Raw genomic sequence first — 48813 nt, forward strand, 5'->3', positions numbered from 1 at the left:
TGCTTTTCGATCGAGCAATTGCTTCCTCCGACATCCTTAAAATGAGGTGTCAGATTATGCAATCGCTCGAAAACCCTCCACGGTTTCCTGCGATGAACCTTTTTTATCGAGCGAGCGGACGACCGCCCGATCGGCTGCGCGAATCGAAGCCGAAGCCGAAGCCGAAGCCGAAGCCGAAGCCGAAGTCAATCGAATCGAGTCGGGTCGACTCGATTCGAATCGAGTCGAGTCGTGCGGCCCGCGCGAGCGATGCGCGCGCCCGCCGACGCAAAACACGCGCGCGCGCCGCATGCCGCGCCCGGCCGTCACGCGCCGCCGCGTCACATCACGCGAGCGCCGCCTGCGCGACCGTCTCCCGCACGCGCTTCGCCGCCTCGACCATCGCGGCGAGCGCCGCGTCGACCTGCCGCCACTCCCGCGTCTTCAGCCCGCAGTCCGGATTCACCCACAGGCGCTCTGCTGGAATCCGCTCGAGCGCGAGCAGGATGAGCCGCTCGATCTCGTCCGCGTCGGGCACGCGCGGCGAATGGATGTCGTAGACGCCCGGCCCGATCTCGTTCGGATACGCGAACGTCTCGAACGCGTCGAGCAGCTCCATGTTCGAGCGGGTCGTCTCGATCGAGATCACGTCGGCGTCGAGCGCGGCGATCGACGGCAGGATGTCGCCGAATTCCGAATAGCACATGTGCGTGTGGATCTGCGTCGCGTCCGCGACGCCCGACGACGCGACCTTGAACGCGCGCACCGCCCAGGCGAGATACGCGGCGCGATCGCGCGCCTTCAGCGGCAGCCCTTCGCGCAGCGCCGGCTCGTCGATCTGGATCATTCCGATGCCGGCCTTCTCGAGATCGAGCGTCTCCTGGCGCAGCGCGAGCGCGATCTGCAGCGCGGTCGTCGCGCGCGGCTGGTCGTCGCGCACGAACGACCATTGCAGCATCGTGACGGGCCCCGTCAGCATGCCCTTCACCGGCTTCGCCGTCAGGCTCTGCGCGTACGACGCCCAGCCCACCGTCATCGGCTCCGGCAAATAGACGTCGCCATAGATGAGCGGCGGCTTCACGCACCGCGAGCCGTAGCTCTGCACCCAGCCGTTGCTCGTGATCGCGAAGCCCCACAGCAGCTCGCCGAAGTACTCGACCATGTCGTTGCGCTCCGCCTCGCCGTGCACGAGCACGTCGAGCCCGTACGCGAGCTGCTTGTCGATCGCGATGCGCACCTGCTCGCGCATCGCCTCCAGGTAGCCGAGATGATCGAGCACGCCCTGCTTGAGCGCCGCACGCGCGCGGCGGATTTCCGGCGTCTGCGGGAACGAGCCGATCGTCGTCGTCGGCAGCGGCGGCAGATCGAAACGCGCGTGCTGCGTGGCCGCGCGCGCCGGGTAGGCGCCCGCGCGGCGTGCGTCGGCATCGGTCAGCGCCGCGACGCGACGCTTGACGAGCGGGTTGTGAATGCGCGCCGACGTACGTCGCGCGTTCGCGGCCGCCGCCGCATCGTCGAACTCCGCCGCGACCGCCGCGCGTCCCTTCACGAGCGCGTCGCGCAGCGCCGCGACCTCGCGCGTCTTCTGCACCGCGAACGCGAGCCACGCCTTCAGCTCGTCGTCGAGCTTCGGCTCGTGCGCGAGGTCGACGGGCGCGTGCAGCAGCGAGCAGCTCGTCGCGACCCACAGCCGTTCGCCGAGCGCATCGCGCACCGGCGCGAGCCGCGCTAGCGAGCGATCGAGATCATTGCGCCACACGTTGCGGCCGTCGACGATCCCGCACGACAGCACCTTGTCGGCCGGATAGCCCGCGACGAACGCGTCGAGCTGCGCGTCGCCGCGCACGAGGTCGATGTGCAGCCCCGCGACGGGCAACGCCTTCAGGAGCGCCGCGTGCTCGCTCGCGTCGTCGAAGTAAGTCGCGACGAGCAGCTTCGGCGCGTCGGGCGCGAGCGCTTCGTAGACAGGCTGCGCGGCGTCGCGCCACGCGGCGGGCAGATCGAGCGCGAAGATCGGCTCGTCGATCTGCACCCAGTCCACGCCCGCTTGCTTCAATCGCGCGAGCAGCGACCGATACGCGGGCACGAGGCGCGGCAACAGTTCGAGGCGATCGGCGAGCCCGTCGCGCGCCTTGCCGAGCCACAACAGCGTGAGCGGGCCGACGAGCGCCGCCTTCGCGCGATGGCCGAGCGCGCGCGCTTCGCGCACTTCGTCGAAAAGCCACTCGACGCCCGGCCCGAACGTCGTCGCGGGCGAGTACTCGGGCACGAGATAGTGATAGTTCGTGTCGAACCACTTCGTCATTTCCATCGCCGGCTGCGCGGCGTTGCCGCGCGCCGCCGCGAAGTAGTCGGCGAGCGTGAGCGCGCGCGCGTCGAAGCCGAACCGCAACGGCAGGCCGCCGACGTGCGCGAGCGTCGTCAACACGTGGTCGTACCACGCGAAGTCGCCGGCCGTCACGCAGTCGAGCCCGGCCGCGCGCTGCGCCTGCCAGTGCGCGGCGCGCAGCGCGCGGCCGGTCTCGACGAGCGCGTGCTCGGCGTCGGCCGACGCGCCTTCGCGCCAATAGCGTTCGAGGGCGAACTTCAGCTCGCGTTGCGCGCCGATGCGCGGAAAACCCAGGATGTGTGCGGTGGTCATCTCGATCCTCCAGAAGTGACCGGCAGTATCGGATTTGCCCTATCATTACTCAAACGAAAGTTTTTGCCGAATATCATGAATTCTTTTCAACATAGTAACCAGCCAGGCGCTTCTCGATGATCCGCTCACCGCTCGAATTCCGGCATCTGCAGACGCTCGCGGCGCTGCGCGACACCGGCAACCTGTCGCGCGCCGCGCAGGTTCTGTGCCTCACGCAATCGGCGCTGTCGCACCAGTTGAAGGCGCTCGAGACGCACTTCGGGCTGCCGCTGTTCGTGCGCAAATCCGCGCCGCTCACGTTCACCGCGGCCGGCAAGCGCCTGCTCGCGCTCGCCGGCGAGGTCGTGCCCGCGATCGAGGAAGCCGAGCGCGACATCGCGCGTCTCGCGCTCGGCACGGGCGGCACGCTGCGGATCGCGGTCGAGTGCCACACCTGCTTCGACTGGCTGATGCCCGCGATGGATGCGTTCCGGCAGCGCTGGCCGGAAGTCGAGCTCGACATCGTGTCGGGCTTTCACGCGGACCCGATCGGCCTCCTGCATCAGGACCGCGCGGATCTCGCGATCGTCGCCGAAGCCGACGCCGACGAAGCCGTCGACCATCACCCGCTCTTTCGCTTCCAGATCGTCGGGCTCGTCGGCAACGACCACGCGCTCGCGCAGAAGCCGTCGCTGTGCGCGGACGATTTCCGCGACGAGACGCTCATCACGTATCCGGTGCCCGACGAAATGCTCGACATCGTCCGGCAAGTGCTCAAGCCCGCCGGCATCGAGCCGAAGCGGCGCACGTCGGAGCTGACGGTCGCGATCCTGCAGCTCGTCGCGAGCCGCCGCGGCGTCGCGGCGCTGCCGCTGTGGGCGGTCGCGACTTACCTCGACAAGCGCTACGTGAGCGCGCGAGCGGTGCTGCGCGCCGACGGCTCGACGCTGTCGGGCGAGCTCTACGCGGCGACGCTGCCCGCGTTCTCGACGCGCCCGTACGCGGCCGACTTCGTCGCGACGATGCGCGAGACGAGCGCAACGTCGCTGCCCGAGATCGAGCTGCTGTAAGCGGCGCGGCGCGCCGTTCCGACCCGCTTTCGCCGAAAAACCGTCTGCGGCAGGTCGCCACGGGTAAAATCGAGCCTATTCCTATCCCAACATCCAACGCATTCGTCAGCCTCTCGGAGTTCCCCATGTCCATTTCCCGACGCACCACGCTTTCCAAGTATCTGATCGAGCAGCAGCGTGAGACCAACAACCTCCCCGCCGACCTGCGCCTGTTGATCGAAGTGGTCGCGCGCGCGTGCAAGGCGATCAGCTACAACGTCAGCAAGGGCGCGTTGGGCGATGCGCTCGGCACGGCCGGCAGCGAGAACGTGCAGGGCGAGGTGCAGAAGAAGCTCGACATCCTGTCGAACGAGATCCTGCTCGACGCGAACGAATGGGGCGGCAATCTCGCGGCGATGGCGTCGGAGGAAATGGAAACATTCTTTCCGATCCCCGCGAACTATCCGCGCGGCGAGTACCTGCTCGTGTTCGATCCGCTCGACGGCTCGTCGAATATCGACGTGAACGTGTCGATCGGCACGATCTTCTCGGTGCTGCGCTGCCCGGACGGCCAGCTGGCAACCGAGCAGTCGTTCCTGCAGCCGGGCACCGAGCAGGTCGCGGCGGGCTATGCGGTGTACGGCCCGCAGACCGTGTTCGTGCTGACGACGGGCAACGGCGTGAACTGCTTCACGCTCGACCGCGAAGTCGGCTCGTGGGTGCTCACGCAAAGCAACCTGCGGATTCCGGAAGACACGCGCGAATACGCGATCAACGCGTCGAACGCGCGCCACTGGTACGACCCGGTGAAGCGCTACGTCGACGAGCTGAACGCCGGCGCCGAGGGCCCGCGCGGCGAGAATTTCAACATGCGCTGGATCGCGTCGATGGTCGCCGACGTGCACCGGATTCTGAATCGCGGCGGCATCTTCATGTACCCGGCCGACAAGCGCACGCCGGATCGCCCGGGCAAGCTGCGCCTGATGTACGAGGCGAACCCGATGTCGTTCATCGTCGAGCAGGCGGGCGGCGCGGCGACGACGGGCCTGCAGCGCATCCTCGACGTGCAGCCGACCGGCTTGCACCAGCGCGTGCCGGTGATTCTCGGCTCGAAGAACGAGGTCGAGCGCGTCTCGCGCTACCACCAGGAAGCCCAGTCGTAACGCGACGTCGCGCGAGCGACGGCCGAGCGCGCCCCGCTCGTTCGCATTCGACGCGGCGAACGCGATGCCCGCCCGTTGCGGGCGTGCTCCGGTCGACCGGAGCACGAGAAACGCGAGCTCGCATGGAGCCGTCATGGTGCGAGCTCGCGTTTCGATCGATGCGAGGCCATCGAATGCCTGCGCAAAGCGGTGAATCGATCGACGGGAATCCCGATGAATCAAGCAGTTACCGGCACCAATAAGCATTCTCCACAATTTTTTGCCAAATCCTCTTGCCAGCGTGCCGGTAGCTCCATATAATTTCGTTTCTCTGTTGCCGGTGTAGCTCAGTTGGTAGAGCAGCGCATTCGTAATGCGAAGGTCGTAGGTTCGACTCCTATCTCCGGCACCAACAGATTCAAGGGCTGCGATGCGAAAGCGTCGCGGCCCTTTTCGCTTTCCGGCGTCGCGCTCGCGTCTTGCGTGACGGCGCGCATCGCGACATGTGCCGCAGCGTCGCTTGCGAGACGCATGCGGCACATGTCGGCACGCGCGTGCATCGAGAAGCCCTTTTCGTCGCGCCGCGCCGCCATCGAATGCGCACGTCGAGCGAATCGCCCACTGCCCCGCGTCCAGGCCGCGCCCGAAACCGTGATGAAGTCATTTCGAACTCGTTGCGAAATACGCCGTCCCGTTTCCGCGTCAATCAGATTGAGCCGGCCCGTGCGCCCCGATCCGCAAGACACGTCGAAGCTCCCGTCGCTGTCGGCGTTGCGCACGTTCGAAGGGTCCGCGCGCGGCTACAGCCTCACCGAAGCCGCGCATCATCCGCACGTCACGGTGGGCGCCGTGAGTCGACAGATCAAGATGCTCGAGGACGAGCTCAGCGTGAAGCCGTTCGACCGCGAGGCGAGCAGCCTCTAACGGGTGACGATCCGGTTTTTCTTCAAGTCCTGCGTGCATGCGCCTCCTCGTGATCCAACCCGCCAGTGCCGCGCCATCGCGGCGCCGTGGCGAACGCCTTCGCGCAGTGCGTCCGGCAGACGCTTGCGCAACGACGGCGCGCGGAGAATCGCCTCGGTGATGCCGGCCGGCGTCGCCGCGCGGCTCAGGCAAGTCTGCGTCTCGCTCACGCTCAGCACCCGGCCGCACGCTGCGCCCAATCGAGAACGCCGCGCCAGTCGCCGAGCCCGCACGCGGCTGCGCATTCGAACACATCGTCGACGCACACCGCGATACCCGGCCGCATCGCAATACGCGAGCGCAATAGGCAGACACGGGCCGAGGGCCGTGAGCGCGTCGAATGGCGCTTCGCTGCCCAGCTCGACGACTCGCGTTCCGATGCGCTCGAACAACGCCTTCGCGTGCGCGCTCGCGTCGCCGTAGCACGCGCCGATCGAGCGGCCGGCGGCGATCGTGTCAGGAGAACTGATCATCGCCCGCGCGGGTCGACACTCATCGCGCACTTGGCGCGCGCGGATGCGGAGCTCACGCGGGCGGCGGCACCCGAGCTCGCCGAGAAACGCGCGCCGCCCGCCCTCTTTCGCCCAGCCATTCAGGAGCGTGACGATAAGTTCCCCGAACGAAGCGTGGAATGGCCGCCGCGCCGCCGCCGTTGCCCGCGGCGTTGGCCAGGTCCACCCGATCCACGTCGAGCGCGCGCAGCGAACGCTTATAAGACGTCGACGGCAACGCATATTTCGACTTCACGAGCGGCATCGCCGTGCTCGACACCGGGCATCGGCATCCGCGAGTCGCGGCCGCCGTGCAGGCGCGGCTCGCGCACGTCCGCAACCAGTTGCCGGCCGCAGATGCACTCGATGCGTCGTTGCCGTGGACGCCTATCACCGAGCGCGACAACCGGCTCGCGCAAGCGGGCGCGACGGTCGCGATCGCATGGCGGTTCACGCGCATGATGTTGCCGGCCATCGTCGACGAAACCGCTCATCCGCATCTGACGGCATTCTCCGCGTCCGCGGAGGACACGCCGCTCTTCGCCGCCTTTCCGCTCGCTTGAGACCGGCTGAAACCGACTGAATCCGACGCGCCGGCCGAGGCGTCGCACAACGAAGCGTATCGCGTCGGCGTTGCGGCGCCGAACCCGTTTCAACCGAACGAAACGCGCACGCGTGCGTTCTGCCGCCGTGAACGGTGGCGCACCGCACGGTGCGCCGATTCGTCGCCGCCTACCGTGGAAACTTTCGCATCGCGAACGACTCGGCATTCGCTGCGGCGCCGCATGCGCGACGTTCGCCGCCGCGGCCGAATCACCGCAAAAGAATCGCGCGCGGATTTTTCTTACGCTTTTATTTCAATGCGCGTACCGGCGCCCGTCCGACAAAAAATATTTGGTCAATTCGGACGAGATGCGTAACATTACTTAACGATCCTGACCCGTCTATTGAAGTAAATTGCGGGGGGCGACGCTCCGGGATCGGCGTGCGATCCGCGTCACGTCACAGGCAGCGCCCGACGTCGGTTCATTCGTGGGAATTAACAAAGGAGAGAACCACCATGGCTCATGGCTTGATTATGTGGCTCATCATCGGCGCAATCGCGGGCTGGCTCGCCGGCCTGCTCGTGAAGGGCGGCGGCTTCGGGCTGCTCGTGGACATCATCGTCGGCATCGTCGGTGCCGTCATCGGCGGCTGGCTCGCCGGCATTCTCGGTATTCACATCGGCGGCGGCTTCATCAGTTCGATCATCGTCGCCGTCATCGGCGCCGTCATTCTGCTGTTCGTGATCCGGCTATTCAAACGAGCCTGACGCCTGCTTCGCCCGGCGCGCCGCGCGGCCGCCGGGCGCTTGCGCCGCATTTCCCGTCTCGCGGCCACCCGCCGCTTCTTCGCATTCCCGATCGTCCAATCCCCTCGTTTCGCGCGAAAGGCATTCGCTCGCCATCGCACCGCACATGCACGCTCGAACACGACACGCGGCGCGATGTTGCGCGATGCGCGCCGCCGGCAAAGCGGACGCAGCGCCCGCTTGCCGGCGACGGCATGCGCCGCGCGCCGATCGTCAGGGCTCCCGACGTTGCAGCCACGCATCGAGCACGGCCGGCGCGAGCAGACCGCTCTTCGCGCGGCGCATGCCGTCCGCGTCGATCCACAGCGTACGCGGCAGCTCCCCGCGCCAGCCCGGATCGAGCGCCACGCGCAACCTTTCCGGCATCGGCTCGGCGTTCGCATATTGCATGACGTTCGGGGGCAGCTTCATCTGCGCGAACGCGCCGGCGAGCTGCGGCGCGTGCTCGTCGAGCGAATCGAGCGCGACGAGCGCGATCCGCACCTGCGGATGGCGCCGCTGCCATTCGACGAGATGCGCGGCGTTCTCGCGGCAGTAGCCACAGTCGAGCGACCAGACTTCGACGACGAGCGGCGCGCCGCGCCCGCTCGCATAGAGCGACGCGACATCCGCCGCGCGCAGCGGCTGCGGCGATTGCGGCGATTGCGGCGGTTGCAATTCGCCCGCGATGCTCGACGCCGCGATCGCGAGCGCAGCGAGCATGAGCATCCTGCGCTTCATCGTTGCCCCTCCACGTCGATCAGCCGGTAGCCGTCGTTGCGCGTGCGCCATGACAGATAGACGCGCCCGCGATCAGTCAGCAATTGCGGATTGTCGCTCGCGCCGGACGTCTGCGCGATCGTGCGCGGCGCGCTCCAGTGCGCGCCGCCGTCGTCGGAGCGGCGCAACTTGATGCGCATCGTGTCGCCGTCGAACGCCTTCCATGCGAGCCAAAGCGCGTCGCGCGGCGCGACGATCGCCGCATGCGACGCCTGCTCGTTCGGTGTCGCCGGATCGTCGCCGAACGCGAACGGCGTGCCGAGCGGCGCGCCGCCCGCATCGAGCCGCGAATAGAACACATCGGCCCTGCCGTCGACGACGCCGAACCACGCGAGATGCCGCACGCCATCGTTCGTGATCGCGAGCGCCGGTCCGTGATCCGGACACGCTTCGACATGCCAGTTCGAGAACGTCGCGCGCACGGGCTCGACCGCGCGATCCGCCGACACCGGCAGCACCGCGATCGCGTGGTCGCGAATCTGGCCGGGAAACACGTTGCGCCACGCGGCCTGCACGCGCCCGTCGGGATCGGCCGCCATCGCGATCCGGCAGCATTCGCACGTGTGGTCCGTCACCTTGCGCTCCGGCGCGAAGGTCGCGCCGCCGTCGGCCGACACCGCGTAGTAGATCGCCGCACCGTCATACGCTCTCCCTGAGCGCTGCGCGGCGAGAAGGTCGCGCTTGTCGATCCACGCGGCGAAGACGCGGCCTTGCGGATCGACCGTCAGCATGTCGAAGCGATGCGTGATCGCCTGCCGGTCGCGATGCACGGTGACGGGCACGGACCACGTCGCGCCGCCGTCGAGCGAGCGCGAGAAGCGCACCATTCCGGTGTACGGCGCATCGAGCGGCATCGACCACGTGACGTAGACCGCACGCCCGTCCGGGCTCGCGGCAAGCTTCGGCCGGTTCTCGGCGCTCGTGTAGACCGGCTCGGGCAGCGCATTGACCGTCGCGGGCGCGGACAGCGTGCGCCCCGCGTCGTCCGAATGCGCGACGACGACGTGCTGTCCCTCGACCCACGCGACCCACAGCCGATGACGCGCATCGAACGCGGCGCCCGTCGCGAGCGGCGCTTTCTGCGCGGCGCCGGCAGTTGCCGAGTCCATTGCCATGTGAGCGGCATGCGGCGCGGACGCCACCGCAGCCGGCCGCGCGTCGTGCGCGAGCGCACCGCAGGCGAGCGCGAGCAGCGCGACGCCTGCCGGCCCATGCTTCAAAGCGACCATTTCAACTCTCCATAGAAGGTGCGGCCCGGATACGGGTGGAACACGTAGTAGCGGCGATCGGTCACGTTGTCGATGCCGAACGACGCAAGCCAGTGGCGATCGAAACGGTAGCGCGCCTTGAGATCGACGACCGTATACGAGCTGGTGCCGCCGTACACGTTCGGGTTCACGTCGCTGTTGTCGAGCGTGCTGAATTGGCGCCCCGAATAGCGCACGCCGACGCTCGTCATCCAGTGCTCGTCGAAGCGGTACGACGCGAGCAGGTTCGCGCGCATGCGCGGAACTCTCGGCCAGCGCGCGCCGACGTAGCTCGGATTCGCCGCGTCGGCGAGCGTCTGCGCGTTCGTCGCGGAGACGTTCGCGTCGACATCGAGCCCCTTGATCCCGACGTCCTGCCCCGAGAACGCGAGTTCGACGCCGCGCACGCGCACGCGCCCGACGTTCGAGATGTTCGTGTACGTCGAAGCGCCCGCGACCGTCGTCTGGCTGTAGATCGAATTGCGCAGGTCGCTCTGGAACACGCTCGCGCGCACGACGCCGAAGCCGACGTCGCGCTCGGCCGTGAAATCCCAGTCGATCGCCTTTTCCGGCTGCAGGTTCGGGTTGTTGTTGACGATCGCGTTGTTCGAGATCGTTCCTTGAAACAGCTCGGCGACGGTCGGAAAGCGCGTGCCCGTCGCAAACGACAGCCGCAAGCGCCACGCGTCCGCGGGCTGCCATTCGAGCGCGAGCTTCGGCGACAGCGCGGTCGCGCCGCGATCCGCATAACCGAGCGTCGCGCCCGCATTGCCGAGCTCGCCGCCGTACGCGTCCCAGCGCTCGTAGCGCAGGCCGAGCGTCGCGAGCCAGCCGGGCGCGAAACGCCACGCGTCCTGCGCGTACAGCGCCTGCGTACGCGTGTTGCCGCGATAGCTGTTCGCGAGCGTCGTCGGCGCCGCGTTCCGCCAGTCGGCCGTGTTGTAGGTCGCGTTGCGCAGGAAATAGGTGTCGAAGTGATAGCCGAACGAGAAGCGATGCCCGCGCACGTCGGGCGATTCCGCGCGCAGATCGACGGTGCGCCAGCCCGTGCCCTCGCCATGGAACACCGTGCCGGGCCCGCCGTCCCACGCGCCGGGCGGTGCGCTCGACGCGCTGCGCAACACGTCGCGCGACACGTCGTATGCGGAAGCGCTCGCCGACAGCTTCCAGCCGGACGCAAGCCGCGCGTCGAGCCCGAGCCCGTACAGCCAGTTCTCCTGGTCGCCGTTCTGCGGCGCGAATGCGGTCGGCGACACCGTGTAGCTGCGCCCGCCGAACGACACGTTGCCGCCGTACACCGGGTTGCCCGCCGCATCGCGCAGGAACGTGTCGCCGTGCTGGCGGTAGTGGTTCTCCCAATGCCCGAGCGTGACCGTCGCGTCGACGTGGTCGGTGAACGCGTAGCCGAAGCGCAGCGTCTCGTTGAGCTGCTCGGTGCGCTCGATCGTCTGCGCGCCGACGATCGTCCGCGGCCGGCCGTTCGGGCCGACGTCTGAGGCCGCGCCCGTCACCGGCACCGGCGCGCCGAGCTTCGGATCGTACGCGGCGTTCGGGCTCGCGTACTGCATCGGCTGACTGTCGTTCTCGAGCCGGTCGAGCGACAGCGCATACCAGAAACGTCCGATCCGGTCGGCGAGCCGCGCGGTCTGGTGATTGCCGCCGAAGCTGTCGGCGAAGCCGTAGCCGTCACGGTAACGCTGCGTGAAGAACTGCGTCGACACCGACGCCTCGAGCCGCTCCGGCTTGCGCGTCGTGATCTGCACGGTCGAGCCGATCGCGTTGCCCGGATAGAGCGCGGAAAACGGGCCGTACAGCACGTCGACGCGCGCGATGTCGTCGGGCTGGATCAGCGACCAGCGCGGCGGATACGAATAGCTCGAACCGAGCAGATTGGACAGCAGAAGGCCGTCCGCATAGACGAGCCCGCGCGCGCTCTGCAGCTCGTTGAAATCGCGGCCGGCGAACACGGAGTTGCGATCGCCGATGTAGCGGCGGCGCACCATCAGATTCGGCGCGTACTTGAGCGCGTCTTCGGTCGTCACGTTGACGTGCGAATCGATCTGATCGCGCGTGAGCGACTCGACGACGCCGGGCGTGTCGGGCGCGAATGAGGGGCGCTGCGCGGTCACGGTGACGACATTCAAGGTTTTCCCGGATGCCGTCGTCGCGGCGGCGGCGTCGGACGTTGAATCGGCAGGGGCGGCGCCCGTCGGCGCCGCATGAGCGGCCGGCCAGGCGAGCGCCGCGGCGCAGGCGGCCGCGAGCCGCCTGCGCGCGGCGAGCGCGGCAAGAGCATGAGACATGGAGAAGCAAATCCTGAAAACGTGGTCGGCGGATCGCCGCGCATGCGAACGCACGCCGCGCCCGTCTTCGCAGAAGAACGGACGTGACGCCCGACGTCGCGCGCGCGACGGCGCTCACGCGTGGCAACGCGCGAGCGGGCTGCTGAGATCAGACCGGGACGGTTTCAGGCGGGGCGCGCGGCTGCGCGATGCGCACGCCGCGGCGGAAGAAGACGGCGGGCCGCTCGACGCGGCTCGCATACGCGAACGCACGAACGAAGCACGGCAACACGGGCGCGCTCGAACCGAGCGCGACGTTCGCGGCGAAGCCGGGACAGTAGACGCAATGAGCGACGTGCGCGAGCGCGCCGTCGTCCTTGCGCGTCTCGCCCGCGCCGACGATGCGCTTCGCGCCCGCTGCGCTGCACAACTCGAGCGCGAACGGCGCGTCGGCCGCATTCGAGGCGGCGCGCGCGTAGCCGATGACGGGCGACAGTACGTTGAGTACCAGCGCCAGCCAGACGAGGCTCATCCATCGCGTCGAACGTTTCATCGCAGCTCGGGAAAAAGAGGCGCGCAGTATAACAAGTCAGTTTGCGGCTGCGCTTCGAACGATGCGCATCCGTTCGGAAACGCGCATTGCCGCAAATCAACGCAAATGCATGTACCGTTTAAGCAACAGAGACAAAATCTAACGATTGAACACTGGCACAAAGCAAAGCTGGCGTTCGATAATTCTCTTACCCAAGGAGAGAGAACATGGACGAAAGGCCAACCCGCATTCCGCCTCCCGAGAAGGTGATGAGCCCGGACCCCGAGCCCGTGGCCGTCGAGTTTCTCGCCGAGCTGCCCGAACATGTGCGCGCGTTTTTCGACGAGCAGCACAAGCTGTGCACGCCGAAGTAACCGTGCACGGCCCGACGGCGCATCCGTGCCGGTGAATCGTCGCGTGCTCGCGAACGCTTCCTTGCGCACCGCCGCCTTCTCGTCTCGGCAACCCATACCGAACCCGGGCCGCAACGGCCAGCCGGGTCGAGGCTGCTGCGTCCGCTGATCCCTCGCTTGCGCCGCGTCGCTGCGCAACGTCTTCGCTTATTCTTCTGTTTTTTCCACCACTCGGCTCCCGCAAGCCGGCATTGTCGTTTTTCGCCATGAAACCATCTCTTTGTGCAAGCCTGGCTGCCGCCGCGCTCGGCCTCGCCGTGCTGACCGCGCCTCGCGTCGCCGCCGCCGACGGCGACGACACCGCGCTCACGAACCTCGTCGCGCTCGCGTCGCAGCGCCTCGCGCTCGCCGAGCCCGTCGCTCAATGGAAGTGGATCAACAAGAAGCCGATTTCGGACCCGCCGCGCGAAGCGGCGCTGCTGGCCGACGTCGAAAAGCGCGCGACGGCGAGCGGCGTCGATCCCGCTTACGCCCGCACTTTTTTCGACGACCAGATCACCGCGAGCAAGCAGGTGCAGAACGCGCTCTTCGCGACGTGGCGCGCGACGCATGGCCCCGAAGGCCCCGCGCCCGATCTCGCGACGAGCACGCGGCCGCAGCTCGACCGGCTGACTCAGTCGCTGATCGCTGCGCTCGCGCGCGTCGCGCCACTGCGGGACGCGCAGGATTGCCCGTCGCGTCTCGCACGCAGCATCGCGAACTGGAAAACGCTGACGCGCTACGATTCGGGCCAGAAGGACGCGCTCGGCACCGCGCTGTCTCACGTCTGCACGGCGGGCGGCGCAAGCGCCGTCGGCTAGGCGGCAGCGGACGCGGCGCCCGCGAGCGGGATCGGTTGCAGCCCGCGCGCAAGATGCGTTCGCAGAATGCGGCGCACCGCGGGCGCCGCCTCCGCGTCGCGTCCGCCCGCCTCGCGCGCTTCGGCCGCGAGCGCCGCGGCCTGCTCGATCGACGCCACGGCGCCGACGTAGCGCCAACCGTCAACCACATGAAAGACGCTCGACTCGCCGCGCTCCTCGAACGCGACCGGCCCGTCGAACGGCCAGCCCGCGTCGCCCGCGGCGCTTCGGCCCAGCCGCCGGTTGAACGATGGCGCGAGCGACGCAATCCAGTCCGCCTCGGCCAGCAGCGCGCCGAGCTCGCCGCCCGTCTCGCGCCACTCGACCCGCCTAACCAGCTGCGCAAGCCGCATTTCCTTCGACGAGCGCCGCTCCCCCGTCAACAGCGCGCGCAGCCTCTGCCGGACCCGAACGCTGCGGCCGACGTAGATCGGCACATCGTCGTCGCCGAAGAGCGCATACACGCCGCAGCCGGCGGGCGCGCGCTCCAGATGCGCCTCCGTCAACGTGCCCGCGAGCCGGAAACGGCGCGTCGTGCGCGCGATTTGCTCGCGCAACTGATCGGCCGGAATCGCGTCGTGCAATGTTTGCCAGAACTGCCAGATGAGATCCGCGTCGGCGAGCGCCCGGTGGCGCGCCGAAGGCGTGAGCGCGTGCCGCTCGATCAGCGCGTCGAGCCCGTGACGCGACTCGCGCGGGAAAAGCGCGCGCGACAACCGCACCGTGCAAAGCACGTCGGGATTAAACGCGAAGCCCGCGCGCTCGAATTCCGCGCGCAGGAACCCGCGGTCGAAGCTGGCGTTGTGTGCAATGAAGAGCTTGCCGTCGAGCCGCTCGAACAATGCGGATGCGATGTCGGCGAACGTGGGCGCGCCGCGCACCATGGCGTCGGTGATGCCCGTGAGTTGCTGGATGAACGCTGGAATCGGCTGCCGCGGATCGACGAGCGTCGTCCAGGTCGACACGTGATTCGCATGCACGGCGACGACGCCGATTTCGGTGATGCGATGCTCGACGGCCGAACCGCCGGTGGTTTCGAGATCGACGAACGCGAGCGGCGTGTCGATCGCAGGGTGGAGCAGCGGCGAGACGGACATGGATGGCGGACGGACGGCACTTCGTGTGTTGTCGGACGGACGCGGGGGCGGCCCCGGCGCTAGCAGTCCCTATTCTACTCGCCCAAGAAATCAAAACCCCCGCCTAGGCGGGGGTTTGCACGGCCCTCGGCGCGTTTCAGGCGTTCAAAGCGCCTGAATATTCGCGGCCTGCTTGCCCTTCGGGCCGGTTTTCACTTCGAACGACACACGCTGATTCTCCTTAAGGGTCTTGAAGCCCTCCATCCTGATTTCGGAGAAATGGGCAAACAAATCTTCGCCGCCATTGTCCGACGTAATAAAGCCGAAGCCCTTAGCATCGTTAAACCATTTCACGATACCGGTATCCATATTCCTAGTTCCCCACTAAATAAAAATAAAACACGGGCTACGCCCTTATACCGTCACACAAAGCTCCGACGCTTCCTCTACCCCTTCTTTCGACGTGCGGGAAGCACTGCAAGCTTGGTGGTGCTTTTATAAATGGGAGAATCCAATTCAGTCAAGAAAATTTTTGATGACCGCTTATACGATTTGATAAGAATACAACTGGAATCGGTACACTAGGAGCGAGAAATTAATTAACCGCAACAACACCTGTCATTATTACCGGGGTAGCTGACTATTAAAATCCGCAAAAGAAAAATCTACCGCGATCGAGCGAATTGACGAGGCTTAGTATTTGTCCGGGTTGCGGTGCGCAAGAACCTTTGCAATGCTGAGCGTCGCCCCGTAGGGCGCGGGAGACTGTCATGCTGAACGGCATCAAACGCTTCGCACACCGGCTCGGCATTGCGCGCCGCAACAATTCGACGGGCCGCGCGCCGGCGGCGCCCACGATGTTCGCGAGCGAATTCGATGCGACGTGGCATGGCGATCATTGGCAGAACCTGCTTGCATCGCCGCTCGATGCGCGTCACTACGTGATGGAAGACTGGGCGCAGCCCGTCCTGCCCGCGCAGGAAGAGCCGACCGACGCGTCGCCTCCACCCAGGCGCCGCAGGCGCTGGTATGAACAATAGGAGCGGGCAAAAAAAAGCGCGACCGGAGAGTCGCGCTGACAAAGGTTTGGAGATCTTTTCCGTCAACGAAAAAGTCTGCTTTGGTAAGCAGAAACCTCAGTATAACGAGTTGACTCCCTTTCATTAATCGTACTCCCCACAAACCTCTATTGCCGAAGTGTCAATAATCGCGCGCATGCGGGATGCACCTCGGCCGGCTCTCCACCGATTGTCGCTGTCGCGCAACGCCGCCGAAGGTTCGGGAGCGGAAAAATATTTGCCCAATCCAGCCCAAAGCCTTGCCCCGCAAGGGTTTCCGCCGCCACGCCAATTATTGCTGAAAAGCAAATACATTATTTCTTAATCCGGATTCATCGGCTTTCGGCAACGCTCTTTTACACTGCGGATAGCTTGTGATGACGGGCGGCGGTATGCGCCCGAGACATGCCCCGGCTCGGTTTCTCGCAGCAGCCGCCGGGAACATCGAAGAACAGGTCAGATATCGTTATCCACCCTGTTTCGGACGGAGATAAACCCAATGAAAAAGACCCTCATCGTTGCCGCTCTCTCTGGCGTCTTCGCGACGGCCGCCCATGCGCAAAGCAGCGTGACGCTGTACGGCCTGATCGACGCCGGCATCACCTACACGAATAACCAAGGCGGCCACAGCGCGTGGTCGCAATCCACCGGCTCGGTCAACGGCAGCCGCTGGGGCCTGCGCGGTGCCGAAGATCTCGGCGGCGGCCTCAAAGCGATTTTCGTGTTGGAAAACGGCTTCGGCATCAATAACGGCACGCTGAAGCAGAACGGTCGCGAGTTCGGCCGCCAGGCGTTCGTCGGCCTGTCGCACGAGCAATACGGCACGCTGACGCTCGGCCGTCAATACGACAGCGTCGTCGACTACCTCGGGCCGCTGTCGCTGACGGGCACGCAATTCGGCGGCACGCAGTTCGCGCACCCGTTCGACAACGACAACCTGAACAATTCGTTCCGGATCAACAACGCCGTCAAGTACACGAGCGTGAACTGGGCCGGCCTGAAGTTCGGCGCGTTGTACGGCTTCTCGAACAGCAACGAGTTCACGAACAACCGCGCCTATAGCGCGGGCGTGTCGTACAGCTACGCGGGCTTCAACGTCGGCGCCGGCTACCTGCAACTGAACAACGACTTCGGCCCGACGGTGTCGAACGCATCGGGCGCGGTCGCACTCGACAACACGTTCGTCGGCAAGCGCCAGCGCGTGTTCGGCGGCGGCTTGAACTACACGTACGGTCCTGCGACGGCTGGCTTCGTGTTCACGCAATCGCGCGTCAATCGCGCGACGGCGATCGGCGCGAGCGCATCGGGCCTCTCGAGCGGCATCGCGCTCGACGGCACGTTCATGCGCTTCAACAACTATGAAGTGAACGCGCGCTACGCGTTCACGCCGGCCTGGACGGTCTCGGGCTCGTACACGTACACCGCGGGCTTCATCGAGAACCATCACCCGGGCTGGAACCAGTTCAACCTGCAGACGGCCTACGCGTTGTCGAAGCGCACGGACGTGTACCTGCAAGGCGTGTATCAGAAGGTCAACAGCGACGGCACGGGCCTCGGCGCATACATCAACGGCATCGGCGGCATGTCGTCGAGCGAAAAACAGGTCGCCGTCACGGCCGGCCTGCGTCACCGCTTCTAACCGGTCCTTCGGGCCCGATCAAAAGCGCCCCTTTCGGGGCGCTTTTTTTATGATCGATCGGATGGGCACGGAGCTGCTTCGCCCGAGTGCGCGCGATGTCGGCGGCATGTCTGCGCGGCTCGCGAGCCGCGGATGCATTGCTCGCGGCCGGCGTGCGAGAAGAGCAACGCGCTCTCCCCTCATGACTCACGCCGCGCCCGGCGCCGGGTAGCGAACGTCGAGCACGTCGATCGGCTCCGGCCCCACGGGCGTCACCAGCGTGACCGTGTCGCCGACGCGCGCCTTCAGCAGCGCACGCGCGACGGGCGAGATCCAGCTCACGTGCCCGCGATCCAGATCGACCTCGTCGACGCCGACGATCGTCACCGTATGCTCGGCGCCGTCCTGCGTCGCGTAATCGACGGTCGCGCCGAAGAACACCTGATCCGCGTTCTCCTGGCGGCTCGCGTCGACGACTTCGGCAAGATCGAGACGCTTCGTCAGAAAGCGGATGCGGCGGTCGATTTCGCGCAGACGCCGCTTGCCATAGATGTAGTCGCCGTTCTCCGAGCGATCGCCGTTCGATGCCGCCCACGACACGAGCTTCACCACCTCGGGGCGCGCTTCGTCGATCAGATGCAGCAACTCATCGCGCAGGCGCTTGTGGCCCGCCGGCGTGATGTAGTTCTTCGCGCCGGGCGGAATCGCGGCCTGCGCGTGATCGAGGTCGTCGTCGTCTCCGTCCGACTCCTTCACAAACGCCTTGTTCATGATGCAATTTAAGCGACTATCGGATGCTGTAAGGTTACACGAACAGCCTTATCTGATAAATCGTGGAGAAAGGCTTCCCTTTTTAAATTTGTTTGCTATAATCTCACTTCTGCGTGCGGCTGTAGCTCAGTTGGATAGAGTACTTGGCTACGAACCAAGGGGTCGTGGGTTCGAATCCTGCCAGCCGCGCCATTTTTTCAAGGGCCTTCTCGCGAGAAGGCCCTCTCAGTTCAAAGTTGTACCGCTTTGCGTGCGGCTGTAGCTCAGTTGGATAGAGTACTTGGCTACGAACCAAGGGGTCGTGGGTTCGAATCCTGCCAGCCGCGCCATTTTTGAAGGGCCTTCCTCCGGGAAGGCCCTTTGTTTTTGCGCGCGGATGGATGCGCCCCGCCGCTCCGCACGGCCGGCACTGAAAGCCCGCGCCCACCGCCCTTTCCTGCGCCTCTCGTCGCCGCGCCGCGCTCCAGACGAAAACGGCGGCCCGAAGGCCGCCGATGCCGCGCTTGCCTGCGCCCGCGCCGGGCGCCATCCGCACGCTAGTAATCCTGCCGCTCGCGATCGATCCGCATCCCGCCGTCGTGGCGCGCATGCACGACGTCGTCGTTCGAGCGCTCGCGCATGATCCGCATCACGTCCGGATTCGTGCGAACGCGGCGCATCACGTTCGCAAGATGCACGCGATCGCTCACCTGGATCACGAAGCGCAACACCGTCGATTCGTGCGTCAGATCCTCGTCCATCGCGATATGGACGATGTTCGCGTCGGCCGACGTGATGTCCGCCGCGACGCGCGCGAAAATGCCCTTCGTGTTCTTCACGAGCGCCTTCACCGCGACGTCGAACAGGCGGCCCGGCTGCGGCGCCCATGCGACGTCGATCCAGCGGCCCGGATCGCGCCGGTGAATGCGCTGCGCGACGCGGCAGGCCGTCGTATGAATCGCCATCCCGAGCCCGATGCCGATGTAGCCCATGATGTCGTCGCCCGGAATCGGCCGGCAGCACGCGGACAACTGCACCGACATCCCCTCCGTGCCGGTGATCACGACGGGCGGCGCGTGGTTGGCCGCGTGACGCTCGGCGCGCGGCAGATCGTCGTCCGCATCGCGCCCGCTCATCAGCACTTCGATTCGCTTCGCCATCACGGCGGCCACTCGGCGGCCCAGACCGATGTCCGCGAAGATCTCCTGACGGCTCTTGTTGCCCGTCCACTGCACGAGCTTTTCCCACACCTCGGGCGCGACGTCGGCGAGCGCGAGCCCGTAGCCCTTCAGGCTCTGGTCGACGAGGCGCTCGCCGAGTTGCACCGACTCGTTCAGGCGCATCGTCTTCAGATAATGCCGGATCGCCGAGCGCGCCTTGCCGGTGCGCACGAAGCCGAGCCACGCAGGGTTCGGCTTCGAGTACGGCGCGGTGATCACCTCGACGATGTCGCCGCTTTTGAGCTCGGTGCGCAGCGGCAGCAGTTCGTTGTTGATCTTCACGGCGACGCACTGGTTGCCGAGATCGCTGTGGATCGAGTATGCGAAGTCGAGCGCGGTCGCGCCGCGCGGCAGCGCCATGATCTTCGACTTCGGCGTGAACACGTAGACCGCGTCCGGGAACAGGTCGATCTTCACGTGCTCGAGGAATTCACTCGAATCGCCCGCCTCGCTCTGGATGTCGAGAAGCGACTTGAGCCATTGATGCGCGCGCTTTTGCACGTCGTTCAGATCCGCGCCGCCGTTCTTGTACAGCCAGTGCGCGGCCACGCCCGCCTCCGCGATCTCGTGCATCTTGCGCGTGCGCACCTGGAACTCGATCGGCGCGCCGAACGGGCCGACGAGCGTCGTGTGCAGCGACTGATAGCCGTTGACCTTCGGAATCGCGATGTAATCCTTGAACTTGCCCGGCACCGGCTTGTAGAGCGCGTGCAGCACGCCGATGCACGTGTAGCAGTCGAGCGGATGCTCGACGACGATCCGGAAGCCGTACACGTCGAGCACCTGCGAGAACGACAGCTGCTTGTCGCGCATCTTCTTGTAGATGCTGAAGATCGTCTTTTCGCGGCCGGTGATCTCGGCGTCGATCTTCGCGTCCGCCATCGCGCGCTGCACCGACTCGAGGATCTTGCTGATCACTTCGCGGCGATTGCCGCGCGCGGCCTTCACCGCCTTTTCGAGCGTCGCGTAGCGATGCGGATTGAAGTTCGCGAAGCTCATGTCCTGCAGCTCGCGATACGTGTTGTTCAGGCCGAGGCGGTGCGCGATCGGTGCGTAGATGTCGAGCGTCTCGCGCGCGACGCGGCGGCGCTTTTCCATCGGCACCGCGCCGAGCGTGCGCATGTTGTGCAGGCGGTCGGCAAGCTTCACGAGGATCACGCGCACGTCGCGCGCCATCGCGAGCAGCATCTTGCGGAAGTTTTCCGCCTGCGCTTCCTCGCGGCTCCTGAACTCCATCTTGTCGAGCTTCGACAGCCCGTCGACCAGCTCCGCGACCTTGGGGCCGAAGCGCTCGGCGAGCTCGCTCTTCGTCACGCCCTGGTCTTCCATCACGTCGTGCAAGAGCGCCGCCATGATCGCCTGGGCGTCGAGCTTCCAGCCGGCGCAGATTTCCGCGACGGCGACGGGATGGGTGATGTAGGGTTCGCCGCTCTGGCGATACTGGCCGAGGTGGGCTTCGTCGCTGAAGTGGAACGCCGCCTTGACCTCTTTGATTTCCTCAGGACTGAGGTAATCGGCAAGCGCGGCCGTCAGCTTCGCGATGGAAACGACGCCGTGCTTGCGCGGCTGCTCCGGCGTCGCGGTCGGCCCGAACAGATGGCGAAACGACTGTTCGAGGACCGCGTCGATATATTGACGCGCGGGGGACGGTGCGGTGGCCTCGGCGTGCCCGGCCCCCGAGGAGGCGGACGATGGTGTGGTGCTCATTTTCGCCTCCTGGGTTCGCTCGTCGGTTGCGCGTGGACTACATGGCTGAAGAAACCGAGTGTGCCTTAAACGGGCACTTTCTTCAGCATTTCGACACCGACCTGGCCGGCCGCGATCTCGCGCAGCGCGACGACCGTCGGCTTGTCGCGGCTTTCGATCTTCGGCGTATGGCCTTGCGCGAGCTGCCGCGCGCGATAAGTGGCGGCGAGTGCCAGTTCGAAGCGGTTCGGAATCTGCTTCAGGCAGTCTTCAACGGTTATGCGAGCCATGTTGGGTCGTTCCTTCTGAATATGTTCCTTATTCTACCTTATGTGCCTCGTTCGCCGCCGTCACTCCGCGTGCGGCAGATGAATGCCGAGCTCGACGAAAAGTTCGGTGTGCCGCGCATATTGCGACGTGAAGCGCAGGCGCGTCGCGGCGACGATGCACTCGAGCTCGGCAAGCGCGTGCTCGAAGGTTTCGTTGATGACGACGTACTCCGCTTCCGCGGCGTGCGCGATCTCGCTGCCCGCCGCGAGCAGGCGCCGCGTGATCACGTTCGGCTCGTCCTGCCCGCGCTTTTTCAGGCGCTCCTCGAGCGCGGCGAGCGACGGCGGCAGAATGAAGATGCCGACCGCGTTGCGGAACTGTTTCTTCACCTGCTGCGCGCCCTGCCAGTCGATTTCGAGCAGCACGTCGTGGCCGTTCTTCATCTGCTCTTCAATCCAGACGCGGGACGTGCCGTAGTAGTTGCCGTGCACTTCGGCGCTCTCGAGAAACTCGTGGCGCGCATGACGCTCGCGGAAATCCTCGACCGTCGTGAAGTGGTAATGCTGGCCGTCCTGCTCGCCGGGGCGCGCCTTGCGCGTCGTGTACGAAATCGACAGGCAAATCTCCGAATCCTTCGACAAGAGCGCGTTGACGAGTGTCGACTTGCCCGCGCCCGACGGCGCGACGACCATGAAGAGATTGCCGGGATAGACGCCGACGTGCAGCGAATGCGCTGCCGCGCCGTCGCGGTTCGAATCGGTCATGTTGCGTTACTCCAGGTTTTGCACTTGCTCGCGCATCTGCTCGATCAGCAGCTTGAGCGCCATCGACGCGTCGGCGAGCTCCTTCGCCGCCGCCTTCGAGCCGAGCGTGTTCGCCTCGCGGTTCAGCTCCTGCATCATGAAATCGAGACGCTTGCCGACGCGGCCGCCCTTCTCGATCACGTGGCGCGTCTCGTTCAGATGCGCGGTGAGGCGCGACAGCTCCTCGGCGATGTCGATGCGGATGCCGTACATCGTCACTTCCTGACGAATGCGCTCGGCCGCCTCCTCGCGCGAAGCGATGGGCGCGCTGCCTACCGGCGCCGCGATGCCGAGCGCCTCCTGCAGCCGCTCGACGATCTTCTGCTGGTGCTTCGCGATCAGCTCCGGCACGAGCGGCGCGATGCGCGCGACGATCGCCTCCATCTCCGCGACGTTCGCGAGCAGCATCGCCGCGAGCTGCGCGCCCTCGCGCGAGCGCACGACGACGAGCTCGCCGATCGCTTCCTTGCCGCATGCGAGCACCGCCTCGCGCAGCGCCTCGGCGGACACGCCGCTCTCGGCAAGCACGCCGGGCCAGCGCAGGATCTCGCCCGAGCGCAGGCGGCCGACGCCCGGAAACGCGTCGAGCACTGCGCGCTCGAGCTCGGCGAGCTGGCTGAGCGCCGCGTGGTTCAGCGCGCCCGCGTTCACGTTCTGGTCGCCGCGCTGCAAATTGATGCGCACGTCGACCTTGCCGCGCGACAGCTTGTTCATCAGCATCTCGCGCAGCGCCGGCTCGCACGCGCGCACATCGTCCGGCATCCGGAAATTGAGGTCGAGGAACCGCGAATTCACGGTCCGCAGTTCGACCGATACGCTCGTGCCGCCGTTGCCGGAGGCCGTCGTGAGATCGCGCGTCGCGCTCGCGTAGCCCGTCATGCTGTAGATCATCGTTCGTCCCGTCGTTTGATGGCCCAGCGGGCCAGGAGGATTCGAGACGCCCGGCGCTTGCGAGGCGCGGGGCGCGAAACAGCCATTATCCCATTTTTGCGGGCCGGACCCGCCGGGCCGACGCGCCGTGCGCGCGGTAAAATTCAGCTTTCTCCTCTGCACATTGCCCCGATGACGAATTCCTCCCCACGCCCGAGCGGCCGCCGCGCCGACCAACTGCGCGACGTGCGCATCACGCGCCACTACACGAAGCACGCGGAAGGCTCGGTGCTCGTCGAGTTCGGCGATACGAAAGTGATCTGCACGGCGAGCGTCGCCGAGCGGGTGCCCGAATTCCTGCGCGATCGCGGCCAGGGCTGGCTCACGGCCGAATACGGCATGCTGCCGCGCGCGACGCACACGCGCAGCGACCGCGAAGCCGCGCGCGGCAAGCAGACGGGCCGCACGCAGGAAATTCAGCGCCTGATCGGCCGCGCGCTGCGCGCGGTGTTCGATCTGAACGCACTCGGCCCGCGCACGCTGCACCTCGACTGCGACGTGATCCAGGCCGACGGCGGCACGCGCACGGCAAGCATCACGGGCGCGTTCGTCGCCGCGCACGACGCGGTGACGAAGCTCGTCGCGGCGGGCAAGATCGCGCGCTCGCCGATCACCGACTACGTCGCCGCGATCTCGGTCGGCGTGTTCGGCGGCGAGCCCGTGCTCGATCTCGATTACGACGAAGATTCCGCGTGCGACACCGACATGAACGTGGTGATGACGGGCGCGGGCGGCTTCGTCGAGGTGCAAGGCACCGCGGAAGGCGCGCCGTTCTCGCGCGCCGAGATGAACGCGCTCCTCGACCTCGCGCAAGCCGGCATCGGCGAGCTCGTGCGCCTGCAGCGCGCCGCGCTGGAGGCCTGAGATGTCGCACGCATCGAACGACGCCGCGCTCTCGCGCATCGTCCTCGCGTCGAACAACCCCGGCAAGCTGCGCGAGTTCGCCGCCCTCTTCTCGACGGCCGGCATCGCTGTCGTGCCGCAGGGTGAGCTCGGCGTATCGGAAGCCGACGAGCCGCACGTGACGTTCGTCGAGAACGCGCTCGCGAAGGCGCGCCATGCGTCGCGCGCGACGGGTCTGCCCGCCGTCGCCGACGATTCCGGCCTGTGCGTGCCCGCGCTGCTCGGCGCGCCGGGCGTCTACTCGGCGCGCTACGCGCAGCGCGCCGGCCGCGAGAGGAGCGACGCGGCAAACAACGCGTATCTCGTCGAGCAACTGCGCGACGTCGCCGACCGGCGTGCGTACTACTGCTGCGTGCTCGCGCTCGTGCGCCACGCGGACGATCCGGAGCCGATCGTTGCCGAAGGCCGCTGGGCGGGCGAGATCGTCGATGCGCCGCGCGGCGCGCACGGCTTCGGCTACGATCCGCACTTCTTCGTGCCGGCGCTCGGCGCGACGGCGGCCGAGCTCGAGCCGGCCGCGAAGAACGCGGTCAGTCATCGCGCGCTCGCGCTGAAAGCGCTCGTCGCGCGGCTCGGAGAGATTCGATGAGCGACGCCGCCGCCAACGGCGCGCGCGTCGTCGCGACGTTCGCCGCGCCCGGCAAGATCCGGCTCGCGTCGCTGCCGCCGCTCGCGCTGTACGTGCATTTCCCGTGGTGCGTGCGCAAGTGCCCGTATTGCGACTTCAATTCACACGAATGGAAGGACGGCGGCGCGCTGCCCGAGCGCGACTATCTCGACGCGCTGCGCGCCGATCTCGAGCACGCACTGCCGCTCGTCTGGGGACGCCAGGTGCATACGGTGTTCATCGGCGGCGGCACGCCGAGCCTGCTGTCGGCGGCGGGCCTCGACCGGCTGCTTTCCGACGTGCGCGCGCTGCTGCCGCTCGACGCGGACGCCGAAATCACGCTCGAAGCGAACCCCGGCACGTTCGAGGCGGCGAAGTTCGCGCAATTCCGCGCGAGCGGCGTGAATCGCCTGTCGATCGGCATCCAGAGCTTCGACGAGGCGCACCTGAAGGCGCTCGGCCGAATCCACGACGCCGCGCAGGCGCGCGCCGCGGTCGAGATCGCCGCGCGCACGTTCGACAATTTCAATCTCGACCTGATGTTCGCGTTGCCGAGCCAGACGCTCGACGAATGCCGCGCCGATCTCGAAACCGCGCTGTCGTTCGCGCCGCCGCATCTGTCGCTCTATCACCTGACGCTCGAGCCGAACACGTATTTCGCGAAGTTCCCGCCCGCCGTGCCGGACGACGACATGTCGGCCGACATGCAGGACTGGCTGCACGAGCGCACCGCGCAGGCGGGCTACGCGCGCTATGAGGTGTCCGCTTACGCGAAGCCGCATCGGCAGTGCAAGCACAACCTCAACTACTGGCGCTTCGGCGACTATCTCGGCATCGGCGCGGGCGCGCACACGAAGCTGTCGTTTCCGAACCGAATCCTGCGTCAGGCGCGCTACAAGCATCCGGCGACATTCATCGAGCAGGCGAAAGCGGGCGCGGCGGTGCAGGAGGAACGCGAAGTCGGGCCGCGCGATCTGCCGTTCGAGTTCATGCTGAACGCGCTGCGGCTCGTCGAAGGCGTGCCCGTGCACAGCTTCGCCGAACGCACCGGCATGTCGCTCGCCGCGATCGAGCCCGCGCTCGCGCAAGCCGAGCGACGCGGCCTCATCGTCCGCGATCACGTGCGCATCGCGCCGACGCCGCTCGGCCAGCGCTTCCTCAACGATCTGCAGGCGCTTTTCCTGCGCGACGAATGACCGGCTGACGCTCGATCTGCACCCAGGCGACGCTCGGCCGAAGAACGAGCGGCCGATGCGCAAACGCGCGAATCGAACGCGGCGACGCCGACGATTCGCGCGCCATTTCGGTTACAATGCACGGCCTTGGAAGCGTGGCCGAGTGGTTTAAGGCACTGGTCTTGAAAACCAGCGACGGGCAACCGTCCGTGAGTTCGAATCTCACCGCTTCCGCCAGGACACGCTTTCCCCACCCCTCAAGAAATGCCGCAAAACCAAGCCAGACAAGGGTTTGCAGGCCATCCAAGCTTTCGTAAGCCTCCAAGAAAAGTCGTAAAATTCCAGATTTTTCCGGGTACTTTTCCGGGTACTTTTTGGACCTATAACGACAATGCCTGAGAGCCTCCTACGTCATCTGCAATGCCGCGCGGCCAAGCCGCGCGAACGCGTCTATCGTCTCAACGACGGCGGAGGTCTTGCGTTACAAGTCAAACCGAACGGCCTGAAATACTGGCAATTCCGGTACATGAAGCCGGACGGCCGCGAAGGCTTGATACAGATCGGCCCATATCCACGCGTCACGCTAGAGGCCGCAAGAGCGGCACGGAACGAGCATCGCGCGGCCGTGCAGGGCGGCAACGATCCTGCGATGCTGCGCAAGCAGGAGAAGGCCCGCCGCAAGATCGACGCAGCCCGTGCGCTGAATTTCAAGCAGTGCGCCACGGCGTTTATCGAGGCGCGTAGTGCGGAATGGGTGAATCCGAAGCACACGCAACAGTGGACGAACACCCTCGCGACCTACGCCTATCCCATCATCGGCGCATTGCGCCCCGCCGACATCGACACGGACCTCGTGCGTCGAGTGCTTGAGCCGATCTGGCTAACGAAAAATGAGACCGCATCGCGCCTGCGCGGCCGAATCGAAAACGTGCTGGATTGGGCGAAGGTTCGTGGCCTGCGCGACGGCGAGAAGAGGTACGCCACCAATTGAGCGAGGGGGCGAGCGTCGCGAGCCTCGCGAAACGGTATGGCACAAGCCGCCAGACGATCATGCGGATACGTGACGCGGCGTAACGTGCGATCGTCCAAAGTCACTTCTCACGGGCCGCAAGGCCCGTTCTTGTTCGTTAGAGCATCTTAAGAGGACGGCGAGAGTTTCTGCGTCTTGTGAAGTTCGACCCAGTAGCCGTTAAGTTCGCCGTCTGGTACGTTGAAGCGCTGCAACCATGCTTCCGTTGCCACGCGCGTATTAAGCAGGGGCGCGGTGCTATCTATCGTGCCGCTTTGCAGGATATCGGACGAGTCCGCCACGATCGGACGCAACGCGTGGTTCAGCAGTACATACGCGGCGGGAGGACGAGGGGGTATCCCGTTCCCCACTGGTACACCTGCGACCGGCTCCGTACCCGCCTGAATGATGAGGCCGCCATCACCAAGCGGCGTTTTGCGGAACCAGTCCGGGGGAAGCATCAAGCTGTCCGCACCGCCAGCGCTGCGAACGAGATCGGCATCGAGCGCCGTCAACCAGTCAACGGTCTTGATCTTGCCCGTTAGGTCACGAATAGAGGTGCTGGCGGGTTCTCCGACGTCGATACCTGGGCCGTACCGCCGGCACCAAAAATACTCGCTCGCTTCATTCGCCTCAGTTTCGAGCGGGGGAAGATTCACGCCGAATCCACCGTGTCCCCAAATGGTTGGAACCGTTGTGGCGAACTCCGCAAACATTGCCTCAAATGCACCAGGGCAAATTTGCAGGAAACGTCGCGGAACGGTGAACACCATTACGTCGAGGCCGCGGATTTCCATTGCGGCTTGCCAGTCTTCTAGGCAGAACACGGAGAACTCGTAAAAACCTGTTGCGAGCTTGTGGTCCGCACTCGTCGTCATGGACACAAGGATTTGACCACTCGGCAATTCGCTTGCCAGTCGCGGGAAGCCACGAGCCTTGTCGAATGCCACCGGGCTCTTGCCCTCTTCGTAGAACCAGCGCATCGGTCCGACCTTGGGCGGCTCAAGCCCCGCAGCCTTCGCAGACGCGGATTCGTAGTCTGTAATCGTCGTCAGGTAACGATCGTAGCAACGCACAAGCGCTTGCCGAACGGCCTGGGTGTGGCCGCCTTTGAAGTACAGCGCGCCGCGCACGACTAGCGCCGCGCCTACGATCGCCTTTTGATACGCAGGCTCGTAAAGCCCGAATGGGAGAGTGTCTTGTCGTCGTGGATCATTGGCCCACGCCACCAGCTCGTCATGCGTCATGATCTTTAGGGAAATACGGAAACGCCGGGGTTTTGCGGAGGAAGTGGCAGCCCTGACGGCCCCATGCTGCTATGGCTTCCTGCGTCGTTCCCGAAAACATCATCGGTTGCGGAATGGCTCTGTGTTGAGCGGGCCGATTGCGCCTCGGACTGTTTGTCCGAACACCCGCAGTTGGCTCGACTCAGCGGAGCATACTTGCTTCTGCTGCCGGCAATGCGAACGTACGAATCTCTTTGCCCTTTCCCAAAGCCGTCGTCGAATTTCATCTCTACCACCTTCTTGATATTCGATTGTACGGGTGGCTGAGAAGGATCATGCACGATAACAACGTCGGGCCGGCGAACGCCGGGACCGCCTGCTGCTTTGTCCCTGCGATAGCCCCCTATCCTCCCCGGCCATTTATCGCGAATCCAGTCCAACAGCGAGTCGTGCGATTGCAGTGGATCGTCGTCCGACATGATCGGGGCGGGCGGCTCCTGCCTCATGTCATACGAGACTTCCGGCAAGTATTCCGTCGGGTTGCCGCTCATCATGCGCGACGTTTCGTTCGCCAGGTCCAGCCGCTGCGCGACGCATGCTTGTCTAAGTATGCGTCCGCCACCCCGAGTCGCGACGCCAATGGCGCTGCATTTGCACAATGCGTCGCAGAGCACCTTCTTGTCGTTTGGCGAAAGGCCCTCTGTCGCACCTACGACGGTCGTTTGCCCGTCGCCGCTTCCCGAGCCCCCAACCGCCGAACCACCCGAATACCCGCCGCTCATGCTTCTTCCACGCCCGCAGTTCGAGCCGAGCCCGGTTGATTGAATGTGAGCGACGATGCCTGATGAGTGCTCAACCAATCCGTATGGCCGCTAGCGTCAGTGGTGCCCTGAATCGTCTGGCCGTCTGCTGACGTCACCGTGTATGGATGATTCGCGATGGGCTCGCGCGTCTTGTCGTCGACGAGTTGGAAGCGTCCACGGTATGTCTCGTTGCCCCGTGCCGCCGACAACGGAACCACGCTTTTCCCCGTGCCGACCGGCCCACCCGCTCCCGACGTCAGCTCAACCGTCGCCGTGCCTTGCGAGGCGATCAGCGTCGCGCCGCAGGCCGTCTTGTCGCCTTCGGTCGCCACCGGCCTGTCGCCAAACGTCATGCTCCGATTCCGTACGCCAACGATGGGGTAGATGCCGCCGCACTTCGGGCACGACACCATGTCACCCTCAAGCGCCAGCGGCTTTCCATAAACGATGTTGGTCGACGTGCCCGCCAGCACACGGCCACCGTGGGAAGTCGTGTCACCTTCCCGGATGAGTGCAGAACCCATGCCGAATCCTCAGTGGAAAATCCGCGAGGACTTTAGCATGTGACGAAGAAGGGCAACTATCCTGTCAATGTTGACGGGCAAGAAGCGGCCTCGCTCAGATCGCCCGAGGCAGTCGTGCTGCTGATTTGATCGCGGGCAGCGCCGCGAAGTATGTCTCACCCGCTTCCTAACGTAGGTAGATCCTCTATCCGTTGGAAGCACGATTCGCTGATCGCACAATGCGCTCAAACAATCAGCCAAGCTGGCGGCTGCGCCGCCAGCTTCCTGTGTCAATTTGGCATCGGAACAGCATCAGCAACTCGTCGTCTGATGCAGTCCGTTGCGTTCATCTATTCAACTGCACTTCGACAACAGGCGCATCCACCAACACCTTCAAGAGCTCCGGCTGACGATCCAGCAGCTTCAGCAGATTGACCACGGCCGCCACGGGCGTGGCATCGCCGCTCTCATAACGCGAGAAGGCGTTGTGTCCGCCACCGGTCAAGCGAGCGGCCTGCACTTGGCTCAGATGCAGTTTCTTGCGAATGCGACGAATTTCATGCTGCGTGTGCTCGCGTGCCTGGAGCACCAGCGCGTCACCGGCTTCTGCGTACCGCATCGCGCTTTGCGGATCGAATTCAACCTCGTCGCATGCCTTGCAGCGCCAGCCAGACAGTCCGTGAACTTGGGCGCTGAATGTTTCGTGCTGAATCGTAAAAGATTCGTTCTCGAACCGCGTCATGCCATTCCGGGTGCCGCAGTTCGCGCAGTTGCGATGTTTCATGTCACTTCTCCTTGAACTGAATGACCGGCGCCCCGTCGCTTCGCTCGGTAATCTTGATGTAGGCCAACTTGCCGTTGGGCGTGCCCGCGTGATACACGTCCTGCCATACCGTGTGATCGCCGTAGGTGGTCATGGATTTGAAGAAATTGCCGCCACGCCTATGTGACACGGAACTTAAGCCAGCAACGACGGCAAGCATGTCCGCGCTGGTGAGCCCCATGGCTCTTCCGCCATCAAGGGCAGTCTTCGTGAACGCGGCTGCCCCCAACCTGGCGACGGTGGCCTGAACGGTGGCGAGTTTGTAGTGCGGCGTGTTCTTCTCCATGCACAAACATTACCCTATAAGGGTTATTTTTGCAAGCTGCCGATCTCCGTGCGGCGGACACATCGCCCGCGCTTTCCGCCCCTTCAAGCGCCGTGGCGGGGGAGAAATTTCTTTGCGCGCAGCGCTCCAGACAGCGAAGCAATTCTCGAAGCAACCAAGTGGGATCGATGAACTCGACTATCTGCCTCCAACTCTCTCTCCAAGAAAATTGGTGTTCTGGAGATACACTTGGAGACAAGGAAAGTCTTACTGGATAAGGCTTTTCGGCCGACTTTGACGATTATCTCCAACTCTCCAACGATTTCTGCTCCTGCGGTGAAGCAAAGACGCCTGGCATCATTTGCACAATGGACGCCTTATCCGGGTACTAAATAGAGTACTTTCGGAACCAGAAATCCCGAACCCCTTGCCAAATAAGGCAGTTTGGCGGAACAAAAGGCGGAGACGACATTATCGAAGCCGGTCAAAGCCTTATAGGACGAAAGGGTCTATTTTTCTGGGTACTTGGTCGGGTACTTTTTCACTTTTTTCCACGAAACCGTTGATACACAAGGCAGTTTGCATGACACCGCTTCCGCCAGCGCACGCCTCCCCCGCCTCTCAAGAAATGCCGCAAAGCCAAGCCGGACAAGGGTTTGCGGGCCAACCAAGCTGTCATTGGCTTCCAAGAAAAGTCGCAGATTTTCAAAATCCGCCGGATACTTTTTCGGGTGCCTTCGGGATCGGAACCTGCAACGACGGTGCCCGAGAGCCTCCCGCGTGACCTTCAATTCCGCTCGGCAAAGCCGCGCGAACGCATCTACCCTACCGCCCGCCGATCAGCGCGTGACGCGGCCTCGAGCCCCATCAGCCGAGCCAAGAGCGGCCATTTGACGAGCGCATCCTCATAAATCCGTTGAGCCTGCTCGTCGACGTAGTGCCCCGCGTCGAATCCCGCAACGTACTGCGTAAGCCCCGTCAGGTCGTTGTCGGGCTTTCCGTTTCGCGTGCTCATCGCTCCCCCACCCATACGCCGTCGGGCGTTCGCACCACGTAGCCGTCCGCGGTCTTCACCGTCACCGTGCCCTCGTTCTCGCCGACCATCTCGGTCTGCGGAAGATCCGCCGCGTAGCGCGACAGCGTCGCGCCCGGCCTGAACGGCGCGCCGCTCACGACGTTCGACAGCAATTGCGCGAGCGCGAGAAAGCTCGTCGGCTCGTCGATCACCGTCGTCGCGCCGTGATTGCCCGGAAAACCCACGAGCCGCACGCCAACGGGATCGTGGATGATGCGCGGCGTCGGTATTTCGCGCAACCCCGCGACCTGGTTGCGATCGCCGCGCAACGCCGCGCCGTGCTCGGGCACGACCACGATCGCGGCTCGCCTGCCCGACGACGCGATCAGGTCCGCGAAGCGATCGAAGTCGTCCATTAGCTTGCGCGCGCGCAGCGGGTACGAATCGAGGCTCGTCAAGTGGCTGCCCGGCAGTTGGTTGCCGTCGTGCAGGCTGATCGTGTTGTAGTACAGCGCGACGGGGCCCGCGGTCGTGCCGCGCTTCGCGTACCAGCTCGCGAGCGTCGCGTAGTCGTCCTTGACCGGCGAGCCGTCGAACGCGTGCATCGCGACGGGCGCGTCCGCGTTCGACAACACCGGCGCGTTCGGCGCGCCGATGTTGTCGCGAACGACCTGCAGGAAGTTGTCGAAATGGCCGTCGTGATTGAGCAGCGTCTGCGGCGCGAAGCCGGCTTCGGCCAGTTGCGCGAACAGATAGCACGACGAGGACGCCGGCTTGTACAAGTCCGCATGCGCCTCCTGTCCGCACGTTGCGCGCAGCACGCGAATCGCGGCCGGCCCGCTGTAGCTCGCCGCCGTGCTGAAGTTCGTGAACAGATAGTCGAAGCGTCCGAGCAGCGGATGATTGCGCAGCTTCGCGACGTCGAGATCGTCCCACGACAGCGAGCACACGTGCAGCACGATCACGTCGAACTGCGTGGCCGGATCGATGCGCGGATGTCCGAACGTCACGACGCGCTGCGACTCGCGCGTGCGAAACGCGGCAAGCGCCGCGTTGTGATCGAGCGCACGCGCGGCGTCGCGAGCGTCGGCGGCAGACGAGCCGGCGCCCGCCCGCGCGCCGGCGACGATCGCCTCGCCCGCCTGCCACATCGGTATCACGATCAGCGCCGCCAGCACGAACGTCGCGACGCGCACCCAGCGGTTCACGATCCCATAGACGACGATCGCGGCGATCGTCGCCAACAGCAGTGCGGGCGGCACGTATCGCGACGCGAGTTCCATCCAGTAAGCGAGACTGAACGACTCGAGGCCGCCGAACGCTTCGACGATGCGGGCGGCTGGCGGCAAGCCGGCCTCGCGGTAGATCAGCGGCACGGCGAGCGCGAGCGCGATCACGTGACGCAGCGCCTGCAATCCGCGCCGACGAATCGGCGCGGTCAACGCGAGCGCAAGCGCCAGGCCGACGTTCGCGAGCCAGAGCGGCTTCAAGTGCCCGGTCGCAAACAGCACGATCTTCAGGATGAAATACAGATTCCAGATCGTCATAGCCGCGGCTCCGTGTGATTCGTCTCGTCGTCAGCGCGCACGCTCCGCCTCTCGCGGCGAGCGCACCATCCGCAGCGTGCGTCTCGCGAGCCGTGCGTAGCCCGCGATGCCCGCCGTCGCCACCTGAACGAGGCCGCTCAGCGGCGCGTCGGACGGTTCGTCGTCGCGCCAGTCGAGCCACGCATCCGCGCGCCCGAACGTGCATTCGACGAGTTGCCGTTCGCGCTCGAGCGTCAATTGCTCGAACTGAACGCCGAGATAGCCGTCGCGCGAGCGCGCGACGCGCACGGGAAAGTGAAACGGCTGATCGCCTCGCGTGATGCAGATCCGAAGCGGCGTGCCGGGTTCGAGCATCAGGCCGGCCGGCGCCTCGAGGCCGAGGCCGCCGCTCGAATAATCGTGCGTGACGGTCGCGATGGTCGTGCCGTCGGCGAAGAGCAGCGTCGCCGGCACCCGCATCGCGATCCGGTGCGTGACGCGCACCTGCTTCGCCTCGTACGCGACGCCGATCGCCGCGCCGAGCATCATCAGGTTGTAGAGCGTCCAGCTCATCGTCAGCAGGACTGTCGACGCTTCGTCGCCCTGGGCGACGACGAGCCGCACGACTCCCGCGCAAATCGCGCCCGCGTTCAGCGCGAGCAGCGCGAGATACGGCTTCGACGTCGCCCAGTCGACGTAGGCTTCGTCGATCCGCCCGCCCTTCGCGGTCACGTTGAACCTGCCGTGCCTCGGGCTCAGGAACGCGATCGTCGTCGGCAGCGCGATGTACCACGCAAGCACCGATTCGTACACTTCCGCCCAGAACGAATGGCGAAAACGCCCCCGCATCCGCGAATTCGAGAGCTGGGCGAGCACGAGATACGGCAGCACGTAGCTCGCGAGCGCGAGCGCCGACGCGTTGATGAAATACAGATGGAAGAACAGGTATGCGATCGGCACCGTGAGGAACACGAGCCGCGGGATGCCGTAGAAGAAATGCAGCATCGCGTTGCCGTAGCAGATGCGCTGGAACAGGCCGAGGCCGCGCCCGACGAACGGGTTGTCGATGCGAAAGATCTGCGCCATCCCGCGCGCCCAGCGTATGCGCTGCTTGATGTGGCCCGCGAGGCTTTCGGTCGCGAGGCCCGCCGCCTGCACGGTCGGCAGGTACGCGCTCGTATAGCCGCGGCGATGCAGCTTCAGCGCGGTGTGCGCGTCCTCGGTGACGGTCTCGATCGCGACGCCGCCCACCTCTTCGAGCGGCCCGCGCTTGAGCACCGCGCACGAGCCGCAGAAGAACGCCGCGTTCCACAGGTCGTTGCCCGCCTGCACGAGGCCGTAGAACAGGCTGCCTTCGTTCGGCACGCGGCGGAACGTGCCGAGGTTGCGCTCGAACGGGTCCGGCGAGAAGAAATGGTGCGGCGTCTGCACGAGCGCGCAGTTCGGATCGCGCAGGAACGCGCCCATCGTCGTCTGCAGGAACGAGCGCGTCGGCACGTGGTCGCAATCGAAGATCGCGACGTATTCGCCGTGCGTTCGCGCAAGCGCGCTGTTGATGTTGCCCGCCTTCGCGTGGCGGTTGTCGTCGCGCGTCAGATAGCCGACGCCCGCGTCGCGCGCGAATGCTTCGAACTCCGGACGACGGCCGTCGTCGAGCAGATAGACGTTGAGCTTGCCGGCGGGCCAGTCGAGGCTCTGCGCGGCGAATATCGTCGGCTTCACGACGGCGAGCGGCTCGTCGTACGTCGGAATGTAGACGTCGACGCTCGGCCAGCCGGCCGGATCGTCCGGCAGCGGCTCGACCGACCGGTCGAGCGGCCATATCGTCTGCACGAAGCCGAGCACGAGGATGAGCCACGTGTACGCCTCGGCCGCGTACAGCAGATAGCCGACCAGCGCCTCGACCGGCGTGCGGAAGTCGAGCGTTTCGGTGCTGCGCCACCAGACGTAGCGCATCATCGAAAGCAGCGCGAGCATCGCGAGCACGAGCGTCGGCACATGGCCGGGCATGCGGCGGATCACGAGCGCGAGGCCGAGCACGGCCGCGAAGAACGCGAACTGCGCGCCCGGCAGCAGCGGCGACGTCGCGGCCCAGAGCCACAGCGCGGCGCCCGCCGCGGCGACGATCGACAGTGTCACGCGCGAACGCGCAACGCGCGTCGCGCCGCGCTCCATCCGCGCGCTCCATCGCTCCCATGGCAGCGCGCCCAGCATGACGGCGACGCGGCGCTTCGCGCGCCGCGCGACTCGGCGCGCCGGCGCGAACCGAGCCGAATGCCGCTCAATGGCGCGACGACGAACCGCCGAGGCGGGGCGCGGCGCACGCACGACCACGCGCCAAAGCCACTCGCGCGAACTGTGCGGCTGCATCACCCCCCACTGCGTCGCCACGGCGAGTATCGCCGCCCGGAGCCAGTCGCGCGCGGCGTCGCGCCGGCCGGGCGCCGGCGGATGGAAGAACGCGCGCACGAGCCAATCGAACGACGAGCGTTCGGCGGGCACGCCAAGGCCGCGAGCGATCCAGTCGCGCATGCGGGCGGCCGCGTCGCCGATCCGGCGGCCGAGCGCGACGCGCGATGTCATTGCCGCGCTCCCGACGTCTCGCCCCCGGCCGGCGCATCGAGCCACGCGTCGACCCAACCCGCGACGCCGTGCATATCGTGCGACGCCTGCGAATGCGGCGCATCGTCGAAGAACCACGTGCCGCGCGCGAGCGACTCGGGCAGCGCCGCATCGAAATGCACGCGCTGCTCGAGCACGACGCCCGGCCCCGCCGCCGCGCGCAGCATCGCGAGCGCATCGCGCTGCATGTCGCGCGCGGGATTCAGGCGATTGACGACGATGTGCAGCGCAGTGCCGGTCTCGGCGCGCAGTTCGGGCAGCCGTGCTGCGGCCGTCGCACAACCGGCGGGCTCCGGCGGCACGACGCACAGCGCGAGATCCGCGCAGCGCAGCGCGTGCGCCGCCTGCTGCGACGGATAGCGCGCGGCGTCGATCAAGGTCACGCCGGTGCCGGGCAAATCGACGTCGACGAGCGAACGCGCAAGCCACTCCGGTTCGGCCGAGAGCCGCAGGTCGCACGCGAGCGCCTGCGCGGGATCGACGTCGCCATACGGCACGAACAGCACGCCGTCCGCGCTGCGCCAGGTGTGCGCGTGCCATGCGGCGGCCGCGCCCGACAGCGCGTGCGCGATGCCCGCCGACGCGAATGCGTCGAGCCCGAGCGGCACGCCGAGCAGATTCTGCGGATCGAAATCGAGCGCGACGACCGGGCGGCCGCGGCGCGCGAGCAGCACGGCGAGCGCGGCCGTCAGCGTCGTACGGCCCGCGCCGCCCGCCGTCGAAATCACGGCGATCGTCTTCATCGCGCGTCCTCACGTTCGGCCGCCTCGCCGGCGCCCGGCACATAGCGGCCGCGCAGCACGACGGGCGCGACGTCGAACGTCGAGGCCGCATGCCGGCGAAACCGCGCGGGCGCCTGCAGGCCGCGCCCGATGCCGAGCCGCCGCGACGCGATCCACGCGGGAATCGCGATCGCCACGCCGAGCACGAAACCGATCAGCATCCAAGTCATGGCCGCCCCTTCGGATCGCGCAGCGGCATCGCGAAGCGCGTCGCATCGCCGAGATGGCGGACGGCGGCTTCCGGCTGCGGCGAAACGGCGGCCGGCGCGGACGCGCACGCCTCGATTGCGTCGGATCGCCGGCCGGCCGTGTCGGCCGACGGCTTTTCCGCGATGGGCTCGTCCGCCGGACGCGCCGCGTGCGCCCGCGGGAACAGGTCGCTGTAGTCGGCGATCGGCGCGCGCCGGTTCGCCACCAGCAGGCGATCCAGTTCGAGCTTGATGCTCTCGTTGGCGAGAAGCACGATGCGATCGGACACGCGCTCGACCGGCACCTGGAAAAGGCGGTCGAGCACGCGCCGCACGTCGGGCAGCTCGCATGCGAACAGAAACAGGTAGACGTGCTGCGCGTCGGCCGTCAGCACGTCGCCGGCGCGGCGCGGCACGCACGCGCGCAGCGCATCGGCGTGCGCGACGCCCGGCAGCAGCGTCAGCTTGACGAGCGCATGCGGCAACACGAGCGCGGCGCTGCGCTCGAGCACCGCGCGCACGTGCAGGCAGAACGCGCCCACCGGCAGATAGCCGAGCGCCCCTTCGCCGAGCAACGCCGCGAGCGCGGCGCGATAGTCCGACGGCACCGGGCGCGCATAGAGCTGGCCTTGCAGCGAGCGCAGCACGGCCAGCACGCGCGCATGCGGCAAGTCGCGCGCGATCACCTGGTTCGCGCCGAGGCTCAGCATCAGCAGCTCGAAGTGATGGCGCAGCACTTCCCCGCGCTCGACCACGACGATCTTCAGCGCGCCGCCGCAGCCGCGGCGCAGCGCGTGAACGATCGCGCACAGCGCCTCGAGCTGCGCATGCCCGGCGTACGCGAGCACGGCGGTCGCCGCGTGAGCCGCCGTGCAGGCCGCGAGCACCGCGTCGTTGTCGGAGACGACTTCCCATTCGTCGGGCGTCCACGTCTCGTTCCCGACCACCGCGCGCGAAACGACGACGCGCGCCTCGTCCGCGGCGAGGCGCTGCGCTTCGCGCGCGTCGGCGGCGCTGTCGTCCGCCGCCGTCAGCCGGCCCGCCGGCGTGAAGCGCAGCGCGCGCGCTTCGCCCGTCGCGAGCGCGCCGCGCGTGCGCCAGAAATCGACGACCCACAGCAATTCCCCGTGCGAGCGCTGCAGTTGCGCGACGCCCGCGCACGCGCGATGGAAGCCGCCGAGCTGCGCGCGGCGGGCATCGCGCACGATCGGGCGATCGTCCGGCGCGGCGTCGCGCGCCTGTCCGCTCGCGCCGTCGGGCGATGCGTCGCCGAGCAGCAGCACGACGGCGATCCGGCGCGCGAGGCACCAGGCGGCGAGCGCGCGCCCTTCTTCCGCGAGCGCCGCAGGATCGCTCCAGTCGAACCAGCGCTCGGCGCCCTCGACGAAATACAGCGCATTCGCACGAAAGCCGAATCGTTTCAGCGCGGCGAGGCCGCCGGCGAGCGCGGCGAACGGCGATTTGACCGCCTCGCCCGCCTCGCCCGTTTTGCCCGTTTCACCCGTTTTGCCCGCTTCGCCGCCCGAACGCACCGGCATCGCGAGCACGTTCAGGCGGCGCGGCCAGCCGCGCGCCGCGTTCGCGAAGCCGCGCTCACGCAAGCGAGCCGACGCCGACCGCGCGTCGCACGCAAGCACGACCGTGACGTCGCGCGCGCCCGCTTGCCGCGCGCTTTCCCAGACGAGCGCGTCGCAACCGGGCGTGCGCGCCGCCGCGTACACCGCGTATAGTCCGCCCGGCTCGAGCTTCGTCCATTCGCCGGGCAGCGCGTCGATCGCGAGGCGGCCCCAGTCCGCGCCGGCCGGCGGCGTGCGCGTCCGGCCGAACGCGCGCACGCCGGCGAGCAGCCGGGCGCCGAGGGTCGAGTAGCGGGCGGAATCGGATTCGGTGTTCACGCGCGAATGCTCCTTCCGACGTCTAGTAACTCGAATAGAGCCGAACCGGCTCGGGGGACAGACGGCTCTCGTTCTTGCGCGCGTCGAACGCATAGCGCAGGTACAGCAGCCCCGAGCTCGGCGCATAGTCATGCGAATGATCGATGCTGATGCGCGCGCCGATCACGAGATGCGGATTCACGCGGTACTGGACGATGCCGTCGACGCCGTAGAAGAACCCGACGCCCCGCGTCGATCCGCCGCCGAACACGAGGCCGCCGAGCGCCTGCGGCGGCTTCAGGCCGGGGACGTTCGGCAGCCCGTTCGGGAAATACGGCGCGTTTCTCTCGTAGCTGTTCGTCACGCCGGCCGTGACGGTCAGATCCCACGTGAGCGCGCCGCGCCGGCCGAGCCACTCGATCGGCACGCCGAGCGACAGGTAACGCTGCGGACTGTAGTAGCCGCCCTGCCCGTAGGTATAGAAACGCAGGTTGTTCGCGTAGTGCCAAGCATTGCCGACGAGGCCCGCGTCGACGCGCATGCCCGCGCGCCGGTAGACGGGCACGGTGAAGCCCGTGCGCAACGTGATCTCCGCGTTGTCGGCGACGTTGCGCCCGGTCAGCACGCCCGCGCCGACATCCGCGAAAACGTTCGCCGCGCCGACGTCGACGCTCGCGTGCACGTCGACGCCGTCGCGCCGCACGCCCCCCCACGCCGCGCCTGTCCACGGATCGCGCAAGCCCGCATACGACAGCTCGCTGCCCGTGTCGTCGGGCCGCCGCGACGCGCCGATCGAGAAGCGCGCGGGCCCGGCGCCGAATCGATATCTCACGCCGCCGACGACGTAGTGCACGGGAAAGCCGAGCGGCGTCGTGCCGACGTCGACGCGCCACGCCTCCGACTGATAGCCGACACCGAATCCGACGCCCGTCGCCGACTGATGCAGCGAGCCGGGCGGATTCACGTTCTGCGACGCGAACGCGGAATACGTCGCGAACGTGGCGAGCGCGTACGCGCTCGGGTCGCGCGTGTCGAGCGTGCCCGCGTCGAGATGCACCGCGTCGAGATGAACGAAGAAGTGGCCGTCGTAGCGATACGGCATCTGCAGATAGACGGTTCCCTGCTGCGCGTGATATTCGGAGACGCCCGCGTCGCCCGATTTGTATGCGGGAAGCCACCCCGCCTCGATTTCCGGATTGCGCCGCTGCCGCAGATCGCCCCATGCGTCTTGCGCGGGCGTCGCGCCGTCGCGGCCCGGCGCGACGCCTTCCGCGCGCTCCTGCGAGAGCGACAAGCGATAGAGCGACTCGGCTTCGCCGTAACGGCCCTCGTCCTGCGCGACGCGGCCCGCTTCGACGGTAACGTCGGCGCGCGCCGGATAGGCGATGCGAAGCGCATCGGTCACCCGCCGCGCTTCGTCCGGCCGCCGCAGCGCGGTGAACCGGCGGGCGGCGGACAGGCGGACGTCGACGTCGTCCTCCGGCGCGCGCGCGAGCACGTCGCGCACGATCGCGAGCGCGCCGTCGCGATCGCCGGCCCGCTCGAGGATGCGGGCGAGCGACAGGCGCGCGTCGGCATCGTCGGGCGCGCGCGCGAGAATCGGCGCGAGCGCGTCCCGCGCGGCCGCGTCATGGCCCTGCTCGCGCTCGAGGTCGGCCAGCTCGAGCGCATAGCGCCTGTCGGCCTTCTCTTCCGGGCTCGCGGCGTCGAGCAGCCGACGCGCCCGCGCATAGTCGCCGCGCGCGAGCGCGTCGTCCGTCTTGCGCAGCACGAGCCGCAGCGCCTGGTCGTCGACGCGCGCCTTCTGCTCGACGGTCAGATTCGGCTCGTCGCGCAGCGCGGCGAGCGCGGCGGCGAGCTCGTCGTCGCGCCCCGCGCTGCCGAGCAGATCGCCGTAGCGCAACCGCACGTCGACGTCCGCGCGCTGCGGATGCGCGGCGATCCAGTCGCGCAGCAGCGCGACGCCGCGATCGCCGTCGCCTTCGGCGATCCATTGCGCGCCGGCGGCGGCCGTCATGTCCGGATCGTCCGACGCGAGCGCCGCCGCGCGATCGAGCGCCGCGGCGGCCGCGCGCGTCTCGCCGCGCGCGTAGGCCGCACGCGCGGCGTCGATCGCCTCTCTTGCGTCGAGCTTGCGCGCGAGCACGTTCATTCCGTCGGTGCGCTCGCCGCGCGGCACCGGCGCGAGCGCCGCCTGCGCGCCCGCCGTGTCGTCGATCGACGCGAGATAGAGCGCGCTCGCGTAATGCATGTCGGATGCATCGGAAATCCCGAGCCCGTCGCGCATCACCGTCCGGCCGAGCTGAGGCAGGCCCATGTCGCGATACAAGCGCGCGAGCGCGAAACGTGTCCACGGCGCGTCGGGCGCGGCGCGCAGCGCCGCCTCGTAGCGCTCGGCCGCCGCGCCGCGCTTGCCCGCCGCCGCGAGCGCGCCCGCCTGCTGCGTGATCATGTCGGCGCGCAAGCGCGCGAGCGCGTGCCGGTCGCCCGCTGCGGAAAAACGGCGTTGCAGCGCGTCGAGCAGCGATTCGGCCTGATCGGCGCGGCCGGTTTGCTCGAGCAGCGTCGTCTCGCTGCGCACCGCCGACACGCTCGGCGCGCGCGCCGCCAGCAACTCGCGCAGCAGCGGCTCCGCGTCGCGCCAGTCGCGCCGGGCGAGCAGCGCGTCGGCAAGCATCAGTTCGGCGTCGGCCTGGCCGGGCTTCATCGCGAGCGCCGCGCGCGCCGCGCGCTCGGCGTCTTCCGTTCGGCCCTGCGCCGCAGCGGCCCGGCCTTGCGCGAGCAGGCCCCAGAAACGCGCGGTGCCGGCGAGGCTCTCCCATTTCGCGCGATTGTCGGGCGCAAGCGCGGCCGCGCGCTCGAACAGCACGCGCGCTTCGTCGTGCCGGCCTTCGCGAAGCCGCAGCAAACCGAGCCCGCCGATCGCCTCCGGATCGCGCGGCCGCGCGCGCGCCGCCTGCTCGAGCAGCGGCCGCGCCGCGTCGTCGTCGCCGCGCGCGAGCGCCTGCAAGCCGCGCCGCTGCGCGACGTAGTCCGGATCGCGCTCGAGGCGGCGCTGCGCGTCGCGCTCGCGCTCGATCGCGGCGGCCGCGTCGCCGAACTCGGCATCGTCCGGCGCGAGCGCGAGGTAGGCGCGCATCGCATCGAGATAGGCGGGATCGCGGCCCGCCGACTGCAGCACTCTGCGCCAGAGCGCGAGCACGTCCGCGCGGTCGACGTCCGGCCGCCGCGCGAGCGCCGACGCGATGCGGTTCGCCTCCGCGCGCGTATCGGCGCGCTCGTTCAGCAGCCGCACGAGCGCAAGCGTCGCGGCGACGTCGTCCGGATCGGCCGCCACGCTGCGGCGCAGCGCGTCGATCGCCTGCGCGCGGCCGTCCGGCGCGCGCGCGACGATCTGGTAATACTCCGCGCCGAGCGCGCCCGACGGCGCGCCGTGCGGAAACAGCGCGACGATCCTTCGCGCCGCTTCGTCGCCGCGCCCGCTGCGCGCGAGCAGGCGGACCTGCGCCATTTCCTCGCGGCCGCTCGTCGCGACGCGATACTCGTCCTCGATCTGACGCGTCGCCGCCGCGCCGGGCGCGACCGACCGCAGGCGCGCGAGCGCCGCCTGCGCGCCCGCGGCGTCGCCGAGGCGAAGCAGAATGCGAGCCTGCTCCGCGAGCAGCGCCGGATCGCCGGGCGCGATCAGCAGCGCCTTGCGGATCGCGTCGCGCGCGAGGTCGTCGCGGTGCTTGTTGGACCACATCCGCGCCGCCTCCAACAGACGCCTCGCGTCGGCGCGCGCGTCGGCCTGGCTCGGCGCGCGCAGGGCCGGCGGCGTCGCGGCGATCCCCGCCGTCGCCCAGACCGACGATGCGAGCCACGCGAACCGCGGCGCGAGCGCCGCCGCGCGCATCAGCGGCCCGCCGCGCACGGCTCGCTCCATCGGACGTTCAGCATGCCGTCGGCCGCGAACCGATAACGCCCGTCGCGCCAGCCGAGCCCGAACAGCGTCAGTACGGCCGTGTAATAGCCCGGCGCGGTCTCGCCGTCGAGCCGCGCGATGCGCTCGACCTGCGCGTCGCCGAGCGCGCGCTCGCCGCGCGCGTCGAGAAACGGCACCGCCGCCGCCGAAAAGCCCGCATTGCCCGCACTCGAGCCCGGCACGCCCGTCTCGGTATCGACCGTCTCCGGCGGCGCGCCGTGCGCGGCCACGTAGTTCGCGAACGGCGCGAAACGCGCGAGCAGCGGCTTCGCGAGCGGATCGTCCGCCGCGAGCATGCCCGTCCACAGATACACGCGAATCGCGTCGTACGCGCCCGCGCCGCGCGTGGCCGGATCGGCCCCGAAGCCGGCGCCCGCGCGATAGACCGTCCAGTCCGGCGCGAAGCCGCGCGGCGCGGCGTCGAGCAGCACGCGGCGCGCGCTCGAGACGAGGCGCGGCCAGCGCGCGTCGTCCGGCAGATGCGCGCCGATGCCGCGTATCACCTGCGGCGGCGAGTAGCTCGGGTTCAGCCGCCATCGGTCGCGCGCCGGCTGAAAGCCCTCCGGCCCCGGCAAAAGCGCGACGCCGAGCTCCGGTAGCGTCGCCGTCTCGTCGTCCAGCACGCGCTTCGCGAGCGCCGCGCCGCGCGCGATGTAGCTGCGCTCGCGCCATAAGCGCCCCGCCTCCAGCAGCGCGTACGCGATCCACAGATCGGCGTCGGATGCGGCGTTCGCGTCGAGCACGCGCCACGCACCGTCGCTCGCGCGGCCCCACAGCCAGGCGGGCAAATGCGCGCTCAGGTCGCCTTGCGCGAGATTGTTCTCGGTCCAGCGAAGGAGCGCGTCGAAGGCCGGCCGGTCGTTCGCGACGAGTGCGAAGAACAGGCCGTACGCCTGGCCCTCGGACACGGTCCGCTCGTCGGCCGAACCGACGTCGATCACGCGGCCGTCGATCGACATGAAATCGCGCTTGAAGCGCGCCCAGCGCGGCCAGTCCGACGCGGCCGCGCAAACGCTCGCGTCGCCCACGGCGACGGCTTGCGCGCGAACGGCGGCGGCACCCGCCACCGCCGCCGCGCCGACGAGCGCCGCCGTCGCCGTCGCCGCACGCCGCATCGGTCGGGCAAAGCCGGTGCGCCGCGTCGGGTCGATCGGCTCGCGGGCCATCCGTCAGCTCCTGCGGCGCCGCTCGGCGATCCGCTGCAGCACGCCGAACGCGGCGAGCGTGAGCAGCAGGCCGGCGAGCACGCCCGAGATGCCGAGCAGCAGCGGATGCTTCGCCGCGTGGCCCCAGAGCCGTTCGTACCACGACACATAGCCGACGATGTAGGTGTCGTTCACCCGCATGCTGTCCACCGCATCCGCCCGGACGAGCGCGAGATCGCCCTGCACCTGCGCGACGAGCCCGGGCTTGTCGAACACGTCGAGCAGATCGCCCAGGCGCTGCGCGTCGGTCGCCGTCAGCGCGACGACGCTGCGCCCGCGGCTGCCGGGCAGCTCGAAGCCGAGCAGCGCGCCGAGCGCGCCGCGCTGCCTTCCCGCCGCCTGTCGCCGACACGCCAGCGCTCCGTCACCGCGAACGCGGCGGGCACCATGCCGTCGGCGGGCCGCGCGCCGAAGACGACCGGCAACGCCGCGCGCCAGCGGTCGAGCAGCGGAAACGACGAGCCGCCGTCGACGACGAGCAGATCCTTGTCGACGAGCCCCGCCGCGTCGCGCTCGCGCGCGAGCGCGACGCGCAGCGCCGGAAAGCCCGTCCATTCGCCCATGTGGCCGAGCATCGCGAGGAACGCTTCGATTTCCTGGGGCGACGGCGCATCCGCGATCACGACCGCCGTTTGCGAAAGGTCCGCGTAGCGCGTGAACGGAAACCCGCTATTCGCGAAATACGCGAGATTCGGCAACTCCGCGTAATGAACGAAGTGCGAGAAATCGATCGTCGAATCCGGATCGATCGCCGCGCGCTGCGGCTGCGACGCGACGCCCGAACACCAGCCGGTCTGCTGCGAATCGAGATTGAAGCGCAACTGCAACTGGTTGGCGCTGCCGACGCGGAACGCGGGGATGTCGACGGCACTCGTCCTGCGCGCGTCCGGATCGGACAGCAGCGGCAGTTGCAATCGTCCGCGCGCGTCGTCGGCCGACGCGAGCGGAAGACGGTACGACTTGACGAGTTGCTCGTTGATCTCGACCGACAGCGTCGAGTTGTTCGGCACCGTCGGCGCCGTGTAACGATAGCGCAGCAGCAGCGGCACGCCCGCCCCGCTCCACGAATGCAGATCGGCCGGCAGACGCAGGTTCAGCCGGATCGGATCGGGTGCGCTGCCGCGCACTTCGAGCGCGTCGGGCTGCTCGGCGAGCTCTCTGAACGCGACGGGCCGCGTCACGGGCAGCCAGCGCGGCGCGTCGTACGGCTTGCGCGGCGGGCCGGCATCGACCCGCGCGATCCGCGCCCACGGCCCGGACAGCGCCGCCTTGCCGAGCACGAGCGCACGAACCGCTTCGTCGACTTCGGCCGCGGTGCGCCCGGTGACGACGAGCAGCTTCTTGTCCGCGGCAGACGGATTGTCGGCGACGATCAGCATCGGGCCGTCGATCGCCGGCAGGCTCAACCCGGCAGGCAGCGCGGACGCAATGCCGACGACCACCGCGTGCGCGCCGGCAGGCGGCGCCGACGCGAGCGGAAAGCGCGCGTGACGGTAACTCGCGAGCGCGCCGAACCACGACGCGAGCACGCCCGCGCTGCGCAGCGTCGCGTCGTCGGGCGCCGCGGGCAGTACGAAAGGCAGCGTCAGCCGATCGTTGTCGCGCCGATCGAAGAACGGCACCGGCAGCAGCGCGAGATCGTTCGGCAGGCGCATCGCCTCCTCGTCGAGGATCAATTCGCTCGACGGGCTGACGTCGGCCCACAGCGACGAATGATTCGGGTCCTCGCAATGATCGAGCGTGTAGTGCGCAACGAGATGCAGGCCGATCTGATTGAAATCGCTGAGCAAGCGCGAATCGATCGGAACGTCCTGCGTGACGGTGCGGCCCGCGCGCTCCGGCGCGAACGGCACGGTCGCGACGGCTTCGCCGTTGACCGTCACTTTCAGATGCGAAACGGCAAACACGAGCGCCGGCGAATACGCATAAACGAGGCGCAGCCGTGCGGCATTGACCACTCGATCGAGCCGCACGCCGGCGTTGACGACGCGCGTCGCGTCGACGCCTCGGAACTTGAGCACGTCGTATGCGCCGAGCGACGAGAACGGCAGGTGCGCTTCCGATCGCGCTTGCGATTGCGCTTGCGATTGCGCCTGCGAGGCGCGACCGTCGGCAACGCCGGCGTCCGGACGCCGGGACGCGGAGAAGTCCGCAGCGGACGCGGGCGCCGGCGCCGGCGCGGCTTCGGCGATTTGAAGCGCCGCCGCCATGGTCGACGCGACGGCGGCAGACGCGAGCGCCGCCCGCAATCGTTCGCGAAGCCGCCGTCGCGTGGCGCATCGGTCTTCTGCAGAAAATCCCAGATTGCGCATTGATTTATTTTTAATTCAACGAAATGCAACAATTGGAGCGAATTAGATAATCAGCATCATGATTGCCGAATCGACACCGAATATCTCGTAAGCGTCATGCCGATTCGAAAATCGGAATCGATTCCCTCGCCTCTTCGGCGCTGCAAAACGGATCTGCTTCAACTTTTATAATTCATCCGGTCTCACTGTGTGAGCAATATTTTTGTCTCGATTTTCCCGGTTGCAAGACGGGCGTGCATGACGTTCTCGCCGCGATGCCGCGACGAACGACGGGCGCCGCTTCGAATCGCCGCCGAAATCGCCAACGCTCGTGAACCTCATCGCGGCCGAGGCGGCGCGGCGGGTCATCAGGCGCGGCGTCCCGCGAGCGAAGCGGCGGACCGCCTGGGGAATTCGACCTGGAGCCGGCATCGCCGGGCCACGAGCCGCCGGCAATCTTTTGCTGAACGAATCGAGCGTCGCGCGCAATCGACCGCGTTTTTTGCAATTGAAACCGGCATCGCGACATGTCGTCGCAAAGCGTAGCGATCCGAAATTTCCATTGCGTATTTTTCGGGCAATGCTGCCGAGACGCGCGTTCATCAGCGCGCGTGCGTCGAGCATTCGATGCGGCGGCGCTGTCGCGTGTCGAACGTGCATTCCGTTTGCGATGCCGATCCAGAAAACCCTCCGCCACGCGCGCAACGCCGCTACCACGCGCCGATCAGCCGATATCCCTCGCCCGCTTCCGTCACGATGTGCTCCGGACGCCCAGGGTCGCGCTCCAGCTTCTGGCGCAAATGCCCCACGTAGACGCGCAGGTAATGCTGATCCTGCATGTGAGACGGCCCCCATATCTCCGTCAGCAACTGGTCATGCGTCAGCAATCGTCCGGCGTGCCGGGCCAGCAACGCGAGCAGCCGATATTCCGTGCGGCTCAAGTGCACGACCCCGCCCTCGCGCATCACGCTCCGCTCGCCGAGATCGATCGTGACGCCGCCGAAGCGCACGACGACGCCGCGATGACGAGGATTGCCGGTCAGCCGCCGCAGACGCGCGTGGATGCGTGCGATCAATTCCGGCACCCCGAACGGCTTCGTCAGATAATCGTCCGCTCCGGCATTCAGCGCGGCCACCTTGTCGGATTCCCGATCCCGCGACGACAGGACGATCAGCGGCGCACGCGACGCGCGGCGAATCTCCCCGATCAGGTCCATGCCGTCGACATCCGGCAAGTTGACGTCGACGATCAGGAGGTCCGGATGCCGCCGCGCGACCTCGTCGAGCCCTCGTGCGCCCGTGCCGGCATCGTAGACGGCGAAGCCCTCGTGCGTGAGCGCCGCGCGCACGAAGTGACGGATGCAGGTTTCGCCGTCGATCAGCATGACGGTAGCGGTCGGCCCGCTCATGCTCGACCTTGTCGAATCGCTCGAGTCGACCGCGCGTGGCCGGCAGCCGGCGAAAATATCATGTCGTTGCCACCTCTCCAGGCTCATGCGCGGCAGACGACGTTGCGTCGAGCCCGCCGCGTTCGGTTCGCGTTCGCGCCGCCGATCTCCGGATGCCGTCGCGCCCGACACTCGCCGTCGCCGCGCGACGGCCCGCTCGCCGGCCCCGCGCGCGACGCCCGGCCTGGAGCGCCCTGCCGGATCGCTCACGACGGCCCGCCATCGATCGCCGGTCAGCGCATCGGCTTCGCTTCGTCGAGCGCCAGGTTCAGCTTCAACACGTTGACGCGCGGTTCGCCCAGCACGCCGAGCTGGCGCCCGCTCGTGCCGCCGGCAATCAGGCGGCTGACCTGATCGACGGACAAGCCCCGCGCTTTCGCCACCCGCTCCGCCTGATAGGCCGCCGCGGCCGGCGTGATCTCCGGATCGAGGCCGCTGCCCGACGACGTGACGAGATCCACCGGAATCGGCTTCGACACGTCCGTTCCCGCGGCCTTGAGCGCGTCGATCCGCCCTTTCGCTTCTTCGGCGAGCGCCGGGTTCGTGGGCCCGAGATTCGAGCCGTTCGATCCCTGCGCGTTGTACGGATTCGGCGTGGTCGCCGACAGACGCCCCCAGAAATACTGCGGCGCATCGAACTGCTGACCGATGACGGCCGAGCCGATCGCCCTTGCGTCGCGCGTGAGCAGGCTGCCGTTCGCCTGCCACGGAAACACGGCCTGCCCGATCCCGGTCACGACGAGCGGATAGAGGCCGCCCGTGATCAGCGTCAGCGCGGCGAACAGCACGAGCACCGGCCGAATCAGCGTCTTCATGATGTCGCTCCCCCGTTATGCCCAACCGAGCGCGGTCAGGATCACGTCGATCAGCTTGATGAACGGGAACGGCAACAGAATGCCGCCGAGCCCGTAGATCAGCAGATTGCGGCGCAGCAGCGCCGACGCGCCGAGCGGGCGATACTTCACGCCCTTCAACGCGAGCGGGATCAGCGCGACGATGATGAGCGCATTGAAGATCACCGCGGACAGGATCGCCGACGACGGCGACGTCAGACGCATGATGTCCAGCACGCCCAACTGCGGATACGTGGTCGCGAACGCCGCCGGAATGATCGCGAAATACTTCGCGACGTCGTTCGCGATCGAGAACGTCGTGAGCGAGCCGCGCGTCATCAGCATCTGCTTGCCGATCTCGACGACTTCGATCAGCTTCGTCGGATTCGAGTCGAGATCCACCATGTTGCCCGCTTCCTTCGCCGCTTGCGTGCCCGTGTTCATCGCGACGGCCACGTCCGCCTGCGCGAGCGCCGGCGCGTCGTTCGTGCCGTCGCCCGTCATCGCGACGAGCCGCCCTTGCGCCTGATGCTCGCGAATCGTCGTGAGCTTCGTTTCCGGCGTCGCCTCGGACAGGAAATCGTCGACGCCCGCCTCCGCCGCGATCGCCGCGGCGGTGAGCCGGTTGTCGCCCGTCACCATGATGGTCTTGATGCCCATCTTGCGCAGCTCG

At 67.3% G+C, this 48813-nt stretch carries 43 protein-coding genes, 4 tRNA genes and 2 pseudogenes; 18 read left to right on the forward strand and 31 right to left on the reverse strand.

Translation table 11 applies throughout. The annotated features are described in order from the left end of the window. Positions 1 to 325: 325 nt before the first annotated feature. A complete protein-coding gene (gene metE, locus X946_RS19440; protein ID WP_038750937.1) occupies positions 326 to 2620 on the reverse strand; it encodes a 5-methyltetrahydropteroyltriglutamate--homocysteine S-methyltransferase in 2295 nt (764 codons plus the stop codon). A 116-nt stretch (positions 2621 to 2736) separates the two neighbouring features. On the opposite strand from metE, the gene X946_RS19445 reads away from it, so the two are divergent. From X946_RS19445 to X946_RS35195, 4 genes are all read left to right on the forward strand, one after another. Then, positions 2737 to 3669 (forward strand): LysR family transcriptional regulator, encoded by a 933-nt coding sequence (locus tag X946_RS19445; protein ID WP_038750938.1) that lies wholly within the window; start codon positions 2737 to 2739, stop codon positions 3667 to 3669. A 125-nt stretch (positions 3670 to 3794) separates the two neighbouring features. Continuing rightward, positions 3795 to 4811, forward strand: a complete 1017-nt coding sequence (locus X946_RS19450; RefSeq protein WP_038750939.1) for a class 1 fructose-bisphosphatase — start codon at positions 3795 to 3797, stop codon at positions 4809 to 4811. A 315-nt stretch (positions 4812 to 5126) separates the two neighbouring features. After that, positions 5127 to 5202, forward strand: a tRNA-Thr gene (locus X946_RS19455). 311 nt (positions 5203 to 5513) lie between these two features. Next, positions 5514 to 5714, forward strand: coding sequence for a LysR family transcriptional regulator (locus tag X946_RS35195; protein WP_038750940.1), 201 nt, complete (start codon positions 5514 to 5516; stop codon positions 5712 to 5714). On the opposite strand, the gene X946_RS19465 is transcribed toward X946_RS35195, so the two are convergent. Together X946_RS19465 and X946_RS36335 are read right to left on the reverse strand one after the other, a co-directional pair. Further along, positions 5711 to 6145 carry a hypothetical protein gene (locus X946_RS19465; RefSeq protein ID WP_235364040.1) on the reverse strand — a complete coding sequence of 145 codons (435 nt, stop codon included), beginning with the start codon at positions 6143 to 6145 and terminating at the stop codon, positions 5711 to 5713. The genes X946_RS35195 and X946_RS19465 overlap by 4 nt on opposite strands. A 133-nt stretch (positions 6146 to 6278) precedes the next feature. Continuing rightward, positions 6279 to 6509 (reverse strand): hypothetical protein, encoded by a 231-nt coding sequence (locus tag X946_RS36335; RefSeq protein WP_152611750.1) that lies wholly within the window; start codon positions 6507 to 6509, stop codon positions 6279 to 6281. 4 nt (positions 6510 to 6513) lie between these two features. On the opposite strand from X946_RS36335, the gene X946_RS36340 reads away from it, so the two are divergent. After that, a complete protein-coding gene (locus X946_RS36340) occupies positions 6514 to 6807 on the forward strand; it encodes a hypothetical protein (protein WP_231752086.1) in 294 nt (97 codons plus the stop codon). A 497-nt stretch (positions 6808 to 7304) separates the two neighbouring features. Further along, positions 7305 to 7556: a GlsB/YeaQ/YmgE family stress response membrane protein gene (locus tag X946_RS19475; RefSeq protein ID WP_025990481.1), complete on the forward strand. Its 252-nt coding sequence runs from the start codon at positions 7305 to 7307 to the stop codon at positions 7554 to 7556. Between the two features lie 252 nt (positions 7557 to 7808). On the opposite strand, the gene X946_RS19480 is transcribed toward X946_RS19475, so the two are convergent. From X946_RS19480 to X946_RS19495, 4 genes are all read right to left on the reverse strand, one after another. Further along, positions 7809 to 8315, reverse strand: coding sequence for a TlpA family protein disulfide reductase (locus X946_RS19480; protein ID WP_038750941.1), 507 nt, complete (start codon positions 8313 to 8315; stop codon positions 7809 to 7811). Beyond that, entirely contained in the window at positions 8312 to 9583 is a 1272-nt protein-coding gene (locus X946_RS19485) for a sialidase family protein (RefSeq protein WP_038750942.1), read from the reverse strand. Before X946_RS19485 ends, X946_RS19480 begins: the two co-directional genes overlap by 4 nt. Continuing rightward, a complete protein-coding gene (locus X946_RS19490; protein WP_038750943.1) occupies positions 9571 to 11904 on the reverse strand; it encodes a TonB-dependent receptor in 2334 nt (777 codons plus the stop codon). Before X946_RS19490 ends, X946_RS19485 begins: the two co-directional genes overlap by 13 nt. A 148-nt stretch (positions 11905 to 12052) precedes the next feature. Next, positions 12053 to 12436 carry a DUF2946 domain-containing protein gene (locus tag X946_RS19495; protein WP_038750944.1) on the reverse strand — a complete coding sequence of 128 codons (384 nt, stop codon included), beginning with the start codon at positions 12434 to 12436 and terminating at the stop codon, positions 12053 to 12055. A gap of 206 nt (positions 12437 to 12642) precedes the next feature. Between X946_RS19495 and X946_RS35740 the strand changes: the two genes are divergently transcribed. Both X946_RS35740 and X946_RS19505 read left to right on the forward strand, forming a co-directional pair. Continuing rightward, positions 12643 to 12789, forward strand: coding sequence for a hypothetical protein (locus X946_RS35740; protein ID WP_038750945.1), 147 nt, complete (start codon positions 12643 to 12645; stop codon positions 12787 to 12789). A gap of 245 nt (positions 12790 to 13034) precedes the next feature. Then, positions 13035 to 13628 (forward strand): chorismate mutase, encoded by a 594-nt coding sequence (locus tag X946_RS19505; protein ID WP_038750947.1) that lies wholly within the window; start codon positions 13035 to 13037, stop codon positions 13626 to 13628. Here the strand turns inward: X946_RS19505 and X946_RS19510 are convergent. Beyond that, positions 13625 to 14764: an exonuclease domain-containing protein gene (locus X946_RS19510; RefSeq protein WP_038750950.1), complete on the reverse strand. Its 1140-nt coding sequence runs from the start codon at positions 14762 to 14764 to the stop codon at positions 13625 to 13627. The genes X946_RS19505 and X946_RS19510 overlap by 4 nt on opposite strands. A gap of 144 nt (positions 14765 to 14908) precedes the next feature. Beyond that, positions 14909 to 15112 (reverse strand): cold-shock protein, encoded by a 204-nt coding sequence (locus tag X946_RS19515; protein WP_004522324.1) that lies wholly within the window; start codon positions 15110 to 15112, stop codon positions 14909 to 14911. Positions 15113 to 15513: 401 nt separating this feature from the next. Between X946_RS19515 and X946_RS19520 the strand changes: the two genes are divergently transcribed. Both X946_RS19520 and X946_RS19525 read left to right on the forward strand, forming a co-directional pair. Then, positions 15514 to 15783 carry a hypothetical protein gene (locus tag X946_RS19520; RefSeq protein ID WP_038750952.1) on the forward strand — a complete coding sequence of 90 codons (270 nt, stop codon included), beginning with the start codon at positions 15514 to 15516 and terminating at the stop codon, positions 15781 to 15783. 517 nt (positions 15784 to 16300) lie between these two features. After that, positions 16301 to 17440 (forward strand): porin, encoded by a 1140-nt coding sequence (locus X946_RS19525; RefSeq protein WP_038750954.1) that lies wholly within the window; start codon positions 16301 to 16303, stop codon positions 17438 to 17440. 186 nt (positions 17441 to 17626) lie between these two features. On the opposite strand, the gene greB is transcribed toward X946_RS19525, so the two are convergent. Beyond that, positions 17627 to 18190, reverse strand: a complete 564-nt coding sequence (greB, locus tag X946_RS19530; RefSeq protein WP_038750955.1) for a transcription elongation factor GreB — start codon at positions 18188 to 18190, stop codon at positions 17627 to 17629. A 115-nt stretch (positions 18191 to 18305) separates the two neighbouring features. Between greB and X946_RS19535 the strand changes: the two genes are divergently transcribed. Both X946_RS19535 and X946_RS19540 read left to right on the forward strand, forming a co-directional pair. Continuing rightward, positions 18306 to 18382 (forward strand) — tRNA-Arg (locus X946_RS19535). A 60-nt stretch (positions 18383 to 18442) separates the two neighbouring features. Next, positions 18443 to 18519: transfer RNA gene (locus X946_RS19540), tRNA-Arg, on the forward strand. A gap of 207 nt (positions 18520 to 18726) precedes the next feature. Here the strand turns inward: X946_RS19540 and X946_RS19545 are convergent. The 4 genes from X946_RS19545 to X946_RS19560 all read right to left on the reverse strand — a co-directional run bounded on the left by X946_RS19545 (position 18727) and on the right by X946_RS19560 (position 23039). Beyond that, positions 18727 to 21096: a RelA/SpoT family protein gene (locus X946_RS19545; RefSeq protein WP_038750956.1), complete on the reverse strand. Its 2370-nt coding sequence runs from the start codon at positions 21094 to 21096 to the stop codon at positions 18727 to 18729. Between the two features lie 65 nt (positions 21097 to 21161). Next, on the reverse strand, positions 21162 to 21365 hold the full coding sequence (gene rpoZ / locus X946_RS19550; protein ID WP_006025620.1) for a DNA-directed RNA polymerase subunit omega: 204 nt from the start codon (positions 21363 to 21365) through the stop codon (positions 21162 to 21164). 60 nt (positions 21366 to 21425) lie between these two features. Next, complete coding sequence (gene gmk / locus X946_RS19555) at positions 21426 to 22109, reverse strand: guanylate kinase (RefSeq protein ID WP_038750958.1); 684 nt, start codon at positions 22107 to 22109, stop codon at positions 21426 to 21428. Between the two features lie 6 nt (positions 22110 to 22115). Next, entirely contained in the window at positions 22116 to 23039 is a 924-nt protein-coding gene (locus X946_RS19560; protein ID WP_038750959.1) for a YicC/YloC family endoribonuclease, read from the reverse strand. A 171-nt stretch (positions 23040 to 23210) separates the two neighbouring features. On the opposite strand from X946_RS19560, the gene rph reads away from it, so the two are divergent. The 6 genes and pseudogenes from rph to X946_RS36345 all read left to right on the forward strand — a co-directional run. Beyond that, a complete protein-coding gene (rph, locus tag X946_RS19565; RefSeq protein ID WP_038750960.1) occupies positions 23211 to 23942 on the forward strand; it encodes a ribonuclease PH in 732 nt (243 codons plus the stop codon). 1 nt (position 23943) lies between these two features. Then, on the forward strand, positions 23944 to 24570 hold the full coding sequence (rdgB, locus tag X946_RS19570) for an RdgB/HAM1 family non-canonical purine NTP pyrophosphatase (RefSeq protein WP_038750962.1): 627 nt from the start codon (positions 23944 to 23946) through the stop codon (positions 24568 to 24570). Continuing rightward, complete coding sequence (gene hemW, locus X946_RS19575) at positions 24567 to 25784, forward strand: radical SAM family heme chaperone HemW (protein ID WP_038750963.1); 1218 nt, start codon at positions 24567 to 24569, stop codon at positions 25782 to 25784. The genes rdgB and hemW overlap by 4 nt, the downstream gene beginning before the upstream one ends. Before the next feature lie 128 nt (positions 25785 to 25912). After that, positions 25913 to 26000 (forward strand) — tRNA-Ser (locus X946_RS19580). A gap of 154 nt (positions 26001 to 26154) precedes the next feature. Beyond that, a complete protein-coding gene (locus X946_RS19585; RefSeq protein ID WP_235364041.1) occupies positions 26155 to 26754 on the forward strand; it encodes a tyrosine-type recombinase/integrase in 600 nt (199 codons plus the stop codon). Beyond that, a pseudogene (locus X946_RS36345) lies at positions 26730 to 26837 on the forward strand (helix-turn-helix domain-containing protein); the annotation flags it as partial. The gene X946_RS19585 and the pseudogene X946_RS36345, both read left to right, overlap by 25 nt. Before the next feature lie 63 nt (positions 26838 to 26900). Here X946_RS36345 and X946_RS19590 read toward each other — a convergent pair. The 17 genes and pseudogenes from X946_RS19590 to X946_RS19670 form a co-directional block, all read right to left on the reverse strand. Further along, complete coding sequence (locus X946_RS19590) at positions 26901 to 28019, reverse strand: DUF3396 domain-containing protein (protein ID WP_038750964.1); 1119 nt, start codon at positions 28017 to 28019, stop codon at positions 26901 to 26903. Between the two features lie 5 nt (positions 28020 to 28024). Next, positions 28025 to 28552: a VRR-NUC domain-containing protein gene (locus X946_RS19595; RefSeq protein WP_235364042.1), complete on the reverse strand. Its 528-nt coding sequence runs from the start codon at positions 28550 to 28552 to the stop codon at positions 28025 to 28027. A 224-nt stretch (positions 28553 to 28776) separates the two neighbouring features. Next, complete coding sequence (locus X946_RS19600; protein WP_038750967.1) at positions 28777 to 29325, reverse strand: PAAR domain-containing protein; 549 nt, start codon at positions 29323 to 29325, stop codon at positions 28777 to 28779. A gap of 325 nt (positions 29326 to 29650) precedes the next feature. Further along, positions 29651 to 30088 (reverse strand): type II toxin-antitoxin system MqsA family antitoxin, encoded by a 438-nt coding sequence (locus tag X946_RS19605; protein ID WP_038750968.1) that lies wholly within the window; start codon positions 30086 to 30088, stop codon positions 29651 to 29653. Position 30089: 1 nt separating this feature from the next. Continuing rightward, a complete protein-coding gene (locus X946_RS19610) occupies positions 30090 to 30413 on the reverse strand; it encodes a type II toxin-antitoxin system MqsR family toxin (protein ID WP_038750970.1) in 324 nt (107 codons plus the stop codon). A 990-nt stretch (positions 30414 to 31403) separates the two neighbouring features. After that, positions 31404 to 32954 carry a cellulose biosynthesis protein BcsG gene (bcsG, locus tag X946_RS19620; protein ID WP_038750972.1) on the reverse strand — a complete coding sequence of 517 codons (1551 nt, stop codon included), beginning with the start codon at positions 32952 to 32954 and terminating at the stop codon, positions 31404 to 31406. Between the two features lie 30 nt (positions 32955 to 32984). Next, positions 32985 to 35516, reverse strand: a complete 2532-nt coding sequence (gene bcsA / locus X946_RS19625; protein ID WP_052145125.1) for a UDP-forming cellulose synthase catalytic subunit — start codon at positions 35514 to 35516, stop codon at positions 32985 to 32987. After that, positions 35513 to 36298 carry a cellulose biosynthesis protein BcsQ gene (gene bcsQ, locus X946_RS19630; protein WP_038750973.1) on the reverse strand — a complete coding sequence of 262 codons (786 nt, stop codon included), beginning with the start codon at positions 36296 to 36298 and terminating at the stop codon, positions 35513 to 35515. Before bcsQ ends, bcsA begins: the two co-directional genes overlap by 4 nt. After that, on the reverse strand, positions 36295 to 36507 hold the full coding sequence (locus X946_RS19635) for a hypothetical protein (RefSeq protein ID WP_038750974.1): 213 nt from the start codon (positions 36505 to 36507) through the stop codon (positions 36295 to 36297). Before X946_RS19635 ends, bcsQ begins: the two co-directional genes overlap by 4 nt. Beyond that, positions 36504 to 38420: a cellulose biosynthesis protein BcsE gene (bcsE, locus tag X946_RS19640; protein ID WP_052145126.1), complete on the reverse strand. Its 1917-nt coding sequence runs from the start codon at positions 38418 to 38420 to the stop codon at positions 36504 to 36506. The genes X946_RS19635 and bcsE overlap by 4 nt, the downstream gene beginning before the upstream one ends. A 22-nt stretch (positions 38421 to 38442) precedes the next feature. Continuing rightward, the gene (locus X946_RS19645) at positions 38443 to 42324 is read right to left on the reverse strand and encodes a cellulose synthase subunit BcsC-related outer membrane protein (RefSeq protein WP_081989846.1); all 3882 of its coding nucleotides are present in this window, start codon (positions 42322 to 42324) and stop codon (positions 38443 to 38445) included. Then, on the reverse strand, positions 42294 to 43529 hold the full coding sequence (gene bcsZ / locus X946_RS19650) for a cellulose synthase complex periplasmic endoglucanase BcsZ (RefSeq protein ID WP_081989848.1): 1236 nt from the start codon (positions 43527 to 43529) through the stop codon (positions 42294 to 42296). Before bcsZ ends, X946_RS19645 begins: the two co-directional genes overlap by 31 nt. A 3-nt stretch (positions 43530 to 43532) precedes the next feature. Next, positions 43533 to 45778: pseudogene (gene bcsB, locus X946_RS19655) on the reverse strand (cellulose biosynthesis cyclic di-GMP-binding regulatory protein BcsB). Between the two features lie 267 nt (positions 45779 to 46045). Continuing rightward, entirely contained in the window at positions 46046 to 46483 is a 438-nt protein-coding gene (locus tag X946_RS34170) for a hypothetical protein (RefSeq protein ID WP_152611752.1), read from the reverse strand. A gap of 86 nt (positions 46484 to 46569) precedes the next feature. Further along, positions 46570 to 47268 (reverse strand): response regulator, encoded by a 699-nt coding sequence (locus X946_RS19660; protein WP_038750975.1) that lies wholly within the window; start codon positions 47266 to 47268, stop codon positions 46570 to 46572. A 272-nt stretch (positions 47269 to 47540) separates the two neighbouring features. Next, the gene (gene kdpC / locus X946_RS19665) at positions 47541 to 48122 is read right to left on the reverse strand and encodes a potassium-transporting ATPase subunit KdpC (protein WP_038750976.1); all 582 of its coding nucleotides are present in this window, start codon (positions 48120 to 48122) and stop codon (positions 47541 to 47543) included. 15 nt (positions 48123 to 48137) lie between these two features. Continuing rightward, positions 48138 to 48813 (reverse strand): HAD-IC family P-type ATPase (locus X946_RS19670; RefSeq protein WP_152611753.1); only part of this gene is annotated, 676 nt, incomplete at its 5' end.

Origin of the sequence: Burkholderia sp. ABCPW 111 (genome assembly GCF_000773065.1) — a bacterium.
Taxonomy (GTDB): domain Bacteria; phylum Pseudomonadota; class Gammaproteobacteria; order Burkholderiales; family Burkholderiaceae; genus Burkholderia; species Burkholderia savannae.

Bases quoted from the DNA above. Each gene is read 5' to 3' on its own strand.
- X946_RS19490 (WP_038750943.1), bottom strand. From the start codon at position 11,904: ATGTCTCATGCTCTTGCCGCGCTCGCCGCGCGCAGGCGGCTCGCGGCC.
- X946_RS19560 (WP_038750959.1), bottom strand. From the start codon at position 23,039: ATGATCTACAGCATGACGGGCTACGCGAGCGCGACGCGCGATCTCACG.
- X946_RS19480 (WP_038750941.1), bottom strand. From the start codon at position 8,315: ATGAAGCGCAGGATGCTCATGCTCGCTGCGCTCGCGATCGCGGCGTCG.
- X946_RS19475 (WP_025990481.1), top strand. From the start codon at position 7,305: ATGGCTCATGGCTTGATTATGTGGCTCATCATCGGCGCAATCGCGGGC.
- X946_RS19590 (WP_038750964.1), bottom strand. From the start codon at position 28,019: ATGACGCATGACGAGCTGGTGGCGTGGGCCAATGATCCACGACGACAA.
- X946_RS19660 (WP_038750975.1), bottom strand. From the start codon at position 47,268: ATGAGCGGGCCGACCGCTACCGTCATGCTGATCGACGGCGAAACCTGC.
- X946_RS34170 (WP_152611752.1), bottom strand. From the start codon at position 46,483: ATGCTCGACGCACGCGCGCTGATGAACGCGCGTCTCGGCAGCATTGCC.
- greB (WP_038750955.1), bottom strand. From the start codon at position 18,190: ATGAACAAGGCGTTTGTGAAGGAGTCGGACGGAGACGACGACGACCTC.
- X946_RS19545 (WP_038750956.1), bottom strand. From the start codon at position 21,096: ATGAGCACCACACCATCGTCCGCCTCCTCGGGGGCCGGGCACGCCGAG.
- X946_RS19515 (WP_004522324.1), bottom strand. From the start codon at position 15,112: ATGGATACCGGTATCGTGAAATGGTTTAACGATGCTAAGGGCTTCGGC.
- gmk (WP_038750958.1), bottom strand. From the start codon at position 22,109: ATGACCGATTCGAACCGCGACGGCGCGGCAGCGCATTCGCTGCACGTC.
- X946_RS19495 (WP_038750944.1), bottom strand. From the start codon at position 12,436: ATGAAACGTTCGACGCGATGGATGAGCCTCGTCTGGCTGGCGCTGGTA.
- bcsG (WP_038750972.1), bottom strand. From the start codon at position 32,954: ATGACGATCTGGAATCTGTATTTCATCCTGAAGATCGTGCTGTTTGCG.
- rpoZ (WP_006025620.1), bottom strand. From the start codon at position 21,365: ATGGCTCGCATAACCGTTGAAGACTGCCTGAAGCAGATTCCGAACCGC.
- X946_RS19450 (WP_038750939.1), top strand. From the start codon at position 3,795: ATGTCCATTTCCCGACGCACCACGCTTTCCAAGTATCTGATCGAGCAG.
- X946_RS19600 (WP_038750967.1), bottom strand. From the start codon at position 29,325: ATGGGTTCTGCACTCATCCGGGAAGGTGACACGACTTCCCACGGTGGC.
- X946_RS19510 (WP_038750950.1), bottom strand. From the start codon at position 14,764: ATGTCCGTCTCGCCGCTGCTCCACCCTGCGATCGACACGCCGCTCGCG.
- X946_RS19485 (WP_038750942.1), bottom strand. From the start codon at position 9,583: ATGGTCGCTTTGAAGCATGGGCCGGCAGGCGTCGCGCTGCTCGCGCTC.
- X946_RS19605 (WP_038750968.1), bottom strand. From the start codon at position 30,088: ATGAAACATCGCAACTGCGCGAACTGCGGCACCCGGAATGGCATGACG.
- X946_RS19645 (WP_081989846.1), bottom strand. From the start codon at position 42,324: ATGGAGCGAGCCGTGCGCGGCGGGCCGCTGATGCGCGCGGCGGCGCTC.
- X946_RS36335 (WP_152611750.1), bottom strand. From the start codon at position 6,509: ATGCCGCTCGTGAAGTCGAAATATGCGTTGCCGTCGACGTCTTATAAG.
- rdgB (WP_038750962.1), top strand. From the start codon at position 23,944: ATGTCGCACGCATCGAACGACGCCGCGCTCTCGCGCATCGTCCTCGCG.
- X946_RS19610 (WP_038750970.1), bottom strand. From the start codon at position 30,413: ATGGAGAAGAACACGCCGCACTACAAACTCGCCACCGTTCAGGCCACC.
- bcsQ (WP_038750973.1), bottom strand. From the start codon at position 36,298: ATGAAGACGATCGCCGTGATTTCGACGGCGGGCGGCGCGGGCCGTACG.
- bcsA (WP_052145125.1), bottom strand. From the start codon at position 35,516: ATGACATCGCGCGTCGCGCTCGGCCGCCGGATCGGCGACGCGGCCGCC.
- X946_RS19525 (WP_038750954.1), top strand. From the start codon at position 16,301: ATGAAAAAGACCCTCATCGTTGCCGCTCTCTCTGGCGTCTTCGCGACG.
- X946_RS19585 (WP_235364041.1), top strand. From the start codon at position 26,155: ATGCCTGAGAGCCTCCTACGTCATCTGCAATGCCGCGCGGCCAAGCCG.
- X946_RS19445 (WP_038750938.1), top strand. From the start codon at position 2,737: ATGATCCGCTCACCGCTCGAATTCCGGCATCTGCAGACGCTCGCGGCG.
- X946_RS19505 (WP_038750947.1), top strand. From the start codon at position 13,035: ATGAAACCATCTCTTTGTGCAAGCCTGGCTGCCGCCGCGCTCGGCCTC.
- X946_RS19635 (WP_038750974.1), bottom strand. From the start codon at position 36,507: ATGACTTGGATGCTGATCGGTTTCGTGCTCGGCGTGGCGATCGCGATT.
- X946_RS19520 (WP_038750952.1), top strand. From the start codon at position 15,514: ATGCTGAACGGCATCAAACGCTTCGCACACCGGCTCGGCATTGCGCGC.
- X946_RS19595 (WP_235364042.1), bottom strand. From the start codon at position 28,552: ATGATGAGCGGCAACCCGACGGAATACTTGCCGGAAGTCTCGTATGAC.
- bcsZ (WP_081989848.1), bottom strand. From the start codon at position 43,529: ATGGCCCGCGAGCCGATCGACCCGACGCGGCGCACCGGCTTTGCCCGA.
- rph (WP_038750960.1), top strand. From the start codon at position 23,211: ATGACGAATTCCTCCCCACGCCCGAGCGGCCGCCGCGCCGACCAACTG.
- kdpC (WP_038750976.1), bottom strand. From the start codon at position 48,122: ATGAAGACGCTGATTCGGCCGGTGCTCGTGCTGTTCGCCGCGCTGACG.
- X946_RS35740 (WP_038750945.1), top strand. From the start codon at position 12,643: ATGGACGAAAGGCCAACCCGCATTCCGCCTCCCGAGAAGGTGATGAGC.
- metE (WP_038750937.1), bottom strand. From the start codon at position 2,620: ATGACCACCGCACACATCCTGGGTTTTCCGCGCATCGGCGCGCAACGC.
- hemW (WP_038750963.1), top strand. From the start codon at position 24,567: ATGAGCGACGCCGCCGCCAACGGCGCGCGCGTCGTCGCGACGTTCGCC.